Genomic DNA, 53980 nt, shown 5'->3' with positions numbered 1-53980 from the left:
GCCAGTGCACGAGTTGCTGGATCGAAGGCTGTTCCGCCGCACGATCGGCTGCCGGCCAGCACCACCACAGCAGGCATGCCGAGAACAGCGCAAGCAACACGACGACGGGCAAGCTGCGGGGAATGCGGCCGGGTGACCACGCCGCAAGAGATCGATGGCGGAAGGCGATCTGCGTGTTCATGCCGGCACCATCGCAACCAGCCATGACCATGGAATGACAACTGCAAGAACTATTCGTTACGCGTGCGCAACGCCCACCCGAGCGCGAGCCAGCCGGCAACGAAGGCGAGCCCCCCGAATGGCGTGATGATCCCGACCCAGCGCGGCGCACCCAGCGCCAATGCGTACAGGCTGCCGCTGAACAGCACGATGCCGACGACGAACGCCGCCATCGCGACGCGTCCGCTGTGGCCACGCCCGAGCCCCGCCGCCACGGCCAGCGCCAGCGCATGCCATGCGTGGTAGTTCACCGCCGTATGCCACAACTCGGCGCCACGGGCGTCGAGCACGCCGCGCAACGCATGCGCGCCGAAGGCGCCCAGCAGCACCGCGCTGGCGCCGGTGACACCGATCAGCAGGGCGACGCGGGTACTGACAATTTGTCGCATCGTGTTCGTATCCCCTGGTCGGCGGACCCGGCAACGCGGCCGGTGTCGTATGCTTGAACGGATGAAGACCCAGGATTCTCGCATGAAGCCCCGTCACTGGCTGCGCCCCGCCCTGCTGTTCCTGCTGCTTGCCGCCGGCCTGCTGCTGGGCGGCTGCCACCGCGGCGAGCCGCTGCCGTTCCGGCTGACCAACATCAGCGGACACATGCCCGACCTCGACTTCAAGCTCACCGACGACAGCGGCAAGGCCGTCACCGGCGCCGACTACCGCGGCAAGGTGGTGCTGCTGTACTTCGGCTACACCCACTGCCCCGACGTCTGCCCGCTGACCCTGGCGCAGTTGCACGTGGTGATGCAGCGGCTGGGGCCGCTGGCCGACGGTGCGCGGATCCTGTTCGTCAGCGTCGATCCGGCGCGCGACACGCCGGCGATCATGCACGCCTACGTCAACGCATTCGACAAGCGGGCCGTGGGCCTGGTCGGTGATGCGCGCAGCGTCGAGGCGCTGAGCAAGCGCTATCGCTCCGCCTTCACCCGCGAGCCCAGCTCGGCCGACGGAGCCTACGAAGTCAGCCACAGCTCGGCGATCTACGTGTTCGACCGCGACGGCCGCGCGCGCGTGCTGGCCACGCCGTCCGCCTCGCAGGATGACCTGGTGCACGACCTGCACCTGCTGCTCGACACCGGAGCCACCCCATGAAGTCACCCACGCTGTCGTTGCTGCTGTCCGGCCTGCTGCTGGCCGGCGGTGCCCACGCCACCGACGCCGATCACATCCGCGCCAGCCACGCCTGGATCCGCGTGCTGCCCGGCGCGCTGCCGGCCGGTGCTTATGTCACGCTGGAAAACGATGGCGAGCAGCCGGTCGCGCTGCGCGGCGCCGGCAGCACGGTGTACGCCGAGGTGATGCTGCACCAGAGTTCGCGCGCGGGCGGCATGAGCCGCATGAGCATGGTCGACGCGCTGAACGTGCCCGCGCACGGCAAGGCGGAGCTGGCCCCGGCTGGTTATCACCTGATGCTGATGCAGCCGAACGCGCCGGTGAAACCCGGCGACACCGTCACGCTGACGCTGCAGTTCGGCGACGGCAGCACGCTGGCCACCGATTTCATCGCGCGCCCGGCGAATGCGCTGGACGCCGGCGACGGACACACCGACCACGCGATGCCGGCGATGGACCACGGCGCGATGCCGCACGGCCACTGAGCCCGCGGCGAAACTCAGTCCGGCACGGCCGTATCGACCGCGGTCGCGCGGCGGGCCGCGGGCCGACGCAGCGGCCTGCGCGGCAACCGGCCGTTGCGCGACAGGCGCAGCCACATGCGCAGCGCCATCAGGCCGCCGATCGATTCCACCAGCGCCGAAGGCACCCAGATGATCACGCCGCCGATCAGCTGCCCGGTCAGCACGTTGAAGGTGAACGCGCGGCCGCAGATCTCGAAGATCGGGTACAGGTCGGTCTTGGAGAACGTGACGATCGCGCCGGCCACGATCTGCGGCGTCATGGTGATCGCCGGCGACAGCACACGCAGTCCGGCGGTCATCCGCCCCGGCGGATGCGGCCGATGGTCCAGCACCAGCGACCAGTAGGCGAAGCCGCTGACCAGCATGCTCCAGTTCATGAAGCGGTAGATGCGCCAGTCCAGCATCGCCAGCGTCTGCATGGACGGGATCAGCCAGACCAGGATGAAGGCGATGAACAGCAGCGTCGCCACGGTGGGATTCAGCAATACGCCGCTGACCAGCCGCCACGGCCAGGAGCGCTGCAGCGGCCGCAGCAGGCGCACCCGCCAGGCCAGCGGCAGGCCGGCGCGCAACACCGTGGCCGGATACGCGGTGACGATCAGCAGCGGCGCGATGTGGTGCAGCAGCAACTGCTGGATGCGATGCATGAAGAACTCATGCTCGGCGTAGTAATCCAGGTACGTGTGCAGCGACAGGTAGATGATCGCCATGCCGCACCAGAACGCCAGCTTGCGGCCGAAGCTGACCGGCAGCCGGCGGCTGCCGCGCAGGTACAGCACGCTGGCCGACACGAAGCACGCGAGCAAGACCCACGAGAACTCCCACGGCACGATCCATTTCAGCAAGGTTGCAGTCACTGCACCGGCACTTCTGTCTGCGCCGGCAACGGCCGGCGACCTCCCAGCATAATGCCGCGCGCCGGCAGAGTCAGCCGCAGCGGTGCCACGGGCTTGCGGCAGATTGCCGCTTTCACCGCCGCTGGCGGCTGTACCGGGTGCGCCGCCAGCCGTACAGCAGGCCGAGCAACACCACCAGCGCCGGCACCAGCACGATGTTGATGAACTTCAGGCGCAGGCCGAGCGCGTCGATCTCGGCGTTGAGCTGGTGCTGCACGTCGCGCAATTCCTTGTTGATCGCCAGCTGACGCTGGCGGAACTGCTCGATCTCGCGGCGCTGCTCGGCGGTGGCCGTGCTGGCGTGGCCACCCTTGGTCGGCTGCAGTTCGTCCAGCCGGCGCCGGGTGTCGGCGAGCTCCTGTTCCAGCTCCTGCTCTTTCTGCAGGAATTTCTGGTCGGCCACGTTGCGCAAAGCCTGCACACGCGTGAACGGCCGCTGCGAAGTGGAGCGGCCGCGAATCGACAGCAGCGCCGAGGAACCGCTGAGGTTGTCCACCAGGTTGGTGACGAAATCCCCGTTGTTGGCGAAGACCCGCATCATGGTCTGGCCGAGGATGTTCTGCGGCTCCACCCATAGCCGGTCACTGAGCAGGTCGGTGTCGGCGACCAGGATCACCTCGGCATTCGACGCCGACCTGGCCCGGTGGCCCGCCACGCCGGCCCGCTCGGGGAACGCGCTCTCGAACGTGCCGCGCAGGCGCGCCGCCAGCACGTAGTGCGCGTTGTCCGGCTTGTAATCCTGCAGCAGCGTCGTGGGGTCGCTGTTCGCATCCAGTACTCGCTGGGTCGGCACCACCTCGGCCTCGGCGCTGCTCTGCAGCAGCGGCACGAGCCGCGTGCGCGCGTCCGCGGCCAGGTCGAAATAGCCCGCGGTGGACACGTTGATGCGTTGCAGGCTGGCGGTAACCACGTCGTTGCGGTTCAGTTCCTGCGCGCCGAGGTCGAGCATCGCCGGATGGTTGAGGCTGCTGCCGGCCAGCTCGATCTGCAGCGCGCGCGCGCGGTCCAGCACCACCTTGTGCGGGTCGTAACTCACCCCCCAGGCCTTGAACAGCCGCGGCAGGTCCGAGCCGTGATCGGGGAAGGTGATGCTGTCGGGTCCGTACGGCGAGGTGTCGAGTTCCGCGTCGGGGTCGACGAACACCACCAGGTGACCGCCGCGCAGCACGTACTGGTCGATCGCGTACTGCGCGTCGGGTGGCAACCGCTTGGGATGGATCAGCAGCAACACCCTGATGTTGTCGTCGACCTTCCGCAGCGTCGACGAATCCAGCGTCCTCACGTCGAACAGCTGGCCGAGCTGCTGCAGCACCGTCCACGGCTGCTCGCTGAGCATGGGGTTGCCTTCGACCGGCAGCGAACTGATCACCCCGATCGGCGGTTTGCTGGCCTGGTTCAACTCGTACAGCAGCTTGGCGATGTCGTATTCCAGGAAGGCCTCGCGGGCCGGATCGAAGAATGCGATCGCCAGTGTCTTTTCCGGCACGCGGTCGTCCGTGCCCTCGCTCTCGAGGCTGCCGGACATGGCGCTGCCGGCCAGGCCGAAGAACACCCGCTCGCCGTTGCTGCCGCCGTTCGCCGCGGTCAGGCCATTGCCTTCGGCGCTGGCCTCATCGTCGGAATACGGCACCGGGTCGATGATCTGCAGGCGGATATGGCCGTGCGAACGCGCCACCATCTCCTGCAGCATCTCGCGCACGCGCTGCTCGTAGCTGCGCAGTTGCGGCAGGTCGCGGGTGGCATGCTCGGAGAAATACAGGGTCAGCCGCAGCGGCCGCTTCAACGTATCGACGATGTGCAGCGTGCCCGGCGTCAGCGTGTACAGCTTGTCGGTGGTGAGGTCGACCCGCGCGGCATGCAGCCAGCGGCTGCTGGCCACGATCAGCGGCACGAACAGCAGCACCAGCAGCACCAGCGCGCCATACAGCACGCCGCGCCGGGTCAGTTGCAGCGGTGTGGTGAACAGGCGATGCAGGCGCGAACGGGGCATGGCGTCAACGCGTCCGTTTCAGGTCGAGCAGCAGTACGCCGGCGACGAGCCAGCCGATCGTGCTGAGCAGGAAATACATCAGGTCGCGGATATCCAGCACGCCACGCGCGATCGCCTCGAAGTGCCGCAGCATGGACAAGTGCGCCACCGCGTTGATCAGTTTGCGCGGCAAGGTGCCTGAGAAGAAATCCAGCACCTGCGGCTGGCCGACCAGGATCAGCAGCACGCACACCAGCGCGGTGAGGATGAACGCCACCACCTGGCTGCGGGTCAGCGCGGACAGGCAGGCACCGATGGCGATGAAGCTCCCCGCCATCAGCCAGCTGCCCAGGTAGCCGGCCAGGATCACGCCGTTGTCCGGCGAGCCCAGGTAGTTGACGGTGATCCAGATCGGGAACGTCAGTACCAGCGCCAGCCCGATGAACAGCCACGCCGCGAAGAACTTCCCCAGCATCGCCTGCCACAGCGTCAGCGGCAGGGTCAGCAGCAACTCCAGCGTGCCGCCCTTGGCTTCCTCCGCCCACATGCGCATGGTGATCGCCGGCACCAGGATCAGATACAGCCACGGATGCATCATGAAGAACGGTTGCAGGTCGGCCTGGCCGCGCTCGTAGAAATCGCCCGCATAGAACGTGAGGATGCCGGCCAGCACCAGGAAAATCACCAGGAACACGTACGCCACCGGCGTCACGAAATAGCTGCGCAGCTCACGCCGAAGCACGGCGTTGACCGGGCTCATGCGTGGCCTCCGGCAGCATCGCCGTCACAGGTGGTGATATGGCGGAACACCTCGTCCAGCCGGCCGCGCTCGAGCTGGATCTCCGACACCTCCAGCCCCTGTTCGCGCAGCAGCGTCTCGACCGCCTCCAGGATCCGCTCGCCCGGTTTCGGGAACACCGTGATGCGGCCGTCCAGCGGATCGACCTCGATCGCCGCCACCTGCGGCAGGCGGCCCAGCATCTCCTGCGACATGCCGCTGCCCGGCGCGCTGAACGACACCGCGCCGTGATAACGCGAGCGCGCCTCCAGCTCGGCCGGCGTGGCATCCGCCAGCAGCTTGCCGCGGGCGATGATCACCACCCGGTTGCACAGCGCGTGCACTTCCTCCAGCAGATGGGTGGAGATCAGGATCGTGCGGTCGCGCGCCATCATGTCGATCAGCTGGCGCACCGCATGCTTCTGGTTCGGATCGAGGCCGTCGGTGGGTTCGTCCAGCATCAGCACCGGCGGGTCGTGCAGGATCGCCTGGGCCAGTCCGACGCGCCGGCGCAGGCCCTTCGACAGCGTGTCGATGCACAGCCCCAGCACGTCCTCCAGCTGCAGTTGCTGCACCACCGCGTCGAATTGCCGGTAGCCTGCCTCGGCCTTGAGTCCGCGCATGCGCACGATGAATTGCAGGAACTCGCGCACCGTCATCTCGCCGTAGCTGGGCGCGCCCTCGGGCAGGTAGCCGAGCGCGCGCTTCGCCTTCAACGGCTCGCGGACGACGTCGTAGCCGCAAACCCGCGCGGTGCCCGAGGTGGGCACCAGGAACCCGGCGATCATGCGCATCGCGGTGGACTTGCCGGCGCCATTGGGTCCGAGCAGGCCGAGCACCTGGCCGGGCTCGACACGAATGCTCAGTGCGTCCACTGCGGTCAGGTTGCCATAGCATCGGGTGAGCTGGTCGGTCTCGATCATGTCCGGCGGTGGGCTGTGGCGGGGTGTCACGTCGTGCACGGGCGGCTTGACCGGCCGGCGCCGCGGATCGCCCTGCAATGTACCGCAAAGACATCGATCCGCGGCCCTGAAACGAAAAGGCCCTTCCGGATGGAAGGGCCTCTCGATGTGCTGCAGCGGCGCCCGGCTTATTCGCCGGCGCTGGCTGCCTCGGCCGGTGCGGCAGCGCTGCCGGCCGGGGCCGGTGCCGTGCCCGACGCGGCCGGCGCCTCTTCGAGCGTCGGCGGCTGCAAGCCGGCTTCCTGTTCCGGAGTCTGCTCCGGCGCATTGCTGATCGGCAGGAACACGTTGTACTTCGCGTAGGTCGTGATGTTGCCGCCGGCATCCTTCACTTCCGGCGTCGCGATCACGTCGTAGGCGCGGTTGACCACGTCGTCGTATTTGTAGCCGTGGGTCTGCGCATAGGCCTTGAGCATGTCGCGGGTCTGCGGCACGCCGGCGAAGGTGCCGTTCCACACGCCCTTCAGCGCCGCGCCGCCGAAGGCCAGCGTGGCGCGCACGTTGCCGTCCACCACCAGGCGGCCGTAGCGGTCACGGCTGCCGGCAGCGACGCTGGCGTCCGCGGCAGCGGCCGCGCTGCTCGCCTCGGCCGGCGCGCCGGAGGCATCCAGCGACGGCGGGGTCGCCGCGGTCAGCTGCTCGCTCTGGCCATTGATGGTCAGCGTGCTGGAGTCGATCGGGAACGCCACGTCGAAGCTGTAGGTCTGGTCGCCGTAGTTGGTGGTGATCAGGATGCGCGAGCCGGTGACGTTCACGCCGAGCTTCTTGGCGGCCGCCTGGATCTCGGTGTTGGCCTTGGTCACGGCGTCTTCCACCGCCTCCATGCCGTCCTTGCGCTGGATCGAGGTGGACACCAGCAGGACCGGGGTCGGCTGGGTCTGTTCGATGTACGGGATCAGCTGGCTGTAGTCGATGTTCGGCACGCCGGCCAGCACGTTCTGCAGGTTGTTCAGGCTGAACTGGATGAACGAGTCGGGATCGCCATGGATGTACAGGTTGGCGAAGCGGTTGACCAGGTTCCAGCCGTAGGAAACGTCATACGACCAGGTGACCTGGGTCAGCTGTCCGCGGCTGCCCTGGCGCTCCAGGTCCAGCGTGAAATGCTTGTCCAGGCCGCGCCAGCTGTTGTCCAGGTTCCAGACGATGCTGGCGGTCTTGGTGTTGCTGTCGATCTTGTCGAACTCCGGCGTGGCGCTGGCGATGGTCAGGCCGCCGTTGCCGACCTTGGGGTCGGTGCTGGTCCAGCTGACTTCGGCGCCCGGGCCATAGGCCTTGCCGGAAAAGTTGAACTGGATGTTCGGGTCGAACGAGCGCAGTACGGAGTAGTCCGGCAACCGGCGATAGTTGTCGAGCACGTCGTAGACCTGCCGCATGTCCTTGCCGATGACCAGCTGGCGCTCCACATGACCGCTGCCGGGCATGACCACAGCCGCCAGGACACCGATGATCGCAACGATGACCAGGGCAACAAGAAATTCAAAGACACGCATCATTCCAGAGTTCTCCGAAGCGTCTTTACGCCATACCTAGATAGTGTTGCCCCAGCCGTCCGCGCGGGCCCGCCCGAGGGTTCATCCCGAGGGCCATGGCAGGGGGTCGGCAAACGCCGAAGCTACGGATGTTACTTGCTCACGGGCTGGAACGCTATCGTCGGCGTCGCCCCATCCGGAAGGCCAAAAGCGAGCTGCTGCAGGGCCCCGTGACGACGGCGCCGGGCCAGCGCCCGGCCTGTTTCAGACGATGCCCATTTCCAGCGCTTTCAGCACGGCGCGGGTGCGGTCGCGCACGCCGAGCTTGGACAGGATGTTGGAAACGTGGTTCTTCACCGTGCCTTCGGCCACCTTCAGCGAATTGGCGATCTCCTTGTTGCTGTAGCCGCCGGACAGCAGCCGCAGGATCTCGGTCTCGCGCTCGGTCAGCGGGTCGGGCTGCTCCAGGCTGGTGAAATTGTTCTGCATCCGCGCCACCCCGGCCATCAGGCGCTGGGTGACCATCGGCGCCACCAGCGAGCCGCCGCCGGCCACGGTGCGCACGGCCTCGACCAGTTGCTCCAGCGAGACGTCCTTCAGCAGATAGCCGCGGGCGCCGGCCTTGAGGCCCTGCAGCACCAACTGGTCGTCGTCGAAGGTGGTGAGGATGATGGTCGGCGGCAGCTCGTTGCGGGCGGACAACGCCTGCAGCACTTCCAGCCCGCTCATGTTCGGCATGCGCAGGTCCAGCAGCACCACGTCGGGCTTGACTCGCGGGATGTCCTGCACCGCCTGGGCGCCGTCGGCGCACTCGGCCACCACGCGGATATCTTCAGCCAGGTCCAGCAGCGATCGAACGCCCTGGCGCACCAGATTCTGGTCGTCGACGAGACAAACGGAAATCATCGCGGATCCTCGGACAAACGTGACTTAAGGAAATGATACTGACAGCTGGCGGTCGGAGCCGCTGCCAACATCGGCGCACTTTGCGCCCCGGCGCGGGCCGCCAAGATTACGACACATTCAGCGCCGGCGGCTCAAACCGCGTCGGCGCGTGCGCCAGCGCCGTGTGCTCGCCCAGCGGCAGCCGCACGGTCAACGCAAAACCCTGGCTCAGCCCGGCATCCAGCGTCACGCTGCCGCCGAATTCAGCCAGCCGCTCGCGCATGCCGGACAGGCCATTGCCCGGCTCGACGTTCTCGGCGCCGCGACCGTCGTCGCGCGCGTGCAGGCCAAGCAAATTTTCCCCGGCATAGGCGAAGTTCAGCCACAGATTGCGCGCGCCGGCGTGCTTGGCGGTATTGGTGATGATTTCCTGGGCGCAACGCAGCAGCACCTGGGCGCGACGCGGGTCCTCCACGCTGAAGCGCGGCGGCATGACCACGTGCACGCTCAGGCCGGGCACGCCCTCGGTGAGGCTGCGCAGCGCCTGGGTCAGGTCGATCGCGTCGTCCTGGCGCAGCTCGCTGACCACCTCGCGCACATCGGCCAGCAGCAGCTTGGCCGTGCTCTGCGCCTTGCGCACGTGCGCGCCCGCGGACTCGTTGGTGAGGTGGCTGGCCACCTCCAGGTTCAGGCTCAGCGCGGTCAGGTGATGGCCGATCAAGTCATGCAGGTCGCGCGCGATGCGCATGCGCTCGGCGATCCGGCTGGACTCGGCCAGCAGGGCGCGGGTGGCGCGCAGTTCGGAATTCAGCCGGCGCTGCACCTCGCGCTGTTCGGCCTGCTGGCTGGCCACCGTCGAGGTCACGAACACCAGTACCGAGATGCCCAGGTAGATGCTGGCCTGGATGAAGCCCACCGCGATGCTGTGATCGTATTCGGGCCAGCCCGCGAAGACCGCCACCAGGCTCAGATGCTGCAGCACCAGCCAGAACGCGGCGAGCCAGAACGGCAGCAGCCACGGCAGCACCAGCGAGGCGACCACCATCAGCATCGCCGACAGGCCGCTGTGGCTGTACCAGCCCACCGCCACCGCCGCCGCCGTCATCAAGGCCAGCCCCAGCAGCTTCAGCACAGGATAGCGGCGCGAGCCGAGGTTGCTGGTCAGCAGCCAGTACATCAGGCCGAAGATCAGGTAGCACAGGGTCCACAGCAGCAGCGAGAAATTCGGACGGTGCAGCTGGTCGAGACGCTCGGCAGCCCAGTTCGTCACCAGCGGCGTGCCGGCCGACAGGTAAGTGAAGAAGCCCGCATAGCGGAGCAGGCGGATATGGTTGAAGAAGGGCCAGCGCATCCCTGCATCATTGGACGTGCGGGGGTTTCGCGCAATGCGCGAGAAGTCATGGCCGGGGGCGCCTCCCGGCCGCCGCTTTACGAAGCTTTTACATGTGCCCTTGCGAGATGTAAGGGCCACGGCCGCATGTCATAATGGGCCATTGCGCGAGGCTGCTGCCCGACCTCGTCCCCGATTCCATCATTGCGGAGCAACGAATGGCCCTTGCCATCCGCGACGTGCGCGAGCACGACCTGGATGCCGTACTGGCGCTCAACAACGCCGCCGGTCGCTCCATCCTCGCCCTCGATACAGCCCAGTTGCGCTACTTCCACGAGCACGCCGAGTATTTCCGCGTGGCCGAAATCGACGGTCACCTGGCCGGGTTCCTGATCGCGCTGCGCGAAGGCAGCGACTACGCCAGCCCGAACTACCGCTGGTTTGCCGAACACTACCCGCAGTTCGTCTACATCGACCGCATCGTGATCGCGAACGCCTACCGCCGCCACGGCCTGGGCCGCATCTTCTACTGCGACGTGCACAGCTACGCCGAGGTGCGCGTTCCGCTGCTCACCTGCGAGGTGTTCCTGGAGCCGCGCGACGACGTGGTGGTGCTCTTCCACGGCACCTACGGCTTCCAGGAAGTGGGCCAGCAGCGCATGGGCGAGCACGGCCCGCAGGTCAGCCTGCTGGCCCGCGACCTGCCCAGCTACGCCTATGTGCGCGACACCTGGCTCGAACACGGCGGCCTGCCCGACGTACCGTGGCTGGCCGAACGCGAACGCCCTGCCCTGCACGATTCCACCCCGCGCCGCCTCGCCGGAGAGCGGCGCCCATGAATGCAAAAATGGATACCACCGATGCCTGCGATCTGCGCTTCGGCCAGGTCGGCATTGCCTGCGTGCGCGTGCGCCGGGTCGACGCCGCCGCGCTGTGCGACGAACTCGAACGCCGCGTGCGCGCCGCGCCGCAGATGTTTGCCCGCGCCGCCGTGGTGCTGGACCTGAGCCACCTGCTCAACCTGCCCGACGACGGCGCCGTCGATGCCTTGCTCGAAGCGGTGCGCAGCGCCGGCATGCTGCCGGTGGGCCTGGCCTACGGCACCAGCGAAACCGAGGCGCTGGCCAAGCGCATGGGCCTGCCGCTGATCGCCAAGTTCCGCGCCGCCTACGAGCCGGCCCAGGGCAGCGCTCCCGCCGCCGAACCGGCCACGCGCGCCGAGCCCGCCCCGGCGGTGCAGCGCGAACCGATCCTGTCCGCGCCGCCGCCCGGCAGCATGCAGGGCGCGCAGCACCATGCCGGTTCGGTGCGCTCGGGCCAGCAGATCTACGCACGCGAGCGTGACCTCATCGTCACCGGCGCCGTCGCCAACGGCGCCGAGGTGATCGCCGACGGCAACATCCACATTTACGGCGGCCTGCGCGGCCGCGCCATGGCCGGTGCGCAGGGCGACGGCAAGGCGCGCATCTTCGTGTCCGACTTCCGTGCCGAGCTGGTGGCGATCGCCGGGCAATATCGCGTGTTCGAACAGATTCCTGACGACCTCGAGGGCCAGTCCGTGCAATGCTGGCTCGAAGGCGACAAGCTGTTGATCGCCAAGCTGTAACCACCTACAACAAAAACAAACATGCGGAGATGGGCCCTTGACTGCTGAGATTATCGTTGTCACCTCCGGCAAAGGCGGCGTCGGCAAGACGACGACCAGCGCCTCCCTCGCCACCGGCCTGGCCATGGCCGGCAAGAAAACCGCCGTCATCGACTTCGACGTCGGCCTGCGCAATCTCGACCTGATCATGGGCTGCGAACGCCGGGTGGTGTACGACTTCGTCAACGTCGTGCACGGCGAAGCCACGCTGAAGCAGTCGCTGATCAAGGACAAGCGCCACGACAACCTGTACGTGCTGGCCGCCAGCCAGACCCGCGACAAGGACGCGCTGACCCAGGAAGGCGTCGAGAAGGTACTCGACGGCCTGTCCGAGGACGGTTTCGACTACGTCGTGTGCGACTCGCCGGCCGGCATCGAGAAAGGCGCGCATCTGGCGATGTACTTCGCCGACCACGCGGTCGTGGTGGTCAACCCGGAAGTGTCCTCGGTGCGCGATTCCGACCGCATCCTCGGCCTGCTCGCCAGCAAGACCCGGCGCGCCGAACGCGGCGAAGGCGCCGTCACCCAGCACCTGCTGCTGACCCGCTACAACCCGGCGCGCGTGGCGATCGGCGAAATGCTCAGCGTCAAGGACGTCGAGGAGATCCTCGGCATCGAGGTGGTCGGCGTGATCCCCGAATCGGAGAACGTGCTGACCGCCTCCAACAACGGCATCCCGGTGATCGTCGATGCCACGTCACATGCCGGCCAGGCATACAGCGACACCGTGGCCCGCATCCTCGGCGAAGAGCGCCCGTTGCGCTTCATCGACGTGCCCAAGAAGGGCTTTCTCCAGCGCGTGTTCGGAGGTTGATCACGATGGGTATTCTCGATTTCCTGAAGCGCAAGCCTGAAGCCACCGCCACGGTGGCGCGCGAGCGCCTGCGCATCATCGTGGCGCAGGAGCGCTCCACCCGCGGCGCACCGGACTATCTGCCGATGATGCGCAACGAACTGCTCGAAGTGATCAAGAAATACGTCCACGTCGATCTCGATGCGATCAACATCAACTTCGAGCGCGACAGCGGCCACGAAATCCTCGAACTCTCGGTCACCCTGCCGGAAGGCAAGCAGGCGGCCAAGAGCGAACCCAAGGGCGAGGCCAAGACCGGCTGAGTCCCTGCCGCTCCTGCCTGACCGCCGGGCGACCGACCCGCGTCGCCCGGCTCCCCTCCCCATCGAAGTCACCTGCGCCCATCGCGCACGCCCATGCACCCCGACACTCTTCCACTTCCCGGCGACCCGGCCAGCACCGTGATGCGCGTGGGCCAGATCGGATTCGACGCACCGGCCGCCCTGCTCGACCGTTTCGGCCTGCAGCTTCAACGCGTGGCGCCGGGCGAACCGATCCCAGGCAGCTTCTGGGGCGACGAGGAGGCCGGCATCATCGGCAGCACCGTCTACGCCCGCGACGACACCCCGGTGCATTCGCTGCTGCACGAAGCCGGCCACCTGATCGTGCTGCCGCCGGAAAGACGTCCAGACGTCCATACCGACGCCACCGACTCGATCGAGGAGGAAGACGCCACCTGCTACCTGCAGATCGTGCTGGCGGACGAACTGCCCGGCGTGGGACGCGAGCGCCTGATGACCGACATGGACGCGTGGGGCTATACGTTCCGGCTCGGTTCCACCCGCGCGTGGTTCGAACAGGACGCGGACAACGCCCGCGCCTTCCTCGAGGCGCGCGGCCTGCCGTCCTGACATTCCGCGAAGGCTACTTCGCGTGCCAGTCGCCGTCGGCGCCCTTGCGGTACTTCTTCTTCACCGCCGCCCAGGCCACCTTGTGTGCGGCCTCCTCGCGCGATTCGTCGCCGCGCCGCTCGTCCCTGTCGGCGTACTCGTCCCAGGCGCTGTTGAACGCCTCCTTGTAGATTTGCTGCGCGTGTTCCGGTACGTGGTCGCGCACCGAATCAGGCAGCTCGCTGATGGATGCATACGGCATGGCTCTGGCCCTGCAACTGAAGGAATGACGTGCCGCCACCATGGGCCCTGCGCGATCAAGCCGTCGTCAACTTCATGTTGCCGCCGCGGTAACCAGGACGCTCCGTTCAGCGGCGCGAGACGTGCGGTTCGCTCGGCACGTACCAGCGCCAGGTTTCGTCGGCCGCACGGGTGATGCCCACGCGCGTCGTCGCCACGGGCGCGACAGGCGGCGGCATGCCGTCGTCGACGATGCTGAACCCGCCGGCGCCCCCGACCAGGTCGATGCCATCCTGCGCACGGCCGATGCCCAGTGCCTGGCATAGCCGCGCCGGTCCGCGGCACAAGTCGCGATCGTTGCGGCAACCCGTTCGCGCCGCGCGCATCGCGGCCAGTCCGTCCAGCGGCGCCAGCGCGCGCAACAGCACCGCGACGCCTTCGCCCTCCTCGCCGCACACCGGGTTGCAGCACCAGTGCATGCCATAGGTGAAGTACACATAGAGCAGTCCCGGCGCTCCGAACATCGTCGCATTGCGCGCCGTGCGGCCGCGCCAGGAGTGCGCGGCCGGATCCATCGGCCCGCAGTAGGCCTCGGTTTCCACGATGCGGCCGCTGCGGCCGTCCGCGCTCAGCAACACCTTGTTCAGCAGGTCGGGGGCGACCTCGCGCGGATCGCGCCGGTAGAACGCGCGGTCCAGCATCACGGGACTATCAGGCATGCACGAACATCCGTTGCACGTCCGCATAGGTGAAGCCTGCAGCCAGGCTGTCGAAGCGGCCGCTTTCAAGCATGGCGCCTGCCGCCTGGTCGACCGCGGCCAGCGCCAGAGTGGCAAGACGCGTAGCCGTGCTCACGCGGGCCACCCCGAGACGTGCCAACTCGGCCAGGTCGGGCACGCCCGGTCCGGCAGCGACGTTCACCGGTGCGTCGATGGCCTGCACCAACGCGGCCAGCGTGGCGCGGTCATCGAGGCCGATGGGATAGATGCAGTCCGCACCGGCCGCCAGATAAGCCTGCGCACGCTGCACGGCGTCGGCAAGGCGCTCGGCCGGAGCGGCGGCATCGTGCTGCATCCAGTTGTCCACCCGCGCGTTGATCACGATCGGTACGCCAGCCGCATCCGCCGCCTCGCGTGCGGCGCGGATCCGTGCAGCGGCTTCCTCGATGGGCCGCAGCGGGCCGTGGCCGGGGCGACCGTCTTCCAGATTGATGCCCACCGCGCCAACCGCGATCACCGCACGCACGGTGGCAGCCACGTCCGCCGGTGCCTCGCCATAGCCGGTCTCGATATCCGCCGTCACCGGCAGTCCGGTCACTCGCGTGATCCGCGCGATCGCCGCCAGCACTTCGGCCAGCGGCGCCTGTTCGCCGTCGGCGTAGCCGAGCGACCAGGCCACGCCGGCGCTGGTGGTGGCGATCGCCGCAAAACCGCGCTGCGCGAAAAGCCGCGCGCTGCCCGCATCCCACGCGTTCGGCAACAGCAGGATCGCGCTGCGATCATGCATCTTGCGCAATGCCTGTGCCTTGTTAATCTGACCCTGCATGTCCATCTTCGTCGTGCACGCTCGCTGACGATGTAGAAGCGCACAGGATACGCCGCCCTGGTCCGCTCCCGCAGATCGCCAGGACCCAGGATTACCGCGGGCGATTCCGAACGCATCGGGCCGGAGGACACCATGGCAAAGCGCAGGCTGGTACTGCTGTTCGACGGCACCTGGAGCAAGCCCGAGTCGAACACCAACGTGGAGCGACTGCGCCGGCTGATCGCGCCGCGCGATGCCGACGGCAACCTGCAACGGATCAACTACATTCCCGGCGTGGGTGTGAAGCGCGGTCTCGCCCACCTGCTCGGCGGCGCGTTCGGCTACGGCCTGAGCGACAGCGTGATCGACGGTTACCGTTGGCTGTGCGAGACCTGGCAACCCGGCGACCTGCTCTACCTGTTCGGTTTCAGCCGCGGCGCCTACGCCGCGCGCAGCCTCGGCGGCATGATCCGCAAGTGTGGCCTGCTCCGCTGCGACGTCCATGGCGACGTGGCCAGGGCCGACGTTGCCGCCGCCTACGACTTTTACAGCGACACCCGGAGCAGGCCCGATGACGCGGCCGCGGTGGCGTTCCGCGCCGGCCATTCGATCGCGATCGACATCCACTTCATCGGCGTGTGGGATACCGTCGGCCTGCTCGGCATCCCGGGCACCGCCTCGTGGTTTCCTTATGCGCGCAAGCGTTACCGATTCCACGACACCGAACTCAGCAAGATCGTGAAGTACGCCTACCAGGCGCTGGCGCTGGACGAGCACCGCGCCGACTTCGCGCCCGCGGTGTGGACACGCAATCCTTACACGGTAAAGCCCGGCGAGACGCTGACCTCGAAGAAGGCCGAGCAGATCGAGATCGAGCAGCGCTGGTTCATCGGCTCGCATTCCGACGTCGGCGGCGGCAACGACTGCGACGGCGCCGGGCGCCAGCCCGATCCGCTGCCCGAACTGTCGCTGGCGTGGCTGCAGCGCAAGGCCATCGCCGCCGGCCTGGCCTGCGACGCGCTGTTGGTGCCGGAGGCCGACGCCAACACCGGCATGCCGCGCAATTCGTACGCGGAGTTCATGGGCGGCCTCTACAAGGAGTTCAAGCCGCCGTTCGATCGCATGCTCGGCACCGGCGTCAACGAGAAAATCGACGACTCGGTGTGGCAACGCTGGCTCGACGACCCCAGCTACCGCTCGCCCTCGCTGGTCAGGGCACTGGCCGACGCCAGCGCGCTCATATCGGCAGATGCCGTGGTTCGTGCCCCGGCAGCCCCCTCGGCATAGCCCGGTTCCACCGTCGCTTCAGCGCGGCTCGGCAATCTCCGCCTGCATCGCCGCCGTATCGGCGCCGGCCAGCGGCTGATCCAGCGGCTGGCGCGTGACGCGGTGATAGCGCCACCACCCCAGCACGCCGGCCAGGGTCAGCCCCGACGCGCCCAGCGCCAGATGCAGCATGCTGGCCGACAGCAGCGGCGACATCACCCCGGCCACGAAGCTGCACAACAGCAGGCTGGCAAACGCCTGCACCGAGGAAATCCCGCCGCGATGGTGCGGGAAACGATCCAGCAGCAACAGCGTGAGCGTGGGGAATGCCAGCTGCACCCCGATGCCGTGCAGGATCAGCGGCAGCATCGACCACGGCAGCCGCGGCGCAGGGAGCAGTAGCGCCAGCAGCAGGTGCGCCGCACACGCCAGCAGCATCACCGCATAACCCAGGCTCACCGTGAACTTCGCACTGCGCCGTTCGGCCATCCGCCCGGACAGCCAGGCGCCGCCGATCAGGCCGGCCACCACCGGCAGGAATAGCCACGGAAAACCCTGCGCCGACAGCTGCAGCAGCTCGCGCACGATGCGCGGCGCCGAGGCGATGTACAAGAACAGCCCGGCGAAATTGACCGAACTGGAAACCAGCAGCGGCCAGAACAGCCGGTCGCGGCCGAAGGAAGCGTAGCCGGCCAGCAGCGGCCGTGGCGCAAACCGCGTGCGCTGTGACGGCGGGTGGGTTTCGTCCAGGAACAATTGCAAGGCCAGCGCCAGCAGCAAGGTGAACCCGGCCAGCAGCCAGAAGATACCGTGCCAGCCGCCCAGCGGCAGCAGCAGCGCACCGATCATCGGCGCGATCACCGGCGCCACCCCGAAAATCATCATCACCTGCGACATCAGCCGTTGCGCGGCCGGCCCTTCCAGGCTGTCGCGGATCACCGCGCGTCCCACCACCAGTCCGGCGCCGGCGCACACGCCCTGCAAGCCGCGGCAGGCCAGCAGCATCGCGAACGAGGTGGACGTCGCCGCGCCCACCGACGCCAGCGCGTAGACCAGCATGCCGGCGACCATCACCGGCTTGCGCCCGATCGCGTCGGAGATCGCGCCGTGGAACAGGCTCATCGCGGCATAGGTGATCAGATACACGCTGACCAGCTGCTGCAGCGCCGCGGCATCCACTCCGAAGCGCGCGCCGATCAGCGGAAACGCCGGGAACACCGCGTCGATCGAGAACGGGCCGATCATCGACAGCGCGGCCAGCAGCCAGGGCAGGCTGCGACGCACGGTGCGAGGTGCTGGGTTCATGGCGGCGTGGGGATGTCGACGGGCCGCGCAGTATAGACGGCGGCGCTTGACGGCGGGGCCGCCGGATCGACTAGGATGGCCCCTCGGAGATGGCATGCCTCCCGTTCCGGAACCCTCGAGCACACCGGGACAAACCGCTTCTCGTGACCCCGCGTTGAAGTTGATGATGCCTGCACCCCCGGTTTCCGGCGGCGCAGGCGTACCTGCCACCGCGGCAACCGGACACTTTCACTGTCAGGAGGCACGCACGTGGGCTGGAACGGATTTGTGGCGATCGGCGTCGGTGGCGCCCTGGGATGCTGGCTGCGCTGGGGGCTGGGCGTGCTGCTCAACCCCGTCTTTCCCACCCTGCCGCTCGGCACGCTGGCGGCGAACCTCGCCGGCGGCCTGCTGATGGGTTGCGTGATGGGCCTGTTCGACCACTTCCAGACACTGTCGCCGGCGCTGCGGCTGTTCGTGTTCACCGGCTTCCTCGGCGGGCTGACCACGTTCTCCACCTTCTCGGCCGAATCGGCCACCCTGCTGCTGCGCCAGCAATACCTGTGGTTCAGCGGCCACGTGGCCGTGCACGTGATCGGCTCGCTGGCGATGACCGTGCTCGGCATCGCCCTCACCCGCAGCCTCTTGCGCCACTGAACCGGGAGCAGCGCATGAACCAGGAAAACCTGCAACACGGCGTGCACCTGTATTTCTACTGCCACTCGCGCGCCAAGCACGACGGCGTGCTGCTGTCCGAGTGGTTGCTGGAGCAGGCCAAGGCGCATGGCCTGGGCGGCGGTTCGGTGTTCCGCGCGATCGCCGGCTTCGGCCGGCACGGCGTGCTGCACGAGGAGCAGTTCTTCGAGCTCGCCGACGACCTGCCGGTGAAGATCGAATTCCTGCTGCGCGAGGAACAGGCCGAGCTGCTGCTGCAACTGGTGCGCAGCGCCGGCGTCGACGCGACGTATGCGCGTTCCCCGGCAAGCTTTGCGCTACTCGGCAAGCATTGATCATCACGAACCGCGCATCGCGAGGGACGCATGAGCCAGGACGACCTGAAGAATCGCGCCAGCCAATTGCTCGAGCAGGCCGGCATCCGTATCGATGGCGATGCGCCGATCGACCTGCGCGTGCACGACGAGCGCCTGTACGCGCGCGTGTTCGCGCACGGCTCGCTGGGCCTGGGCGAAGCCTACATGGACGGCTGGTGGGACGCCGACGATCTGCCCGGCCTGTGCACCCGCCTGCTCACCGCCGGGCTGGACCAGGAACTGAAGACGCTCGACACCCTGCTCGCCCACCTCAAGGCGCGCTTCATCAACCTGCAGCGCGGCGAGCGCGCGTTCGAGATCGGCAAGGCCCATTACGACCTCGGCAACGACCTGTTCCACGCCATGCTGGGCAAACGCATGGTGTATTCCTGCGGCTACTGGGCGAAGGCCGACAACCTCGACGACGCGCAAGCGGCCAAGCTCGACCTGGTCTGCCGCAAGCTGCAGCTGAAGACCGGCCAGCGCGTGCTCGACATCGGCTGCGGCTGGGGCGAGGCGCTGAAGTACGCCGCCGAACACTACGGCGTCGAGGGCGTCGGCATCACCGTGTCGCAGGAGCAGGCCGAGTACGCGCGCGAACTGTGCGCCGGGCTGCCGGTCGAGATCCGCCTGCAGGACTACCACGACGTCGAGGATCATTTCGACGCGGTGTATTCGCTGGGCATGTTCGAGCACGTCGGCGGCAAGAACTACCGCGCCTATTTCGAAACCGTGCGGCGCTGCCTGAAGGACGACGGCCTCTCGCTGCTGCATTGCATCGGCAGCAACAGCGCACCGGCGCAGACCGACCCGTGGATCGAGAAGTACATTTTCCCGAACTCGATGATCCCTGCCGCCAGCCAGATCACGGTGGCGCTGGAAGACCTGTTCGTGGTCGAGGACTGGCACAACTTCGGCGCCGACTACGACCGCACGCTGACCGCCTGGCGCGCCAACGTCGAAGCCGCGTGGCCCAGCCTGCCGGCAAGCTACGACGAACGCTTCCGGCGCATGTGGCGCTACTACCTCGCCGTCTCCGCCGCGGTGTTCCGCAGCCGCCGCGACCAGCTGTGGCAGATCACCCTGAGCCCGCACGGCGTGCCCGGCGGCTACCGCGTGCCACGCTGAAACCACGCGCGCTGCCCGCTGGTTGCCGGCAGCGCGACCGCGCCGCATAGTTCGGTCCGACCTTGCACCTGGGGAATACCGATGAAACGTCGCATCGCCACCTTGCTGGCCGGCCTGGCCCTGCTCGCCACCGCCGACATGGCCGGCGCCACCACGCCCACCACCATCGCGCCCGGCTCAGGCTACTTCGACAACAGCGGCCGCGACGACGTGCTGGCCGGCGGCGTGAAGATGATCCCGATCACCACGCCCAGGGGCACGTTCCGCGTCTGGACCAAGCGCGTGGGCAACAACCCGAAGCTGAAGGTGTTGCTGCTGCACGGCGGCCCCGGCGCCACCCATGAATACTTCGAGGCGTTCGACAGCTACTTCCCTGGTGCCGGCATCGAGTACTACTACTACGACCAGCTCGGCTCGGCCTACAGCGACCAGCCAAAAGATCCGTCGCTGTGGACCATCGACCGCTACGTCGACGAAGTGGAACAAGTGCGCCAGGCACTGCACCTGGACAAGGACAACTTCTGCCTGCTCGGTCACTCCTGGGGCGGCGTGCTCGCCATCGAATACGCGCTGAAATACCAGCAGCACCTGAAGTGCCTGGTGATCTCCAACATGGTCGACTCGATTCCCGCCTACAACGCCTACGCGCACAAGGTGCTGATGCCGGCAATGGATCAGAAACAGCTCGCCGAAGTGAAGAAGCTGGAAGCCGAACACCGCACCGACGACCCGCGCTACATGCAGATCCTCACCCCGATGCACTACGAGCAGCACGTGCTGCGCATGCCGCATGCACAATGGCCCGAACCGGTGATCCGCTCGTTCAGCCATATCAACGGGGATATCTACACCCTGATGCAAGGCCCCAGCGAACTGGGCGCCAGCGGCCGCCTGCTGAACTGGGACCGCAGCAAGGATCTGCACCGCATCACCGTGCCCACCCTGGTGATCGGCGCGCAATACGACACGATGGACCCGAAGTACATGGCCGGCATGGCGAAGAAACTGCCGCATGGGCAGTTTTTGCTTTGTCCGAAGGGGAGCCATATGGCGATGTATGACGATCAGCAGATTTACTTCGACGGATTGATTCGGTTTCTGCAGCACGTTGAGGCAAAGTAACGTCAACAGAAGCTGAAACACTGCAGGATTAAGCGGCAAGGTTAGGCTGCGCGTCGCAGGCCAAACCATTGATTGAAAAGCCCCGGCCTGAAAAACAAGCTCCGCAGACACGGAATGGGCTGCAGGGATTACACTGCGTTTTGCAATCTACTTAGCGTTAGGCTGCACAGGGGAAACATCGTGAACATCAAAGCACTTCTCTTCTCCATCGTAGGCGTTGTGGTCGCTCTGTTCTATGCACTTGAGTCGTTCTTGTCCTTCCAGGCGAACGGCTTCACGGTGCCTTTGATCGTGAAGATCCTGATCTGCGGCATCGGTGTTTATTTTTTCTTGCGCAACGTCAAGCGCATCAAGAAGAGCGGCGCAGGCGGCTCACCGGCCAATGCAGCCTAACCACTCGTTCAAGGCGGACGGCTGCGCCGCCGCTTAACTCCAGCGTTATACGCCAAAGAAAACTATGCCTCGCGGACTCCCACAAGCAGTAAAAGACAATCTGGAAAAATGCCAGCTGGCAACTCTTGCCGCGGTTGACGCCTACAACCGTCCCGGTCGGAAATTCAGAACCGCGCAGTTTCTGGTGATGATCGTCATCGCATGGACAGCTCTCTTCCATGCAATCTACTACAGGCGAAACATCAAGCCTTGGTACAAGCTGAGAAATGGTCGTTTCGAGAGAGTAGATGGTGATCCTAAGCACTGGGATCTTTCACAGTGCTTAAAGCAATACTACGTGGCGGCAACACCTCCCGAGCGAAAAAATCTTGAATTCCTTATCGGGCTCAGAAATAAAATTGAGCATCGGCATCTTCCAGAACTTGATGCGTCACTGTACGGCGAGTGCCAAGCAACTCTTCTAAACTTGGAAGAGTTGCTCGTCTCAATTTTCGGGGCCAAGTACAGCGTAGCTGAGCAGCTCGCAGTGTCATTGCAGTTTTCATCTGTAGTTCCACCTGAGAAAAAACGAGCAGCCCGTGCCCTTGCTGTGAACAACGCTCGATCAGTAAAAGACTACATCGAAACTTTCCGCGGCAACCTGCCGGCGGCCGTGCTGAACAGCATGAAATATTCTTTCAACGTATTTTTGGTGCCAAAAGTAGCTAATCGGGAAAGCGCCGCAGATGCCTCAGTGGAGTTCATTAAAATTAATGAGGCCAGCCCCGAGGAATTGAAGCGGCTTGAGAAGTTGAACGTCCTAATTAAAGAAAAGAAAATTCCAATCGCAAATCTTGACTTGTACAAACCAAGCTTTGTGGTTCAAAAGATTAACCAGGAGTGCCGGCACATCGTGAGCCAGAACGCACATTCTGATGCTTGGCGCCACTTTGGAGTTAGACCTCCCTCCGGGGGGCCACGGCCCGAGCATTGCCGTACAGAGTATTGTGTCTACGATGAAGCGCATCGTGACTACTTGTACACGCAAGCGTGGATTAACAAATGCGTTCAAGCTTTCTCTAGCGCTGACTCATTCCGCGAGATCACGGGTCGCAAGCCCGTAGTACGCGGTGGCGTATAACAATTTATTCAAGCTGAACCCGCTTCGCGGGTCGGCTTAATTCAGGCGTTAGCCAACAGGGGAGAGTTTCATGGCACATGAAGTCACGATGGACATTTCCACCAAGTTCGTTCTCCACAAGGACGTGACGGTCGACGTCAAAAAGGATGGCCGCAAGCTCGGGACCGCCCTCATCAGCAAGGGCAACATCGAGTGGGTTCCCTCCGGCAATTCGGTAAACAAGAAGCGTCTTTCCTGGGTCAAGTTTGCTGAGCTGATGGTGGCCGAAGGCAAGGACATTCGGATCGGCTAATTGTTGGCTAACCACTCGTTCAAGGTGGGCGGCTTCGCCGCCGCTTAACTCAAACGTTAGGCGCTGAAAATGGCTCACACGGGTTTCCCATGGAATTTTTAGGACTAGCGCTAGCGATTCTTGGTCTCTTGTTTGCATTCGAGGTTCCGCGGAATACATTCCTCGAAGCAGTAGGCCTTCGGAACCGCACCTCACCTAGTTGGCTATCGCGAACCGTCTACCGAATCCCAAGACGATCCATCACGAGCTCCTCAGTCATTCTCTACCTGCGGACAAGTCCAACATCGCTCCGTCTGGATCAACAGATCGCTTCGGACCAAAAGGCTACGCTCAAGCACTTCTCGGGAGATGGTAAATGGCTTGTCGAGAAGATTATTGCACTTGGGATATCCGATACACAAACACTCGATGGTGTTGTGAAGAAGAATTCGAATTATTCCAGGCTACTAGCACACGCATTTGAGCAAGAACGAACAGCGACGCAGGGCGATGGAATCTCACACGCTTTGGAAATCGAAGCGATGGAACGCTTTGGCTCCGAGTGGTACAAGAAATATCTATCTACGTTGCAACTAACTAGTACGGGCCCAGGGTATGCTGCTGATATCCTTGAGTTCTACAAAACAATTAAAGGCGTCAGCCCCTAACGGTTCAAAAATAAGGGGACGGAGGAAATTAATCGGCACGTATTCATGAACCGTCACTACTCTTGTTCTGACGTCTTCTTCGTTCTCTGCCAAATACCCCCCGAGCTCGACTGCCATGCCAGGTACGCCGATGGAAGGACCAGCGCGCCATGGATTTCCGAAGCATGTGACTCGGGCGCGCAGGGCTGACCATTTGCTCGAGCGAGCAGCGCCACCGCTTGATTCCAACATCAGGGCCCACCCGCATGTCCACGAGATTTGACGCATTTGATCGAGCGCTCCGCGAGATTGCAGTTCCTGCTTTATCCGCGCATGGGTTCAAGTTTGACGGGAGCCGCACATTTCGGCGTCTATCCCAGGACCGGAGCGTGTCTGAGCTGGTCAACTTCCAACTCGGCCAGCGTTCGATGTCAGGCAAGTTCACTGTAAACCTTGGTGTTTACGCTGACGGCGATAGCCCTGGCATCAGTGCTGACCAAGCCAAGGAGCACGATTGCGCCCCTGCTCGCCGCACACGGCTTGGCCCCCTCATCCCAACCAGGTTCCCCGCCCTTGCCAAGCTTCCGTATATCGGGTTCCTATTTGGCCCCGGGGACAAATGGTGGTCCTGCTCTGACGATGCAACACAGATGGGACTGGTCATGCCGGTGGTCGTGAACAAGATCATTCAATGTGGGCTTCCATGGCACAAGGTCAGTGGGCCCTGACCATTCAATCAAGCCGACCCGCTGACGCGGGAGGCTTGATGCAGGTGTTGTACAACTGGAGACGTCATGGGAACCCACGCAACACCAACGGATGCAACCATGAACCAGGAAAACCCATCTTCCGACTACCTCCTCCTCTCCCGCGGCCAATGGGACAAGGACGCCTCGCGTGAAGATATCCAGGCTGCGATCGACCAGTTCTACGCGTGGTACGACCGACTGGTAGCCGAAGGCCGGATCGGCCCCGGGCAGCGACTGGGGCGCGAGGGCAAGGTGGTGTCGCTACAGGCGACCACGGACGGTCCGTTTGCGGAAGCGAAGGAAGTGGTCGGTGGTTACTGGTTCATCCGCGCGAACAGTCTGGAGGAAGCAGCGCGCATCGCGGCGGAGAACCCGTGTCTGGCCTACGGCCTCGTCTGCGAGGTGCGACCGCTCGATCTGACGCGCGCCAGCGCTTATGCCCTGACCAACGAGACTCCGACGTAGTTGGCGGCTAACGCCTCTCCCCTCCACTCCACGCGAATCGCAGGCGGCACCATGACCACCTCAGCTCTGATACTCACGCTGTTCATTGCCTGGACGCTGCTTCTGCTGGTCGTGATGGAGGTGTTGCGCAGTTACCTTGTCGTTACCGGTCGCGTTCGCTCGAACGGGTTCGCGCCCGACAACGCGGGCCTTTCGCCGCTCATGCAGCGGCTCGCCCGGGCACATGCGAACTGCATCGAAAGCCTGCCCGTCTTCGGCGGCCTGTTGTTGATCGCGCTGGTCACGGACCGGACCGGAGTCACGGATGCACTGGCCCCCTGGCTGCTGGGCGCGCGAATCGTCCAGTCCGGCATCCACCTGGCTTCGACCAGCGTGATCGCCGTGAATGCCCGCTTTGCTGCCTTTGCCGTGCAGATGGCCATCGGCATCTATTGGGCCTGGAAGCTGCTTGGTCTGTAGTGCCCCGCCGAATCGGGATTGAACTGGCCGCGGCCTGCCGCGACACTTCCGACATGAAGCCATCCATCGCGCTGCGCCTGCTCGCCTGCCTCGCCCTGCTGCTCGCCTGCGCCCCGGCGCTGGCGAAACCCGCCTTGTGGGTGGTGAAGGATGCCGACACCACGATCTACCTGTTCGGCACGGTGCACCTGATGCCGAGCGACGCCAGCTGGCATGACCCGACGCTGGACCGGGCGATGGCGGACAGCCAGACGTTGTACATCGAGCTGACCGACGACGACCCGGCGAACATGGCGGCGCTGGTGCTGCGCTACGGGATGGATGCGACGCACCCGCTGTCCAGCCAGCTCAGCCAGTCGGAGGCGCACCGGCTGAGTCTGCTGGCGAACAAGGTCGGCGTGCCCGGCGGCATGCAGACGCTGAACGTGATGCGCCCGTGGCTGGCCGCGCTGACCCTGGCGGTGACGCCGCTGCTGAAAGCCGGGCTCGACCCGGAGCATGGCGTGGACAAGCAGCTGAAAGCGCAGATGGCCGGCGCCGGCAAGCAGGTGCTTGGACTGGAAACCGCCGAACAGCAGATCCGCTTTCTCGCCGACATGCCGCGCGCGATCGAACTGGCCCTGCTGCGCTCGACCATGCGCGACGCGGACAAGGGCGCGTTCCAGCTCACCGAACTGATCGACGCCTGGAAGGCCGGCGACGTGGACACCATCGCCCGCATCGGCAACGACGACATGCGCCTGCGCGAACCGAAGCTCTACCAACTGCTGCTGGTGCAGCGCAACCAGGTGTGGGCGACCAAGATCGCCGCGATGCTGCAGCAGCCCGGCACCGTCTTCATCGCCGTGGGCGCCGCTCACCTGGCCGGGCCGGACAGCGTGCAGGCGCGACTGGAACTGCTGGGCGTACCGGTCGAACGCCTGCCCTGATCAGTCGATGCCGGCGACGGCGTGCGGTGCATACGGCGCCTCGAGCGCGGCGATTTCCGCCGGCGGCAAGCTGACCGACAACGCCGCCACCGCCTCTTCCAGATGATGCGGCCGGGTCGCGCCCACGATCGGCGCGGTGACCACCGGCTGCTGCAGCAGCCACGCCAGCGCCACCTGCGCGCGCGGCACGCCGAGCCGCGCGGCGACCTCGCCGACGCGATCCACCACGGCCTTGTCGGCCGCCTTGCTTGCGGCGTACACGCTATCGCCCCACGGATCGGAGCCGCCGCGCACGGTGCTGGGTTCATCCTCCCACGCCCGCGCCAGCCGACCGCGCGCCAGCGGACTCCACGGCACCACGCCGATACCCTGGTCCGCGCACAGCGCCAGCATCTCGCGTTCCTCCTCGCGGTACAGCAGGTTGTAGTGCGGCTGCATCGCCACGAAGCGCGTCCAGCCGTGCAGGTCGGCGGTGTACAGCGCCTTGGCGAACTGCCACGCCGACATCGACGAGGCGCCCAGGTAGCGCGCCTTGCCCGCCTTCACCACGTCGTGCAGCGCCTCCAGCGTTTCCTCGATCGGCGTGGCCGCGTCCCAGCGGTGGATCTGGTAAAGGTCGACGTGGTCGGTGCCGAGGCGGCGCAGGCTGGCGTCGATCTCGGTCATGATCGCCTTGCGCGACAGGCCACCGCCATTCGCGTCGCCACGCATCGGATAGAACACCTTGGTGGCGATCACCACCTCCTCGCGCCGCGCGAAATCGCGCAGCGCGCGCCCCAGCACCAGCTCGCTGTCGCCGCTTGAATACATGTTCGCGGTATCGAAGTAGTTGATGCCAAGCTCCAGCGCGCGGCGGATGAATGGGCGCGCGTGTTCCTCGTCCAGATGCCACGGCCGCTCGGCCGGCGTCACTTCGTAGCTCATGCAGCCCAGGCAGATGCGCGAGACCTTGAGGCCGGATTTGCCGAGATTGATGTAGTCCATAGCGGTTCTCCTTCAGGGTTCGGATGTCGATGCAGATTCAGCGCGGCGCCACCCGGTGCAGGTTGATGCCCGCGATGACGAGGGCGATGCCGGTCAGCTCGGCCGGTCCCGGCCACTGGTGCAGCACCACGATGCCGATCACGCAGGCAGTGGCCGGCAGCAGTGCCAGCATCAGCGCGAACGTGGCGCGCGGCAGCCGCGCCATCGCCAGCTGGTCGCACACGTACGGGATCACCGACGACGACACGCCCACGCCGATGCCGGCGGCCAGCAGGCCGGGATGGCTGAAGGCCACCGCCGCCTCGCGCCAGCCCAGCGGCATCACGACCAGCAGCGCCACCAGCATCGCCGCGGCCAGCCGGTCGATGCCGTTGCCGCCGCCGTCCCTGGCGATGCGATGGCCGAGCACGATGTACAGCATGAACAGCGCGCAGTTCGCGAACGCGAAGGCGAAGCCCGCTGCCGTACCGGCGAAACGCACATGGGTCAGCATGGCGACGCCGGCCGCCGCCACCGCGAGCGCCACCCCGTTGCGGCGGCTGTGCAGGCCGGCCCAGGCCAGTGCGATCGGGCCGAGGAACTCGATCGCGCCCACCGTGGCCAGCGGCAGCCGGTCGATCGCCAGGTAGAAGCAGACGTTCATGCCGCCCAGCACCGCGCCCAGCGCCACGATGTTCCAGCGCACCGCGGCGTTCTGCTGCGCGAAATAGCGCCAGGGCCGTCGCCACAGCGCGAAGATCAGCGCCGCGCTGGCGATGCGCAACCAGGCCACGCCGGTCGGCGCGACGTGGGCGAACAGCAGCACCGCGAATGCGGGCCCCAGGTAATGGAAGATCGCGCTGACCACGAAGTACAACGAGGGCGGCACGCGTTCGCCGGCCGCGAGGGCCGGCGACGGCGGTCCGACTGTGGCGGAATCGGATTCATCGTTCATGCAGCCACTTTTGCAAACGATCGGCGCATGATCCATCCCGAAAAGAAGGAATCAGCGACCAATATTTCCTGACTTGAAAGCCGGTGACATCCCATGCCTCAGATTTCAAATTTGCTGTCCGATCCCCGCAATATCGCCCTGCTGCAGGCGCTGCAGGAAGACCCGCGCCAGCCCGTCACCCGGCTCGCCAGCCGCGTCGGCATGTCGGCGCCGGCGGTGAAGGAACGCCTGAACCGGCTGGAGGAAACCGGAGTGATCCGCGGCTACCGGCTCGACCTCGACCCCAAGGCGCTGGGCTGGCCGGTCACCGCCTACGTGCGGGTGCGCCCCGTGCCCGGGCAACTGCCGAAGATCGCCGAACTCGCGCAGAAGATCCCGCAGGTCGTCGAGTGCCACCGTGTCACCGGCGAGGACTGCTTCATCATCAAGGTGCATCTGGACGCGCTGGAACACCTGGACCTGATCCTCGACCGCTTCCTGCGCCACGGCCAGACCACCACCTCGATCGTGCAGTCCACGCCGGTGCCGCTGCGCGCGCCGCCGCTGCCGGCCAGCGTGCCATAGCAGATCGCGGCCGAAACCGCGCCTACAAGAGCCCGCCGCTTTCTGGCACCATCGACCGGTTATCCCGCGCGCCGCGCGCCACTTCACCTGATGCAACCGCATGAACCTGCAAGCCAATTACGAACAGATCCCGCTGAAGGAATACGCCGAGCGGGCCTATCTCGACTACTCGATGTACGTGGTGCTGGACCGCGCGCTGCCGTTCGTGGGCGACGGCCTGAAGCCGGTGCAGCGGCGCATCATCTACGCGATGAGCGAGCTGGGCCTGGCCGCCACCGCCAAGCCGAAAAAGTCCGCGCGCACCATCGGCGACGTGATCGGCAAGTTCCATCCGCACGGCGATTCGTCGTGCTACGAGGCGATGGTGCTGATGGCGCAGCCGTTCTCGTACCGCTACCCGCTGGTCGACGGCCAGGGCAACTTCGGTTCGCCGGACGACCCGAAGAGCTTCGCCGCGATGCGCTATACCGAATCCAAGCTCAGCCCGATCGCCGAGGCGCTGCTGGGCGAGCTGGCCCAGGGCACGGTGGACTGGGTGCCGAATTTCGACGGCACCATGGACGAGCCGAGCTGGCTGCCGGCGCGCGTACCGCACGTGCTGCTTAACGGCTCGATGGGCATCGCCGTCGGCATGGCCACCGACATCCCGCCGCACAACCTGCGCGAGCTGGCCACCGCGTGCATCCGCCTGCTGGACGATCCGGACGCCACCGTCGCCGACCTGTGCGAGCACGTGCGCGGGCCGGACTACCCGACCGAGGCAGAGATCATCACCCCGCGCGCCGACCTGCTGGCGATCTACCAGACCGGCGGCGGTTCGGTGCGTGCCCGCGCGGTGTACCAGCGCGAGGAAGGCAACATCGTGATCACCGCGCTGCCGCACCAGGTCAGCCCGTCGAAGATCCTCGAGCAGATCGCCGCGCAGATGCGCGCGAAGAAGCTGCCGATGATCGAGGACCTGCGCGACGAGTCCGACCACGAGAATCCGATCCGGCTGGTGATCGTGCCGCGCTCGAACCGCGTCGACGCCGACGAGACCATGCAGCACCTGTTCGCCACGACGGACATGGAGAAGAGCTTCCGCGTCAACCTCAACATGATCGGCCTGGACGGCCGGCCGCAGGTGAAGGACCTCAAGCGCATCCTCGGCGAATGGCTGAGCTTCCGCACCAGCACGGTCACCCGGCGCCTGCAACACCGCCTGGCCAAGGTCGACCGCCGCCTGCACCTGCTCGAAGGCCTGCACACCGCCTACCTCAACCTCGACGAAGTCATCCGCATCGTACGCAGCGAGGACGAGCCCAAACCCGTGCTGATGGCGCGCTTCAAGCTCAGCGAGGAACAGACCGACTACATCCTCGAAACCCGGCTGCGCCAGCTGGCACGGCTGGAGGAGATGAAGATCAACGCCGAGCGCGACCAGCTCGAAGAGGAGCGCGCGCGCATCAACGTGCTGCTGAAATCGCCGGCCAAGCTGAAGAGTCTGATCAAGGACGAGCTGCGCGCCGATGCCGAGAAATTCGGCGACGCCCGCCGCTCGCCGCTGGTCGAGCGCGAAGTGGCGCATGCGCTGGACGAGAGCGCGCTGGTGGCCAGCGAACCGGTCACCGTGGTGCTCTCGCAGAAGGGCTGGGCGCGCGCCGCCAAGGGCCACGACGTCGACGCCGAGGCACTGAACTACCGCGAGGGCGACGGCCTGCTCGCCGCGGTGAAGGCCCGCACCACGCAGCAGGTCGCGTTCATCGACTCCACCGGGCGCGCCTACTCCACGCTGGCGCACACCCTGCCCTCGGCGCGCGGCAACGGCGAGCCGCTGACCGGCCGCTTCAGCCCGGCCGCGGGCGCCAGCTTCGACGCGGTGGTCGCCGGCGACAACGACACCCGGCTGATCCTCGCCACCGACTTCGGCTACGGCTTCGTCACCCGCTTCGAGTCACTCACCGGCCGCAACAAGGCCGGCAAGCAGATCATCAGCCTCAGCGACAAGGCCAGGGTGCTGGCGCCGCAGATCAGTGCCGACCCGGCGCGCGACCGCATCGTGGTGGTCACCACCGAAGGGCACCTGCTGATGTTCTCGGTGGCCGAACTGCCCGAACTGGACAAGGGCAAGGGCAACAAGCTGATCGAGATCCCGAAGGCGAAGCTCGTCAGCGGCGACGAGCGGGTCGTCGGCGTGGCGGTGGTCAGCGAAGGCAAGGGCGAAGTGACGATGTATGCCGGCCAGCGCAAACTCACCCTGAAGTGGTCCGACCTGGTCGAGTACGGCGGCAACCGCGCCACCCGCGGCGGCGTACTGCCGCGCGGCTTGCGCCGCGTGGAGAGAATCGAGACCACCGGCTAACCTTTGCAGCCTTCGGAACGGCAGGAACTTGTCGGCATCCGGCCTTTCCAACAGGGACGTACACGCCAATGCGCCATCGCGCGTTGAATACGTGACAACCCCGGAGTACGCATGAACATCCAACGGTTTCTTCCTGTCCTGCTGGTCACCATGCTGGCCGCACCGGCGTGGGCGCAGACGACCGGCAAACCATTGAACCTCAAGCTGCCGCCCAGCGACCTGCCTGCCCCGAGTTCCACCGCCGCCACGCCGGCCCGCAACGCACCCGGCGTGTACTACGGCGACACCAGCGGTCGCATGGGCAACAACGACACCACCGACACCACCGACACCGCGACGGAAACCGACTGCGACGACTACAGCTACAACCAGCCCCAGATGCACGGCAGCGTCGGCATGGGCGTGATGAGCGGCAGTCACATGAGCGGCAACTACCAGACCGGCACGGTCAACATCACCAAGGCCTTCGGCAGCTGCGATCATCCAAGCGGCGGCGTCAGCATCTCGGTCGGCGCCGGCAGCGGCCATTTCAACGGCCGCCGCGGCCGCTGATTCAGCGGTAGCGACCAAGGGGCTTGGCGAGGCAGCATCGAACTCACTCAGAACCTCCCCGCCCTGCGCACCCATTGGGGCGTCCAGCTCGAACACTTCGCCGAACGCACGCCTGGATAATCCAACGGTCAGTCAGAGCGACGGATCGCTTTTGGGCTGAAAGCGGCCGGCGGATGAGCATCCCCAGCTACTTGCCGCTTGGCTCCAACCAAGGGCAACCAAGCGGCCTAGCGAATTGCTTCGATGGCCTTGGCCGCGTTGCAACCGACACGCCGTTTGGTGTCATGAAGGCCACGTGCCTCTGCAGCCAGCGCATCTTCTCGCCCGGGGGATCGGGAACGCTGTGATGGGCAATCACAAGCGGGGCCGAGGCTTAAGTCGGCGCCTCAGCTCACGGATCGCATGAAGGCGTTCTTCTGCGGACGTCCATCCATGATCGACAAGCCACAGGCAGCTGCGATCCGCACGAAGCTAAGCTTTGCCAAGAAGCTCGACCAGCCGCGATTCGCATGGTGAGAGATCGTACCCGCGGCGCTGCGAGATCACGAACGTGAGCGGACCCATGTGCCACGCACGGCGCTCGAGTTCAACGAGCTCTCCGCTTGCCAGATCCTCGGCGACGAGGTGCCGCGGCAAGTGTCCCCAACCGAGACCTGCCTTGAGCAGATCACGTTTGGCGCCGAGATCGTTGACCAGCCACTGGCGCTTGCCGGCAACGCCCTGTTGGGTCTTTTCGGCGCCGGGCTGGTTGTCGGTGACGATGATCTGGATGTGCCGGCCGAACTCGTCCACGGGAATGGGCTTGGGGGTTGAAGCGAGTGGATAGGACGGCGCGCATACCGTCACCATCTCCGCCTCGCGCAACCAGTGGCGTTCGATGGCTTGCGGGTTCACCTCCGGCACGTTCTCGATGGTGACGGCCAGGGCGCACACCTTTTCGAGCACCAGGTTCTCGCCGCCCTGCATGGTGGTGATGCGCAGGTTGATCGCGGCGGTCGGGAACTCTTCCTGCAGCGTGCGCAAGCAGTCGATCAGGTGGGCGCGCGGGAAGTAGGCGTCGACCGCCACCGAAACCTGCGGCACCCCGGCCTTGGCGATCGCGCCGGCGCGACTCTTCATTTCTTCCGTGCGCGAAATTACCGCCCGTGCGTCCGGCAAGAGACTGCGCCCCGCCGCGGTGAGCTGCGCCTTGCGCGTGTTGCGCTCGAACAGCTCGATATCGAACGCACTTTCCAGCGCCTTGATCGCGTGGCTGATGGCCGATTGCGCCCGTGCGAGCTTCCGCGCCGCACCCGAAAAGCTGCCCTGATCGCACACCGCAACGAACGCACGCAGCTGGTTGATGGTGACGTTGTCGAGCACGGCTTATCCAGAAAATAGATCGTATTAAGCCATGTTTCGTCAATTGTGTTGATGCGTCAAGCGACCCAGATCGCTTGGGCAACCGGCCCGAACGGGTCGGACCACTCCATCCCGTACTGAATAAGGACAATGTCATGAGCTACGCCATCATCGGTTTCGGTGCCATAGGCCAGGCCCTCGCCCGCGCTTTCGCCCGCAACAACATCGAAGTCGCGGTCGCCAGTCGGCGATCGCCCGAAGCCCTGTTGCCGCAGGCGCAGGCGATCGGGCCCACGGTCATCCCCAAGACACTGCAGGAAGCCGTCAAGGCGGACGTGATCATCCTGGCGGTTCTGTTCGACGGGCATCGCGAGGTCGGCAAAGCGCTTCCGGATTGGCAGGGCAAGACGATCATCGACGCGATGAATACGAATGCCCCTGTCGAAACTCTCGACGGTCTCCCCTCCTCCGCTTTCGCCGCCAAGGCGTTCCCCGGCGCCAGGTTCGTGAAGGGCTTCAATCACCTGCCGGCGCGCACCCTGGCCACCGACCCGAACGTCCAGGGCGGCCACCGGGTCGTGTTCCTGTCGAGCGACGACGAAGCTGCCGCAGCGCAGGTGGCGGACCTTGCCAAGCGACTCGGCTTCGCCCCCGTCAACCTCGGGAAGTTCGACGAAGGCGGCACGCTGGTGCAGGCACGCGGCCGCGTCTGGGGCCCATTGATTTTCCAGGACCTGTTCAAGCAGGCGCCGTAAGCGCGTACGGCCGTCACGACAAGACCGCGATCAGCCTGCAACCCAATCACTGCTTCGGCAGCAGCAACCCCTCCAACCCAGGATTCATGACATGAGCAAGTTGAATGGAAAAACCGCCGTGATCACCGGCGGCGCCACCGGCATCGGCCGCGCGGCGGCAAAGCGCTTCATCGAGGAAGGCGCCTTCGTCTTCATCTTCGGCCGCCGGCAGGAAGCGCTCGACGACGCGGTGGCCGACCTCGGCCCCAATGCCCGCGCGGTGCAGGGCTCGGTCTCCGACCTGGCCGATCTCGACCGGCTCTACGCGGCGGTGAAGGCGGAGCGCGGCACCCTCGACATCGTGTTCGCCAACGCGGGCACGGGCAGCCTGCTTCCGCTGGGCGAGATCACCGCCGAGCACATCGACGAAACCTTCGACACCAACGTGAAGGGCACGATCTTCACGGTGCAGAAGGCGCTGCCGCTGATGGGCCAGGGCGGCTCGATCATCCTGACCGGATCGAGCGCCGGCACCACGGGCGCCCCGGCATTCGGCGTCTACAGCGCGAGCAAGGCCGCCGTGCGCAACCTCGCGCGGACGTGGGCGGAAGACCTGAAGGGCACCGGCATCCGGGTCAACGTGCTGTCGCCCGGGCCGACGGCGACCGAACTGGCGAAGGCAGCAGTGGGCGAGGAGGGCATGAAGGTGTTCGCCTCGATGAATCCGCTCCGGCGCATGGCCGAACCGTCGGAGATCGGGGCGGCGGCGGCCTTTCTCGCGTCGCAGGACAGCAGCTTCATGACCGCCAGCGAGCTCGCTGTCGATGGTGGGCTTGCGCAGATCTGACGCGCTACGCCCGGCCGGGCGCTCTGTTCGATGGCTTGGAGCGCCGCCCGGATTTCCCCTGCCCGCCGTAACGCGGCAAAATCGCCCTGTTGCGCACCACGACGGTGGGCACGAGGACGATCCATGCACGGCGAATACAAGATGCCCGGCGGCAAGCTGGTGGTGATCGATCTCGCGGTGCGCGATGGCCGTCTTGCCGACGTGCAGCTGAGCGGCGATTTCTTCCTGGAACCGGACAGCGCGCTGGATACGATCAACCGCGCGCTGGAGGGTCAACCGGAACACGCCGACGAAGCCGCGCTCGCCGCCAGCGTGCGTCATGCCCTATCCGCCGACGTGATGATGTATGGTCTTTCGCCGGAAGCCATCGCGGTCGCCGTGCGCCGCGCCTTGCACAGGGAAGCCGAAGCATGATGCGCACCGACTGGCGCGACCACGACTGGCAGCTGATTCACACCGCACCGCAATCGCCCACCCTGCATATGGCGCTGGACGACGTGCTGACTCACGAGGTCGGCGCCGGTCGCCGCGCGCCGACCCTGCGCATCTGGGAATGGGCATCGCCGGCGGTGGTGATCGGCCGCTTCCAGTCGCTGCGCAATGAAGTGGACAGCGAGGCGGCACGGCGCCACGGCATCGAAGTGGTGCGACGGGTTTCCGGTGGCGGCGCAATGTTCATCGAGCCGGGCAACACGATCACCTATTCGATCTACGCGCCGCAGTCGCTGGTGAAGGGGCTGTCGTTCCAGGAAGCCTATGCCTTCTTCGACGCGTGGGTGCTGCAGGCACTGGGCGAACTGGGCATCAAGGCGTGGTATCAGCCGCTCAACGACATCACATCCGAAGGCGGCAAGATCGCCGGCGCCGCGCAAGTGCACCGCGGTGGCGCGGTGCTGCATCACGTCACGATGGCCTACGACATCGACGCCGCGAAGATGCTGGACGTGCTGCGCATCGGCCGCGAGAAACTGTCCGACAAGGGCACCGTCAGCGCGGCCAAGCGGGTCGACCCGCTGCGCAGCCAGACCGGCCTGCCGCGCGAGGCGGTGATCGAGCGCATGGTCGCCACCTTCCGCCGCCTGCATGGTCTCAGCGACGGCAGCTTGCGCGCCGACGAACTGGTCCAGGCGGAAGCACTCGGGCACACGAAGTTCAGCAGCCCGGCCTGGATCGGCGACGTCGCCTGAGCTCACACGACGCGGCTTCCGTGGGACCGACTGCGTCGCAGGAAGTCCCGGTGCGCAGTGATTCCTCCTCCCCCATTCGTCACTTGTGGACCCCGCCCGATCGCAGGACGATCGGCGCTTCATTCGCGTTGACAAGGAGACGTAGATGCGCGCTTCACGACTATCCGTACTGGTCGCCGGGCTGTGCCTGGCCTTCGCCGCCCAGGCGGCCGACACCGATACCTGGAAGCTGCCGGTCGCGGTGAAGAAACTCGACAACGGCCTCACCGTGGTGGTTTCCGAAGACCACAGCTCGCCCACCGTCGGCATCAGCATGGTCTACCACGTCGGCATGCGGCTGGAACCGCAGAATCGCACCGGCTTCGCCCACCTGTTCGAGCACCTGATGTTCGAAGGCACGCCGGACGCACCCAAGGGCACCTTCGAGCGCGTGATCCAGGGCGGCGGTGGCGTGTTCAACGGCTCCACCCGCGCCGACTACACCAACTACATCGCCTCCGCGCCATCGTCCGCGCTGGCGCCGATCCTGTGGTTGGAAGCGGACCGCATGAAGTCACTCGACTTCAGCGCGAAGAACCTCGCCAACCAGCAGAACGTGGTGAAGGAGGAGATCCGCGTCAACGTGAAGAACCAGCCCTACGGCCTGTTCTTCTGGACCGACCTCAACCGCCTCGCGCTCGACAAGTGGGCCAACAACCACGACGGCTACGGCTCGTTCAAGGACCTGGACCACGCCAGCATCACCGACGTGAAGACCTTCCACGACACCTTCTACCAGCCGGCCAACGCGGTGCTCGGCATCGCCGGCGACGTCACGCCGGAGCAGGCCTTCGCGCTGGCGCAGAAATATTTCGGCAGCCTGCCCGCCCGCACGTTGCCGCCGCGGCCGGACGTCTCCGAACCGCTGAACACCAAGCCGCGTCATGAGGAACAGACCGATGCGCTGGCCAAGGTGCCGGCGTTGGCGATCGGCTGGAAGATGCCCGCGCGCGGCAGCAAGGACCAGATCCCGATGATGGTGCTGTCGCAATTGCTGGTCGGCGACGACGCCTCGCGGTTTTACCAGGGCCTGGTCAAGGGCCGCGAGCTGCTGCTCAACATCCAGGGCGGTGTGAACTTCCCGCTCGGCGACGGCAGCGACTACGCCGGCCCGACCCTGCTGGGCCTGTTCGCGCTGTACAAACCCAACGCCACGCCGGACCAGGTACTGGCCGCGATCGACGAGGAGATCGGCAAGGTCGCCAGCGACGGCGTCGACGACGCCACCCTGGCCCGGGTGAAAACCAAGATGCTGTCGGACTGGTACGGCGGGCTGGAATCCTTCCTCGGCCGCGCCGACACGCTGGCCAAGCTGCAGACGCTGTGGGGCGACGCCAACGTCGCCAACCGGATGCCCGGCTGGATCGAGGCGGTGAACTCCGATGACATCAAGCGCGTCGCCCGCGCCTATCTCACCGATGCCAACCGCAGCGTGATCGTGCGTCGCCCGGTCGCCGCCGCCCCTGCCGCCAAGACAGCCAAGTGAGGACCGCCATGAAGACGAACACGACGTTCAAGACGCTCGCCCTCGCGCTCGGCCTGGCCCTGGCCGGCGTCGCCCAGGCATCCACCGCGCCGCTGCCGAAGGACCTGCCCGCCTACGGCCCGGACAAGCCGCTGCCGGTTCCGCAGATCGCCCAGCGCACCCTGCCGAACGGACTCACCGTGTGGGTGGTGCCGCGCGACGGCCTGCCCAAGGTCAACGTGGCGCTGTCCGTGCTCGGCGGTACCGCCGCCGACGACGCCGCCACGCCGGCACTTTCACGGATGATGGCGCGCCTGCTCAACGAAGGCACCGGCAGCCGCAGTTCGCGCGACATCGCCGAGGAGTTGCAGGCGATCGGTGGCGACTACGGCGCCGGTGCCGAGGCGGACGCGATCAATATCCGCGCCAGCGCGCTGGCCTCGCATGCGTCGCGCCTGCTGGAACTCGTCGCCGACACCGCGCTGCATTCGACCTTTCCCGCCAAGGAGGTCACCCTGGCCAAGGCGAACGCGCTGCAGGACCTGAAGGTACAGCAGGCCGATCCGGACTGGCAGGCGCAGCGCGCCTTCGGCCATGCCGCGTACGGCGATCATCCGTACTCACGCGACTCGCTCACCGAAGCCAGCGTGGAGGCGGCCTCGCCCGATGCGTTGAGAGCATTGCACGACGCCCGCTTCCGGCCGGATCGCGCCCTGCTGGTGATCGTCGGACGGATCGATGCCGACACGGCGTTCCGCCTGGCCGAGCAACAGTTCGGCAACTGGAAGGCCAGTGGCACGGCACTCGCCGATACCGCGCCGGCCCCGCGCACGGCGGCACCGCAACGGCTGATCGTGCCGCGGGCCGGCGCCGTGCAAAGCAATATCCGCTATGGCCGTCCCGCCGTACCGGCCAATGATCCGGACTACATCCCGCTGACCGTGGCCAACACCATCCTGGGCGGCGGCTTCACCAGCCGTATTACCCAGGACATCCGCGAGGACAAGGGCTACTCGTACAGCCCGTGGTCGCGCTTCAGCGCCAACCGTGTCGGCGGCAGTGCCGTGGCCACGGTCGACGTGCGCAACGAGGTCACCGGCGCCACCCTGGCCGAACTGGCCAAGCTATACGGCAGCATGGCCAGCCAGCCGGCCAGTGCGGAAGAACTCACCGGCGCCAAGCGCCTGGTCGGCGGCATCTACCTGCTGCGCAACCAGATCCAGGGCGCGCTGACTGGCACGCTGGCGAACTACTGGGTAGATGGCCTGCCGCCGAGCTTCCTGGGCAGCTACGTGGCCGAGGCGAACAAAGTCACCACGGAACAGGTGCAGGCGATGGGGCGCAAGTACTTCGCCGCGAAAGACCAGAGCATCGTGATCGTCGGCGACCCCAAGGCGATCGACGCCCAGCTGAAACCGTATGGCACGTTCGTGGCGTTCAAGCCCTGAAGAGCGAAGAGCGACCCCACCCCGGCCCTCCCCTGCGACCGAAGGAAGTCCCTTTGGGGCAAGCAGGGGAGGGAGCAAAGAGCCGCGCGCTCGCCTCCTTACTCGGCAACGGGGAGTAATGACGCTGCACGTTCGGTCCCTCCCCCTGCGCAGTAGGGGGAGGTCAGGAAGGGGTGGCTTTTGACTTTGTAGTGAAGAGCGACCCACCCCTGCATGCAAGGAAGGAGCAGGAGCAGGCTCACAACAACGGCAAGATGTGCTCGCGGCTCAGCCGCGCCACCGGCACATCGGGGGCAGCCGGGTCGATCCAGCGCAGTTCCGCGATCTCGGCCTGTGCCACGATCGCACCGCGTACTTCCACCATGTAGACGGCTGCCTCGACCACATGATCCGGCTCGTTCGCCGCCGGCGCGCTGCAATGGCACAGCAGGCGGGCCGAGTCGCGCACCAGTTCGCAACCCAGTTCCTCGTGCAGTTCGCGCGCCAGCGTGGCCAGTTCATCCGCATCGCCGGGATCGCGCTTGCCGCCAGGCTGCTGGAACACCGCGGCACCATGCTTGCGCACCAGCAGGCTGCGTCCCGCCGCATCGCGTATCACCGCAGCCACGATGTGGATGACCCGTTCCGCCACACTCACAGCCGCGTGTACGACCACGACTGCATGCGGCCGCCTTTGTACGGCATCACGCCATGGAACGGCCGTGGGTCGGCGTCGAACACCAGCGGCAGGAAATGACGATCGCCCTCCCACATCGGCAGGGTCAGCAACCGCTCCAGCGCCACCCATTCCAGCGTGCCTTCGTGATTGACCATGAACGGCGTGCCGCTGTAGCGATCGATCACGAAGATGAAACCGAGCCAGTCCTCGCCGTGCTTGCCGAAACCGGGCCAGTTCAAGGTACCGCGCAACTGCATCGACTCGCACTCGATGCCGGCCTCCTCGCGGATCTCGCGGCGCATGCAGGCGGCAATGTCCTCGCCAGGCTCCATCTTGCCGCCCAGGCCGTTGTATTTGCCCAGGTGCAGGTCATCCGGGCGGGCGTTGCGGTGAATCATCAGCACTTCGCTGCGGTCGGGCGACAACACATAGCCGAGAGTCGCCACTATCGGGGTATAGGGCATGGGCGGGCACCACGGAAAAATCCAAGTTTAGCGGCAGCAGGTATCCGGCGCAGTCCCGGCGACGGACTTGCACCCGCGCGGCTGGGCAGCGACCATCGTCGGATGCGCCCATCCGTTTCGCCGCCATCCCACCCCTTTCCCGCACAACGGCTATGGCGCGTGCTGCAGCACGTGCTGTTGCCCTTGCTGCTGCTCGTCGGCGTACCCGGCTGCGCGCCGACCGCACGGGCGCTGGACAGTCGCGAGCTGGCGTTCGAGGGCCAGAACTACCGTGTCGTGCACGTGAATCTGAAACGCGAACGACTGACCCTGCACTGGCGCGAACCCGCCAGCGGCCAGCCGTTCGGCAGTATCGAAACGCTGCGCCAGTGGGGCGAGCAGCGCGGCCAGCGGCTGCTGTTTGCCGCCAACGCCGGCATCTACGACCACAAGTTCGCGCCGCTCGGCCTGTACGTGGAAAACGGCAGGACCGTGGTGCCGCTGAACCTCGCGCACGGCAATCCCGCCTCGGGCAATTTCTCGCTGCTGCCGAACGGCGTGTTCGCGGTGTATCCGGACGGGCATGCCGCGGTGCGCACCAGCGCCGCGTTCAAGGCCGAAGGGGCGAGCGCGCAGTGGGCCACCCAGTCCGGGCCGATGTTGCTGATCGACGGCAAGCTCAACGAACAGTTCATCGATGACTCGTCCAGCCTGAAATGGCGCAGCGGCGTCTGCGCGAAAACCCCGACCGACGTGGTGTTCGCCGTGAGCGAGGCCCCGGTGAACTTCCATACGTTTGGACGGCTGTTCCGCGACGAGCTGGGTTGCCGCGATGCGCTCTACCTGGACGGCAGCATCTCGCAGCTGTACGTCGACGGCGAAGGCTACGCCGGCGCGCCGGCCTTCATGGTCAAGCCGTACGCCGGCATCTTCGCGGTATTCGCCAAGCCATGACGACCCGCCGCTGGCGTGTCCTGCGCACCCTGCTGCTGGCCTTGATGGCGCTGTTGCTGGTGGCCTTCCTCGCGTTCTGGTGGCTGCTCGCCGGCAGCCGCGCCCGGCTCGACGGAGCCCGCCAGGCCGCAGGTCTCACCGCAGCGGTCAGCGTCGGCCGCGATGCGCTGGGCACGGTCACCATCGAGGGAAAGAACCGCACGGACATCAGCTACGCGCTCGGCTACGTGCACGCGCAGGAACGCTTCTTCGCGATGGACCTGATGCGCCGCGTGAGCGCCGGCGAATTGTCCGCCCTGGTCGGACCGGCCGCGTTGAAGGTCGACCTCAACCATCGCCGGCATCGCCTGCGCGCCGTCGCCGAAGCCGCTTACGCGCAATTGCCTCCGGAACAGCGCTACGGACTCGACCGCTACCGCGACGGCGTCAACGCCGGCCTTGCCGATCTGCGCGTGCGGCCGTGGGAATACCTGCTGCTGGGCAGCCGGCCGCAGCCGTGGCGATCGGAGGACAGCGTGCTGGTGATCGCCGCGATGTACCTCGACCTCAACAGCGATGGCCGCAACGAGCGCGAGTTGCGCTTTGCGCAGATGCGCGCAGTGCTGCCCGGTCCACTGGTGGATTTCCTGCTGGCGCCCGACCCCGACTGGGAGGCCCCGCTGAGCGGCCGGCTGTCGCGACCGCCGGTGATCCCGCCAGCCAGCGTGTTCGATCTGCGCCAGCTCGCGCCGTCGCCCCACTCGCCGACGCTGGCCGCCGCATTGGCGCCGGCGCTCGATGCAGCGCGACCCGGCAGCAACAGCTTCGCGGTGGCCGGCGCACTCACCGGCAGCGGTGCCGCGATGCTGGCGAACGACATGCACCTGGGCCTGCGCGTGCCGAACATCTGGTTCCGCACCCGCCTGCGCTATCCCGACGCCAACGCCCCGGACGGCCAGCGCGACGTCAACGGCGTGAGCCTGCCCGGCACGCCGGCGATGATCGTCGGTTCCAACGGCCAGATCGCCTGGGGCTTCACCGACAGCTACGGCGACTGGCAGGACTGGGTGCGCGTGCTGCGTGATCCCACCGATCCCACGCGCTACAAGACACCGGATGGCTGGGCCAGCATCGAAAGCCACGACGAACACATCCAGGTCAAGGGCCAGCCGGATACCATCCTCAGGGTCGAAGACACCCGCTGGGGCCCGATCATGGGCCAGGATGCCGACGGCACGCCGCTGGCGCTGGCCTGGATCGGCGGCCGAGCGCACGGCTACAACGTCGAACTGATGCAGCTGGAACGCACGCCCGACGTGGCCGGCGCGCTGGACCTGGCGCCCCGGCTCGGCATGCCCCCGCAGAACCTGCTGGTCGCCGACAGCACCGGGCACATCGGCTGGACCATCGCCGGCAACAGCATCCCGCTGCGCGCCGGCATCGATCCGCTGCTGCCGTCGGACTGGTCGAAACCCGGCAGCGGCTGGCAGGGCTGGGCCGCGCCGGCGCGCTACCCGCGCATCGAAAACCCGGGCGAAGGCCGGCTGTGGACAGCGAACAACCGCACCGTCGACGGCGACGCGCTGGCCCTGCTCGGCAACGGCGGTCACGACCTCGGCGCGCGCGCGCAGCAGATCCGCGACGACCTGCGCGCCCGTGCCAGCTTCACGCCCGGCAGCCTGCTCGACATCCAGCTGGACGACCGCGCGGTGTTCCTCACCCATTGGCAGCGCCTGCTGCAGGACACCCTGGCCGACAGCACCGACCCATCACTGCAGCAACTGCGCCAGCTCACCGCGCGCTGGCAGGAACGCGCCGCCGTCGACAGCGTCGACTACCGCCTGGTGCGCGCGTTCCGCGACCAGGTGGGCAAAGCCGTGCTGGCCCCGTTCGCGGCACGGGTGAAGCAGCGCTACCCGGACTTCAGCTGGCCCGGCGAGAACAGCGCCGAGGCGGCCGTGTGGATGCTGGTCCGCGCCCAGCCCGCGTATCTGCTCGATCCAAAATATCCCGACTGGCACGCCCTGCTCACCGATGCCGCCCGCCAGGTGGTGGCCGAACTCGGCCGGCAACCCGGCGGCCTCGCCGCGCGCAGCTGGGGCGAACGCAACCGCGCCGCCATCCGCCATCCGCTGTCAGCCGCACTGCCGTCCTGGCTCGGCCGTTTCATCGACATGCCGGACCAGCCCATCCCCGGCGACAACAACATGCCGTACGTCGCCTCGCCCGGTTTCGGCGCCTCCGAACACCTGGACGTGTCGCCCGGCCACGAGGCCCACGGCATCCTCAACATGCCCGGCGGCCAGAGCGACCACCCGCTGTCGCCGTACTTCGGCGCAGGGCACGAGGATTGGGTCGAAGGCCGGCCCACGCCGCTGCTGCCGGGCAAGCTCCAGCACACCCTGACCCTGGAGCCGGCAGTGGCCCGGCGATAACGCTCAGCGCGCATCCGGCCGCAAGCCACTCGCGCAGAGGGTTTTCACCGAGGAATCCGCTGGCGCTCCGCTCATGCCAGCATGCGCTCGCACACCGCGCGATACAGCTGCGGCAACTGCTCCAGTTCCGCCAGCGCGACGCATTCGTCGACCTTGTGGATGGTTGCATTGACCGGACCGACCTCCACCACCTCGGTGCCCATCGGCGCGATGAAGCGGCCGTCGGAGGTGCCGCCGCCAGTGCTTTGCTCGGGATCGATGCCATACAGCTCGCGGCACACCGCCACCACCGCCTGGCGCAGCACGCCACCGGGCGGGGTGAGGAACGGCTCTCCGGTCAGGCTCCAGTCAAGCGTGCAGTCCAGGCTGTGCCGCTGCAGGATCGCCTCGGTGCGCGCGCGCAGGTCTTCCGCACGACTGGCGGTGCAGTAGCGGAAGTTGATCCATGCGGTGAGCTCGCCGGGAATGACGTTGTTGGCGCCAGTGCCGGCGTTGAGATTGGAGACCTGGAACGAGGTGGGCGGGAAGTCGCTGTTGCCCTCGTCCCAGCGTGTGGCGACAAGTTCCGCCAGCGCAGGCGCGAACGCGTGGATCGGATTCAGCGCCTTCTCCGGATACGCCACATGACCTTGCACGCCATGCACGCTGAGCATGGCCGACAGCGAGCCGCGCCGACCCACGCGGATCAGGTCGCCCAGCCTTTCCTTCGCTGACGGTTCACCGACCACGCACCAGTCGATCTGCTCGCCGACGGCACGGAAGCGTTCCACCACCCTGCGCACGCCGTCGAGGTTGACCGGGCCCTCCTCGTCGCTGGTCAGCAGTAACCCGACCCGGCCGCGATGGCCGGGGTACGTCGCCACGAACTCCTCCAGTGCCACCACCATCGCCGCCACCGAACCTTTCATGTCGGCGACGCCACGGCCGTATAGACGGCCATCGCGGATGGTCGGTTCGAACGGCGGACTCTGCCATGCCGCTTCCGGGCCGCTCGGCACCACGTCGGTGTGGCCGAGGAAGATCAGCGTGGGGCCGCCCGTGCCGTGCGTGGCCCACAGGTTGTCCACCTCGCCGTAGCGCAGGTGCTCGATACGAAAGCCCGCACGTATCAGCCGTTCGCCGATCAACGGCAGGCAACCGGCGTCTTCCGGCGTCACCGAGCGGCGGCGGACCAGGTCACAGGTGAGATCGAAAACTTCGGACATGGGTACTCACGCAGCGCAACGTTGGGCGATGACGCAGCATACCAACGCTATGCCAGCGCGACACCCAGCAGGTGGCCTATGCCGTAGGTGATGGCGGCAGCCGCGGTGGTGATGCCGAACTGGCGCGCGATCGAGAACAGCATGCTGCGCCCGGTGAACAGCGAGGTGCCGATGCCGATCATGGCCAGGCCGACGGCGGTGGCGCACACGCTGGCCAGCAGGGCGGCGCCACCGCCAAGAAAGAAGTACGGCGCCACCGGAAACAGCGCGCCGCAGGCGAACAGGCAGAACGACGAGATCGCCGCGCCCCAGGCCGAGCCACCCAGTTCGCCCGGGTCGACGCCCAGATCCTCGCGCACCAGCATGTCCAGCGCCGCACGCGGCGTCTCGGCGATGTGTCCGGCCAGGTGCTCGGCCGCGGCCGGCTCCAAGCCCTTGTCACGATAGATGCCGGCGATATGCTGCAGCCCGTCCTCCGGCGACACCGCGAGCCGCTCTGCACGTTCGGTGATCTGTGCCTGATAGAACTCGCGCGAGCTGTTCACCGACAACCACTCGCCGAGGGCCATCGAACAGGCACCCGCGACCAGTCCGGCCAGGCCAGCCAGCAACACCGCACGATCGCCCGAGGCGGCACCAGCCATGCCCATCACCAGGCTGACGTTGGAGACCAGCCCGTCGTTGGCGCCCAGCACGGCCGCACGCAACGTGTTGCCGCTCTGCGTGCGATGGCGGTGCCCGCGCGCACCGATCTCCCGCAACGGAGTGAAATGATCGCGATGATTGCTGCGGTCGACCGGCGTGGCATCGTGGTCGGCGTGTTCCAGGCGCACCACCGTCGGCATCACGAACTCGGTGCCGAAGCGCTGCGCGAACCAGCTCAGCGCACGCACTCGCAGGCCGATCCGCGGCGGCGGCACGGCTTCACCCATCTCGCGCAGGCGCGCCTCCCAGAACTCCGCGTTGGTCCGTTCGCCCGCGGCGATGCGCCGGTAGACGTGGCCCAACCGCGCATCGGTGGCCAGCTCGGCCAGCCGCGCGTAGAGCGCTGCGTTGTCGCGTTCGATGCGCAGGTTGCCGCGGAACCGTCGCGCCCGGGGATGGCCCGTCCCGGTGCTCTTGTCGTCAATCATCGAGTTCGTCGTCGCGCTGTCCCAGGCAGATCAGTGCGGCCAGCAGCACCACCACGAAGCGGAAGGCGCTGGCCAGGCCGTTCCACTGCGTGGACATCCACATGCCGAACCATTCACCGCCAATCGCCATGAAGCCGCCCAGCCACAACAGCACGCCGACCGTCAGCCCGGCCACGGCGAGCCGCCCGGCGCGACGGAACGTCGCCGCAGGCGCACGACGCGCACGCCACATGCGCCAGGCACCCGCTCCGCACAGCACCGCGGCCAGCGTCTCGACGGCGATGATCAGCACGTAGGCGGCGTGTTGCAGCAGCGGCGCGTGGATCGCGCGGTAATGGATGCCGGCGTCGGGAAAGATCGAGTCCATCGCCAGCACGTGCTGCACGAAGACCAGGTTGCTGCCGTAGTCGGTGATGTTGCCGAACGCGACCAGCGCCAGCCACAGCGCGATCGTCGCCGTCAGCAGGATCTTCGAAAGGCGCGTCGACATCTCAGCGGCCGAACAGTTTCTTGAAGCCGTTGTCGGTGAAGCCCACACTCACCGTGCCATCGGGCTGTACCACGACCGGGCGGCGGATCAGCGCGGGGTATTCCTTCAGCAGCAAGGTCCACTCCGGATCGCTGCCCGGGTTCTTGCGCTGCGGCAACAGGTTGCGCCAGGTGGTGGACGACTTGTTCACCAGTTTTTCCCAGCCGCCGAGCTGCGCCGCCCAGTCCTTCAGCGTCGCCGCCGGTACCGGGTTGGCGCGGTAGTCGACGAAGTCGTGCGCCACCTCGAAGCGGGCGAGCCAGTTGCGTGCCTTCTTGCAGGTGTCGCAATTCGGCAGTCCATACACGACAGGATTCATTCGCCGCTCCGCAGCAGTTCGTTGATGCTGGTCTTGCTGCGGGTCTTCGCGTCCACCTGCTTGACGATGACCGCCGCGTACAGGCTGTGGCTGCCGTCCTTTGCCGGCAGGCTGCCGGCCACCACCACGCTGCCGGCCGGCACACGGCCGTAGCTGACCTCGCCGGTGGCGCGGTTGTAGATGCGGGTGGACTGACCGAGGAACACACCCATGCCGATCACGCTGCCCTTTTCCACCACCACGCCCTCGACCACTTCGGAGCGCGCGCCGATGAAGCAGTTGTCCTCGATGATGGTGGGATTGGCCTGCAGCGGCTCCAGCACGCCGCCGATGCCGACGCCGCCGGACAGGTGCACGCCGGCGCCGATCTGCGCGCAGGAACCCACCGTGGCCCAGGTGTCGATCATGCTGCCGGCACCGACGTAGGCACCGATGTTGACGTAGCTGGGCATCAGCACCGCATCCTTCGCGATGTGCGCGCCACGGCGCACCAGCGCACCGGGCACCACGCGTGCGCCGAGTTGCTGCAGTTCGGCGTCGTTGCCGTGGGCGAATCGCAGCGGCACCTTGTCGAACGCCTGCGCCGGGCCGCCGTCGACCACGCGGTTGTCATTGATGCGGAAGTACAGCAGCACCGCCTTCTTGATCCACTGGCTCACCTTCCAGCCGCCCTGGCCATCCGGCTCGGCGACACGGCGCTCGCCGGATTCGAGCAGATCGAGCACCTGGTCGATGGCGGGCCGCAGATGGGTTTCGATCTCGGCCTGGGTCAGCGCGTTGCGGCGCTCGAAGGCGTCGTCGATCAGGGTTTCGATGGCTTGCATGGGATTCATTCGCTGGTGACGGTCGGTCGGCCGGGGCTGGCCGCAAAGAGTACATGCTGCAGTCATGTTGCCGCAGCCGCGTTCATCCGCGTACGGCACGCGTCGGATGAAACCGCACGCATGTCCATTCTTCCACACCCTGCCCCGGCGCCGGAAATGAGCCGCTTTGAAGCCGCCGTTTCCGCATCCTTGGGCGCCAGGGCACGGGTGTCGCCGGGTGCAGCGCGACCCTGTGCGTTTTCACCGCTTCGAAACGGCGGGTGTGTCCATCATTCGCCGCAGCCCGCATGGCGAAGGCTGGTCGCAGCGCTGTCCGCTGTTCACGCCGTCGCAACGCGAAGCTCCAACCCGCCCAGTTGTCGCAGGGAGATCGCATCATGCACGATCAGATCAGCGAAGGTTTCATGGTATTCGTCTCCGACGGGGCCGAAGGCGTCGGCTCGGTCCGCGAGATCAGGCACGGCCTGCCCGAGTTGCTTGTCTACATCGAGAACGCGGGCGATTTCGTGATCCCGCTTTCGGCAGTGAAAGCCGTCCATTCCGACAAGGTCATCCTGGACTTCGACCACCTGGACCTGCGCCTGCGCGATGCCATCCGCCACGCGCGCGACTCGGAAGATCCGGACTACGTATCGCCCGCTTCGGAAGATGAATAGGACCGTCTCCCCGCAGGCGCACCTGACCCGGTTTGCCGATAGGATGGCGCGTGTTCGCGGGTGCGCTTGACTGGAAAGGCATGATCGACAAAGACGAGGAAAGGCTGAACCGCCAGCTCGACCGGTTCGAGCGGGAACTGCCGAAACGGGTCAGCCGGAGCATCCGATGGCTGCGGGAGCCTTCCTCGCGCTGGGTGCGCATTCCCGTGGGACTCCTACTCATCGCAGGAGGGATTTTCAGCATCCTGCCCCTGCTTGGCATGTGGATGTTGCCGCTGGGCCTGTTGCTGCTGGCGCAAGACCTGCCCTTCCTGCGTCGCCCGATGCGGCGGGCGCTGCTCTGGGTGGAGCGGCGCTGGGTCCGCTGGAAGCGGTCGCGGCGGCGCCGAACCGGATAATCGCCGGGACATGCCACCCGCCGAACACGGCCGCGGCTTGGCTTTACCGCAGCCGATTATCTCGGCCTGCCGAAATTCGGCGCGTTTCATCGCATGAGCATATCCATGGCCGGCGCCATGGCCAGTTGTCCCATGTCGATTAAAAAGGGACCCGGCGACTGGTTTTGCGCGAATAATTTGTGATAATGGAAGAATCCCACCTGGAAGGCGGTGCAAGACCATGGCGCAATATAATCTTGAGTCTTTGTTGGCACCGATCGGAGATGAATCTCCGGCAGGCGACGATCTGGAATACGACGCCGAGTTTCTCGCACTCGAACGCGCCGCCGCACCGAAGGCCGAACGCGCCATTGGCGACAGCGTCAAGGCGGCCGAGGAACCCGATTGGGACAAGGTCGCCGAACTGGCCCGGGCCGTACTGGGACGGTCCAAGGACCTGCGCGCCGCCGTCCACCTCACCACGGCCTGGACGCGCACGTCCGGCATGCCCGGGTGGAACGCGGGCCTCAGCCTGATTCGCGGCCTGCTCGAACACTTCTGGGACAGCGTGCATCCGCAACTGGATGCCGAAGACGACAACGACCCGACCATGCGCGTCAATTCGGTGGTTCCGCTTGGCGACCTGCAGGGGGTATTGGGATATTTCCGCACGACACCTTTCGTGCAATCGCCGCGCCTGGGCCGATTCGATTTGCGCGACCTGCGCATCGCCAATGGCACGCTGAAAGTCACCGCCACGGAAGGCGAGCCGCAGGCGAGCCTGACCGAGATCGAAGCCTGTTGCATGGATTGCGCCGAGGACGAACTGGTGGCCGTGACCGCCGCCATCAGCCAGTCACTGGAAAACGCCAAGGCGATCGACGGCATTTTCAACGACCGGGTCGGCACGGCCGGGCCGGATTTCAAGAACCTGCTCAGCGAAATCTATGAACTGAAGAAGTTTCTGGAACCGCAGCTCGCGCGCCGCCTGCCGGCGGAAGGCTCCGCCGAAGACGGCGAGGCCGGTGAAGAGGGTACCGGCGGAGGCGGCGGTGTGCGTGCCTCCAATGGCGCGATTGCCGGCCCGCAGGACGTGATGCGGCGCATCGACGAGCTGTGCGATTACTACACCCGCAACGAACCATCGAGCCCGGTACCGCTGCTGTTGCGTCGTGCGCAACGGTTGGTCGGCATGGACTTCATGGACCTGCTGAAGGACCTCGCGCCCGGCGGCATTTCGGAACTGCGCGTGGTTTCCGGGACACCCGACGAATAAGCCTCTTCGCCATCCCGGGGCGATGGCCCCGGGAGTGACGGCTCAGTACACGCCCTTGCAGCTGGTCGCGCCGGGGCGCACGAACAACTGGCGCACCGAAGGGTCCCAGCTCAGTGAAAGCCCCCCCGGCAGCCCGGCCGTAATGCCGGCCGAGGCGATCTGGCTGATCGGCCCGACCGAAACGGCATGGCCGTCGCCGAATATCGCCTTCGCACTGATCGCGTAACTGACCGGGTCCGTGCAGCTTGCCGTGTCGACCTGCTGCGAGACCGTGCCGTTGCCGGTGAAATCCGGCATCGTCCCTGCAACCGGCGGCATGACCTGGTCGGCGCCCTTGCCCGCGCGGCATGTGGCGGTCAACGTGTAGCTCACCGATACCTTGGCCGAAGGCGCCACCTCCACCGCAGCGACGGCCTCCGGTTGCGCCTTGCAACCGACCAGGAACGCCTTGTGCTTCGGCACCACGTGCAGCACGTAGCTACCCGACTGGAGCCGGGCGTCGCCGGCCAGTTTCAGTTCGATGCGATTCGGCGATATGCCGGTCACGCTGGGTTGCACTTCCTGTCGCCGGCCCTGCGCATCGGTCGCGGTGATCGCGGGATCCTCGCACTGCGCATCGAGCAGGTTCGCGCCGACCAGGGCGAAGCTCATCTCCTTGCTGCCGTTGCGCAACACGAACAGCGGCCGGTGATCCGCCGTCTCGACGCCATCGATGACCGGCGGCAGCTTGGCCGAGCCGGACACGGCGGCAACCTGCGCAACGGTGCTGCCCAGCGCATCGGCCATCGCATTCGCATCGGCGTCCAGGCAACCCTTGCTCGCATCCAGGAAGGCCTTGATCCGCTGAACCACCGCATGGGCGCGATAAGCGCTCGCCTTGGCGTTGGCGTCGAGGATATCGAGCGGCTTGCCCGCATCCCCGCCGAGCGTCTTGCGCAGCGTATCGGCCATGCCGGCAAGACGTTCACCGGTGGCGCCGAGGCTGGAAGCCGGCAGGCCGACTGCACGGGCAGCCAACTCGTGTTGGGCCACCTCGAGTTCGGCGACGACGGTGGTCCCGGTCAGCCGCGGGGCAATCTGCGCTGCCGCCGAGCCGGCAAGGCCCGGCGCGAGCAGCCCGAACAGGATGCTTGCACCGAGTCTGCGCATGCTCATCGGCGCACGTTCATCATCATGCGTACCATGCCTACGGTATCGCCGCCCTCGCAGTCGAGCTGATCCGGCTGGTCGGGATCGCAACCGGCCTGCTGATCGGCCGGCAAGCGCACGCCGGATGGCACGATGCCATAGGAGCGGTAGTTTGCCGTGATCACGCTCGGGTCGACGTACGAATCGCCGTGGTTGCCGTTCTGCGCACTGCCCGCGCCCGATGCGGTGGGTACGTTGACGGCCAGGCCGCCGCCCAGCGGCAGCAGGTTGCCGCCGCTGTCGACGGCGTAGAAGTAGGCCGGCGGCATGCCGATATTGGCGACCGTCTGCAGGCCGGTACCGATCACGTAGATCGGCGCCGCACCGGTGCCCATGCGGCCCGTCGAGCCCCACGTGCCCATGCCGTTGTACACCGGCGTGGTGCCGAGCTGGAACAGGTCGCCGTTGGTCACGGACAGGTAGAACGCCGAGGTGCCGGCATTCACCGTGAACGCGCTGCCAGCCACCGACGCCAGCGTCAGCGCCTTGTTGTTGGTCATGCTGAAGCCGGCCGGCGACGAGAAGTTGCCGAGGGTATCGACCATGTTGTTGACGCGACGGGTGGCGCTGCCCAGCGTGGTTCCGCTCGCAGCACTTCCGCTCAACGTGGCCGCGGTGATCAAGCCGCCGGAGCCTTCGCTGATCGCACCGGCCGAATTCAGCGTGGTCTGCGTGCCACTCACCGCACCATTGATCGTCAGGCCGCCGGCGGTCGTGGACAGCGTAGTGCTCGAGCCGCCAGCGACCGGACCGTCCACCGTCAATGCCTGGGCATTGGTCAGAGCGAAGCCCGCTGCCGTGAAGCTGCCCAGCGTACCGATGTGGTTGGGTCCGTTCAGCGCGGTTGCCCCACCCGACTGGCCAGTCAGCGTGCTGGCGGTGATGCTGCCGGCTGCGCCCTGACTGATCGTACCGGCCGACTTCAACGTCGTCGTGGTGCCGATGATCGCACCATTGATTATCAGGTCACCGGCGGTCGTGGTCAGCGCCACGCTGGGGCCGCCATCGAGCGGACCCACGACCGTCAGCGTCTGGGCATTGGTCAGGCTGAAGTCGGACGTGAAGCTGCCCAGGGTGTTGATGTGGTTATTGCCATCCAGCGTGGCGTTGCCGATCGAATGGCCGGTCAGCAGGTTTGCCGTGATGCTGCCACCGGCGCCTTCGGTGATGGCGGCAGCGGAATGCAGCGTGGTCGTCGTGCCGACGACCGCGCCGTTGATCGCCAGGTCGCCTGTGGTCGTCGTCAGTGCAGTGCTGGCGCCGCCATTGACCGGGCCGCTTACCGTCAATGCCTGCGCATTGGTCAGGGCGAAATTCGCCGCGCTGAAGTTGCCCAGCGTGCCGACATGGTTCGTCCCGTTCAGCGCTGTCGCGCCGATCGACTGACCGACCAGAGTGCCAGCGACAATATTGCCACCCGCGCCCTCACTGATCGCGCCGGCCGACTTCAGCGTGGTCGTGGTGCCGCTGACCGCGCCGTTGATCGCCAGATCGCCCGTGGTCGTCGTCAGCGCGGTGCTGGCGCCGCCATTGACCGCACCGCTTACCGTCAATCCCTGTGCGTTGGTCAGGGCGAAGTTCGCGGCGTTGAAGCTGCCCAGGGCACCAATGTGGTTGGCTCCGTTCAGCGCAGTCGCACCACCTGACTGGCCGGTCAGCGTGGCGGCAGTAATGCTGCCACCCGCACCCTCGCTGATCGCGCCGGCCGATTTCAGTGTCGTCGTGGTGCCACTGACCGTGCCATTGACGGCCAGGTTGCCCGCGGTCGTCGTCAGCGCCACGCTGGCGCCGCCGTTGAGGGGGCCGTTCACCATCAACGCCTGGCCGTTGGTGAAGCTGAAGCCCGTGCTGCTGAACGCACCCAGCGCCGCCACCTTGTTCGCCTGGTTCAGCGTCGTGCTGCCCACGGCACTGCCGCTCAGCGTAGCCGCCGTGATGACGCCGCCGCCCTGACTGATGCTGCCTCCGGAAACCAGCGCTACCGTAGAGCCCTGGAGATTTTTCGACAACGCCAGGTTGCCGGCTGAAGTCAGCGCAACGGTATCTCCGGCAAGGTTCGCATTCACGACCAGCGCGCCGCCGGTCGTCTCCAGGTCGATGTCCCCTGCGTTGCCGGTCGTCGTCAGTGGGCCGTTCACCGTCAATGCCTGTGCATTGACCAAGCTGAAGTTTGCCGCACTGAAGCTGCCCAGCGTGCCGATCTTGTTGGCCCGGTTGAGCGTCGTGTTGCCCACCGAGCTGCCCGTCAACGTGCCGGCCGTGATGATGCCTGCGCCCTGACTGATGGCTGCGCCGCTCACCAGGTTCAGCGTCCCCGCGGCAGTCACATTGCTGTTCAACGTCACGCCGCCCTGCCCGGCCAGCGACACATTGGCGCCGCTCAAGGCACCCGGCGTGGTCAACGACCCGCCGCTGGAGACCAGGGTCAGATTCGCGGTACCGGTATCGATGGCACCGGCCGGCAGGGTCAGCACCCCGCCGGCGATCAGGCTCACCGCGCCATTGGCGCCATTGGCCAGGCCGGCAATGGCAAGATTGTTGGCGTCGGTGATCTGCACGCCGGTACCGGTGGCCGTCACCGCACCACCGAAGTCGTTACTGGCGTTGGTCAGCGCAATCGCCGCGCTGCCCGCGTTGATCGTGCTGCTGCCGGTCACGTGCAAGGCACCGGTCTGGCCAATCGCACCGTTGTTGCTGGTGGCAGCCAAGTTGCCGGTGACCGTGCCGCTACCCAGGTTCAGCGCGCCATGGCTGACCGCCGTCAGAGCGCCGGTGCCCAGCGTGCCCAGGGTCAGTGCGCTCGCATCGGTGATCTGCGTGGCGCCACCGGCCAGGTTCACCGTACCGGCGAAGTCGTTACCGGTGTTGGTCAGCGTGATCGCAGCGCTGCCCGCGTTGAGCGTGCTGCTGCCGGTCACGGCCAGCGCACCGCCCTGGCTGATCGCGCCGTTGTTGCTGGTCGCCGACAGGTTGCCGCCAACCGTGCCGCTGCCCAGGTTCAAGGCGCCATGGCTGATGGCCGTCAGCGCCCCCGTAGCCAACGTGCCCAGTGTCAACGCGTTCGCATCGGTGATCTGCGTGGTACCGCCGGTCAGGCTCACCGCGCCGGTGAAGTCGTTGCCGGTGTTGGCCAGTGTGATCGCGCCGCTGCCTGCATTGAGCGTGCTACTGCCGGACACGGCCAATGCGCCGCTCTGGCTGATCGCGCCGTTGTTGCTGGTCGCCGCCAGGTTGCCACCGACGTTGCCGCCGCCCAGGTTCAGCGCACCTGTGCTGATGGCTGTCAGCGCACCCGTGCCCAGCGCGCCCAAGGTCAGCGCATTCTTGTCGGTGATCTGCGTCGCGCCGCCGGTCAGACTCACCGCGCCGGTGAAATCGTTGCCGGTGTTGGCCAGTGTGATCGCGCCGCTGCCTGCATTGAGCGTGCTACTGCCGGACACGGCCAATGCGCCGCTCTGGCTGATCGCGCC

General features: G+C 66.5%; 58 protein-coding genes and 1 pseudogene (1 of these 59 cut by a window edge). 34 read left to right on the top strand and 25 right to left on the bottom strand.

The genetic code is table 11. The features are described from left to right. Both ABIE04_RS11035 and ABIE04_RS11030 read right to left on the bottom strand, forming a co-directional pair. On the bottom strand, window positions 1–181 hold the 5' portion of the coding sequence (locus tag ABIE04_RS11035; RefSeq protein ID WP_354550000.1) for a hypothetical protein. 233 nt of this gene lie to the left of the window's left edge; the window shows 181 of its 414 coding nt (coding positions 1–181); its start codon is at window positions 179–181; the stop codon falls past the left edge of the window. A 49-nt stretch (window positions 182–230) separates the two neighbouring features. Then, complete coding sequence (locus tag ABIE04_RS11030) at window positions 231–608, bottom strand: DUF423 domain-containing protein (protein ID WP_354549997.1); 378 nt, start codon at window positions 606–608, stop codon at window positions 231–233. 82 nt (window positions 609–690) lie between these two features. On the opposite strand from ABIE04_RS11030, the gene ABIE04_RS11025 reads away from it, so the two are divergent. Further along, on the top strand, window positions 691–1308 hold the full coding sequence (locus ABIE04_RS11025) for an SCO family protein (RefSeq protein WP_354549995.1): 618 nt from the start codon (window positions 691–693) through the stop codon (window positions 1306–1308). Further along, window positions 1305–1814 (top strand): copper chaperone PCu(A)C, encoded by a 510-nt coding sequence (locus tag ABIE04_RS11020; protein ID WP_354549993.1) that lies wholly within the window; start codon window positions 1305–1307, stop codon window positions 1812–1814. The genes ABIE04_RS11025 and ABIE04_RS11020 overlap by 4 nt, the downstream gene beginning before the upstream one ends. 14 nt (window positions 1815–1828) lie before the next feature. On the opposite strand, the gene ABIE04_RS11015 is transcribed toward ABIE04_RS11020, so the two are convergent. The 7 genes from ABIE04_RS11015 to ABIE04_RS10985 form a co-directional block, all read right to left on the bottom strand. Next, the gene (locus tag ABIE04_RS11015) at window positions 1829–2710 is read right to left on the bottom strand and encodes a cytochrome c oxidase assembly protein (protein ID WP_354549991.1); all 882 of its coding nucleotides are present in this window, start codon (window positions 2708–2710) and stop codon (window positions 1829–1831) included. Between the two features lie 112 nt (window positions 2711–2822). Then, window positions 2823–4739 carry a GldG family protein gene (locus ABIE04_RS11010; protein ID WP_354549989.1) on the bottom strand — a complete coding sequence of 639 codons (1917 nt, stop codon included), beginning with the start codon at window positions 4737–4739 and terminating at the stop codon, window positions 2823–2825. A 4-nt stretch (window positions 4740–4743) separates the two neighbouring features. Beyond that, entirely contained in the window at window positions 4744–5478 is a 735-nt protein-coding gene (locus ABIE04_RS11005; protein ID WP_354549987.1) for an ABC transporter permease subunit, read from the bottom strand. Further along, a complete protein-coding gene (locus tag ABIE04_RS11000) occupies window positions 5475–6419 on the bottom strand; it encodes an ABC transporter ATP-binding protein (protein WP_354551432.1) in 945 nt (314 codons plus the stop codon). The genes ABIE04_RS11005 and ABIE04_RS11000 overlap by 4 nt, the downstream gene beginning before the upstream one ends. Window positions 6420–6586: 167 nt before the next feature. Next, window positions 6587–7951, bottom strand: a complete 1365-nt coding sequence (locus ABIE04_RS10995; RefSeq protein ID WP_354549985.1) for a polyketide cyclase — start codon at window positions 7949–7951, stop codon at window positions 6587–6589. Between the two features lie 240 nt (window positions 7952–8191). Continuing rightward, complete coding sequence (locus ABIE04_RS10990; protein WP_354549983.1) at window positions 8192–8833, bottom strand: response regulator; 642 nt, start codon at window positions 8831–8833, stop codon at window positions 8192–8194. A 106-nt stretch (window positions 8834–8939) separates the two neighbouring features. Further along, window positions 8940–10163: a sensor histidine kinase gene (locus ABIE04_RS10985; RefSeq protein WP_354549980.1), complete on the bottom strand. Its 1224-nt coding sequence runs from the start codon at window positions 10161–10163 to the stop codon at window positions 8940–8942. A 197-nt stretch (window positions 10164–10360) separates the two neighbouring features. Here ABIE04_RS10985 and ABIE04_RS10980 point away from each other — a divergent pair, with 197 nt between their 5' ends. From ABIE04_RS10980 to ABIE04_RS10960, 5 genes are all read left to right on the top strand, one after another. Beyond that, the gene (locus ABIE04_RS10980; RefSeq protein WP_354549978.1) at window positions 10361–10981 is read left to right on the top strand and encodes a GNAT family N-acetyltransferase; all 621 of its coding nucleotides are present in this window, start codon (window positions 10361–10363) and stop codon (window positions 10979–10981) included. Then, entirely contained in the window at window positions 10978–11748 is a 771-nt protein-coding gene (minC, locus tag ABIE04_RS10975; protein ID WP_354549976.1) for a septum site-determining protein MinC, read from the top strand. The genes ABIE04_RS10980 and minC overlap by 4 nt, the downstream gene beginning before the upstream one ends. A gap of 37 nt (window positions 11749–11785) precedes the next feature. Further along, window positions 11786–12601, top strand: a complete 816-nt coding sequence (gene minD, locus ABIE04_RS10970; RefSeq protein WP_354549974.1) for a septum site-determining protein MinD — start codon at window positions 11786–11788, stop codon at window positions 12599–12601. A 5-nt stretch (window positions 12602–12606) separates the two neighbouring features. Continuing rightward, entirely contained in the window at window positions 12607–12903 is a 297-nt protein-coding gene (minE, locus tag ABIE04_RS10965) for a cell division topological specificity factor MinE (RefSeq protein ID WP_214556814.1), read from the top strand. 93 nt (window positions 12904–12996) lie between these two features. Then, on the top strand, window positions 12997–13491 hold the full coding sequence (locus tag ABIE04_RS10960; RefSeq protein WP_354549971.1) for a hypothetical protein: 495 nt from the start codon (window positions 12997–12999) through the stop codon (window positions 13489–13491). A gap of 13 nt (window positions 13492–13504) precedes the next feature. On the opposite strand, the gene chaB is transcribed toward ABIE04_RS10960, so the two are convergent. The 3 genes from chaB to ABIE04_RS10945 all read right to left on the bottom strand — a co-directional run bounded on the left by chaB (window position 13505) and on the right by ABIE04_RS10945 (window position 15255). Continuing rightward, window positions 13505–13732 carry a putative cation transport regulator ChaB gene (gene chaB / locus ABIE04_RS10955; RefSeq protein WP_354549969.1) on the bottom strand — a complete coding sequence of 76 codons (228 nt, stop codon included), beginning with the start codon at window positions 13730–13732 and terminating at the stop codon, window positions 13505–13507. Window positions 13733–13838: 106 nt separating this feature from the next. Next, complete coding sequence (locus ABIE04_RS10950; RefSeq protein ID WP_354549967.1) at window positions 13839–14429, bottom strand: DNA-3-methyladenine glycosylase; 591 nt, start codon at window positions 14427–14429, stop codon at window positions 13839–13841. Beyond that, complete coding sequence (locus ABIE04_RS10945; protein WP_354549965.1) at window positions 14422–15255, bottom strand: isocitrate lyase/PEP mutase family protein; 834 nt, start codon at window positions 15253–15255, stop codon at window positions 14422–14424. The genes ABIE04_RS10950 and ABIE04_RS10945 overlap by 8 nt, the downstream gene beginning before the upstream one ends. Window positions 15256–15387: 132 nt before the next feature. Between ABIE04_RS10945 and ABIE04_RS10940 the strand changes: the two genes are divergently transcribed. Next, window positions 15388–16521 carry a DUF2235 domain-containing protein gene (locus ABIE04_RS10940; protein ID WP_354549963.1) on the top strand — a complete coding sequence of 378 codons (1134 nt, stop codon included), beginning with the start codon at window positions 15388–15390 and terminating at the stop codon, window positions 16519–16521. 18 nt (window positions 16522–16539) lie between these two features. On the opposite strand, the gene ABIE04_RS10935 is transcribed toward ABIE04_RS10940, so the two are convergent. Then, entirely contained in the window at window positions 16540–17805 is a 1266-nt protein-coding gene (locus tag ABIE04_RS10935; protein ID WP_354549961.1) for a multidrug effflux MFS transporter, read from the bottom strand. 249 nt (window positions 17806–18054) lie between these two features. On the opposite strand from ABIE04_RS10935, the gene crcB reads away from it, so the two are divergent. The 12 genes and pseudogenes from crcB (at window position 18055) to ABIE04_RS10875 (ending at window position 26098) form a co-directional block, all read left to right on the top strand. Then, window positions 18055–18441 (top strand): fluoride efflux transporter CrcB, encoded by a 387-nt coding sequence (gene crcB / locus ABIE04_RS10930; RefSeq protein ID WP_354549959.1) that lies wholly within the window; start codon window positions 18055–18057, stop codon window positions 18439–18441. Window positions 18442–18455: 14 nt separating this feature from the next. After that, window positions 18456–18794, top strand: a complete 339-nt coding sequence (locus ABIE04_RS10925) for a DUF190 domain-containing protein (RefSeq protein ID WP_354549957.1) — start codon at window positions 18456–18458, stop codon at window positions 18792–18794. A gap of 24 nt (window positions 18795–18818) precedes the next feature. Beyond that, window positions 18819–19943 (top strand): annotated as a pseudogene (gene cfa / locus ABIE04_RS10920) (cyclopropane fatty acyl phospholipid synthase); the annotation flags it as partial. Window positions 19944–20024: 81 nt separating this feature from the next. Further along, on the top strand, window positions 20025–21065 hold the full coding sequence (locus ABIE04_RS10915) for a proline iminopeptidase-family hydrolase (protein ID WP_354549955.1): 1041 nt from the start codon (window positions 20025–20027) through the stop codon (window positions 21063–21065). A gap of 180 nt (window positions 21066–21245) precedes the next feature. After that, a complete protein-coding gene (locus tag ABIE04_RS10910) occupies window positions 21246–21458 on the top strand; it encodes a hypothetical protein (RefSeq protein WP_354549953.1) in 213 nt (70 codons plus the stop codon). A gap of 64 nt (window positions 21459–21522) precedes the next feature. Further along, complete coding sequence (locus ABIE04_RS10905; RefSeq protein ID WP_354549951.1) at window positions 21523–22578, top strand: DUF3644 domain-containing protein; 1056 nt, start codon at window positions 21523–21525, stop codon at window positions 22576–22578. 70 nt (window positions 22579–22648) lie between these two features. After that, window positions 22649–22870, top strand: a complete 222-nt coding sequence (locus ABIE04_RS10900; RefSeq protein ID WP_354549949.1) for a hypothetical protein — start codon at window positions 22649–22651, stop codon at window positions 22868–22870. Between the two features lie 89 nt (window positions 22871–22959). Beyond that, a complete protein-coding gene (locus ABIE04_RS10895) occupies window positions 22960–23517 on the top strand; it encodes a hypothetical protein (protein WP_354549947.1) in 558 nt (185 codons plus the stop codon). A 245-nt stretch (window positions 23518–23762) separates the two neighbouring features. Beyond that, a complete protein-coding gene (locus tag ABIE04_RS10890) occupies window positions 23763–24224 on the top strand; it encodes a DUF4304 domain-containing protein (protein WP_354549945.1) in 462 nt (153 codons plus the stop codon). A 99-nt stretch (window positions 24225–24323) separates the two neighbouring features. After that, a complete protein-coding gene (locus ABIE04_RS10885) occupies window positions 24324–24710 on the top strand; it encodes a YciI family protein (RefSeq protein ID WP_354549943.1) in 387 nt (128 codons plus the stop codon). Between the two features lie 51 nt (window positions 24711–24761). Beyond that, a complete protein-coding gene (locus ABIE04_RS10880; RefSeq protein ID WP_354549941.1) occupies window positions 24762–25169 on the top strand; it encodes an MAPEG family protein in 408 nt (135 codons plus the stop codon). Between the two features lie 53 nt (window positions 25170–25222). Next, window positions 25223–26098 carry a TraB/GumN family protein gene (locus ABIE04_RS10875; protein ID WP_354549939.1) on the top strand — a complete coding sequence of 292 codons (876 nt, stop codon included), beginning with the start codon at window positions 25223–25225 and terminating at the stop codon, window positions 26096–26098. On the opposite strand, the gene ABIE04_RS10870 is transcribed toward ABIE04_RS10875, so the two are convergent. Together ABIE04_RS10870 and ABIE04_RS10865 are read right to left on the bottom strand one after the other, a co-directional pair. Then, window positions 26099–27082: an aldo/keto reductase gene (locus ABIE04_RS10870; RefSeq protein ID WP_354549937.1), complete on the bottom strand. Its 984-nt coding sequence runs from the start codon at window positions 27080–27082 to the stop codon at window positions 26099–26101. Window positions 27083–27119: 37 nt separating this feature from the next. Then, window positions 27120–28016, bottom strand: a complete 897-nt coding sequence (locus tag ABIE04_RS10865; protein WP_354549934.1) for an EamA family transporter — start codon at window positions 28014–28016, stop codon at window positions 27120–27122. Between the two features lie 93 nt (window positions 28017–28109). Here ABIE04_RS10865 and ABIE04_RS10860 point away from each other — a divergent pair, with 93 nt between their 5' ends. The 3 genes from ABIE04_RS10860 to ABIE04_RS10850 all read left to right on the top strand — a co-directional run bounded on the left by ABIE04_RS10860 (window position 28110) and on the right by ABIE04_RS10850 (window position 31473). Beyond that, a complete protein-coding gene (locus ABIE04_RS10860) occupies window positions 28110–28580 on the top strand; it encodes an Lrp/AsnC family transcriptional regulator (protein ID WP_354549932.1) in 471 nt (156 codons plus the stop codon). 100 nt (window positions 28581–28680) lie between these two features. Continuing rightward, window positions 28681–30921, top strand: a complete 2241-nt coding sequence (parC, locus tag ABIE04_RS10855) for a DNA topoisomerase IV subunit A (protein ID WP_354549930.1) — start codon at window positions 28681–28683, stop codon at window positions 30919–30921. A 111-nt stretch (window positions 30922–31032) separates the two neighbouring features. Then, window positions 31033–31473, top strand: coding sequence for a hypothetical protein (locus tag ABIE04_RS10850; RefSeq protein ID WP_354549928.1), 441 nt, complete (start codon window positions 31033–31035; stop codon window positions 31471–31473). A gap of 471 nt (window positions 31474–31944) precedes the next feature. Here ABIE04_RS10850 and ABIE04_RS10845 read toward each other — a convergent pair whose 3' ends face one another. Further along, entirely contained in the window at window positions 31945–32835 is an 891-nt protein-coding gene (locus ABIE04_RS10845) for a LysR family transcriptional regulator (RefSeq protein ID WP_354549926.1), read from the bottom strand. 134 nt (window positions 32836–32969) lie between these two features. Between ABIE04_RS10845 and ABIE04_RS10840 the strand changes: the two genes are divergently transcribed. The 6 genes from ABIE04_RS10840 to ABIE04_RS10815 all read left to right on the top strand — a co-directional run bounded on the left by ABIE04_RS10840 (window position 32970) and on the right by ABIE04_RS10815 (window position 38534). Next, complete coding sequence (locus ABIE04_RS10840; protein WP_354549924.1) at window positions 32970–33569, top strand: NADPH-dependent F420 reductase; 600 nt, start codon at window positions 32970–32972, stop codon at window positions 33567–33569. A gap of 91 nt (window positions 33570–33660) precedes the next feature. Beyond that, window positions 33661–34395 carry an SDR family NAD(P)-dependent oxidoreductase gene (locus ABIE04_RS10835; protein WP_354549922.1) on the top strand — a complete coding sequence of 245 codons (735 nt, stop codon included), beginning with the start codon at window positions 33661–33663 and terminating at the stop codon, window positions 34393–34395. Window positions 34396–34518: 123 nt separating this feature from the next. Continuing rightward, on the top strand, window positions 34519–34809 hold the full coding sequence (locus ABIE04_RS10830; RefSeq protein ID WP_354549920.1) for a biotin--protein ligase: 291 nt from the start codon (window positions 34519–34521) through the stop codon (window positions 34807–34809). Next, window positions 34806–35582 (top strand): lipoate--protein ligase family protein, encoded by a 777-nt coding sequence (locus ABIE04_RS10825; RefSeq protein WP_354549918.1) that lies wholly within the window; start codon window positions 34806–34808, stop codon window positions 35580–35582. Before ABIE04_RS10830 ends, ABIE04_RS10825 begins: the two co-directional genes overlap by 4 nt. Before the next feature lie 145 nt (window positions 35583–35727). Beyond that, a complete protein-coding gene (locus ABIE04_RS10820) occupies window positions 35728–37107 on the top strand; it encodes a M16 family metallopeptidase (protein WP_354549916.1) in 1380 nt (459 codons plus the stop codon). An 8-nt stretch (window positions 37108–37115) separates the two neighbouring features. Then, the gene (locus ABIE04_RS10815) at window positions 37116–38534 is read left to right on the top strand and encodes a M16 family metallopeptidase (RefSeq protein ID WP_354549914.1); all 1419 of its coding nucleotides are present in this window, start codon (window positions 37116–37118) and stop codon (window positions 38532–38534) included. 238 nt (window positions 38535–38772) lie between these two features. On the opposite strand, the gene ABIE04_RS10810 is transcribed toward ABIE04_RS10815, so the two are convergent. Both ABIE04_RS10810 and ABIE04_RS10805 read right to left on the bottom strand, forming a co-directional pair. After that, on the bottom strand, window positions 38773–39171 hold the full coding sequence (locus ABIE04_RS10810) for an NUDIX hydrolase (RefSeq protein WP_354551429.1): 399 nt from the start codon (window positions 39169–39171) through the stop codon (window positions 38773–38775). After that, on the bottom strand, window positions 39168–39656 hold the full coding sequence (locus ABIE04_RS10805) for an NUDIX hydrolase (protein WP_354549912.1): 489 nt from the start codon (window positions 39654–39656) through the stop codon (window positions 39168–39170). Before ABIE04_RS10805 ends, ABIE04_RS10810 begins: the two co-directional genes overlap by 4 nt. Before the next feature lie 102 nt (window positions 39657–39758). On the opposite strand from ABIE04_RS10805, the gene ABIE04_RS10800 reads away from it, so the two are divergent. Both ABIE04_RS10800 and ABIE04_RS10795 read left to right on the top strand, forming a co-directional pair. After that, on the top strand, window positions 39759–40589 hold the full coding sequence (locus ABIE04_RS10800) for a phosphodiester glycosidase family protein (protein ID WP_436410378.1): 831 nt from the start codon (window positions 39759–39761) through the stop codon (window positions 40587–40589). Beyond that, window positions 40586–43003: a penicillin acylase family protein gene (locus ABIE04_RS10795; protein ID WP_354549910.1), complete on the top strand. Its 2418-nt coding sequence runs from the start codon at window positions 40586–40588 to the stop codon at window positions 43001–43003. Before ABIE04_RS10800 ends, ABIE04_RS10795 begins: the two co-directional genes overlap by 4 nt. A 71-nt stretch (window positions 43004–43074) precedes the next feature. Here ABIE04_RS10795 and dapE read toward each other — a convergent pair whose 3' ends face one another. Genes dapE through dapD form a run of 5 tightly spaced genes read right to left on the bottom strand, consistent with a single transcriptional unit; the run spans window position 43075 to window position 47013 of the window. Next, window positions 43075–44208, bottom strand: a complete 1134-nt coding sequence (gene dapE, locus ABIE04_RS10790) for a succinyl-diaminopimelate desuccinylase (protein ID WP_354549908.1) — start codon at window positions 44206–44208, stop codon at window positions 43075–43077. Window positions 44209–44255: 47 nt separating this feature from the next. Continuing rightward, a complete protein-coding gene (locus tag ABIE04_RS10785) occupies window positions 44256–45341 on the bottom strand; it encodes a VIT1/CCC1 transporter family protein (RefSeq protein WP_354549906.1) in 1086 nt (361 codons plus the stop codon). Next, window positions 45334–45831 carry a DUF2165 family protein gene (locus tag ABIE04_RS10780; RefSeq protein WP_354549904.1) on the bottom strand — a complete coding sequence of 166 codons (498 nt, stop codon included), beginning with the start codon at window positions 45829–45831 and terminating at the stop codon, window positions 45334–45336. Before ABIE04_RS10780 ends, ABIE04_RS10785 begins: the two co-directional genes overlap by 8 nt. Window position 45832: 1 nt before the next feature. Then, entirely contained in the window at window positions 45833–46189 is a 357-nt protein-coding gene (locus ABIE04_RS10775; RefSeq protein ID WP_354549902.1) for a Spx/MgsR family RNA polymerase-binding regulatory protein, read from the bottom strand. Then, window positions 46186–47013, bottom strand: coding sequence for a 2,3,4,5-tetrahydropyridine-2,6-dicarboxylate N-succinyltransferase (dapD, locus tag ABIE04_RS10770; RefSeq protein ID WP_354549900.1), 828 nt, complete (start codon window positions 47011–47013; stop codon window positions 46186–46188). The genes ABIE04_RS10775 and dapD overlap by 4 nt, the downstream gene beginning before the upstream one ends. A gap of 287 nt (window positions 47014–47300) precedes the next feature. On the opposite strand from dapD, the gene ABIE04_RS10765 reads away from it, so the two are divergent. The 3 genes from ABIE04_RS10765 (at window position 47301) to tssA (ending at window position 49322) form a co-directional block, all read left to right on the top strand. Next, window positions 47301–47669, top strand: a complete 369-nt coding sequence (locus tag ABIE04_RS10765) for a hypothetical protein (protein WP_436410377.1) — start codon at window positions 47301–47303, stop codon at window positions 47667–47669. Between the two features lie 80 nt (window positions 47670–47749). Continuing rightward, window positions 47750–48067 (top strand): hypothetical protein, encoded by a 318-nt coding sequence (locus tag ABIE04_RS10760; protein WP_354549898.1) that lies wholly within the window; start codon window positions 47750–47752, stop codon window positions 48065–48067. Between the two features lie 220 nt (window positions 48068–48287). Next, window positions 48288–49322 (top strand): type VI secretion system protein TssA, encoded by a 1035-nt coding sequence (tssA, locus tag ABIE04_RS10755; protein WP_354549896.1) that lies wholly within the window; start codon window positions 48288–48290, stop codon window positions 49320–49322. Window positions 49323–49364: 42 nt separating this feature from the next. Here the strand turns inward: tssA and ABIE04_RS10750 are convergent, their stop codons facing one another. After that, window positions 49365–50477 carry a hypothetical protein gene (locus tag ABIE04_RS10750; protein ID WP_354549894.1) on the bottom strand — a complete coding sequence of 371 codons (1113 nt, stop codon included), beginning with the start codon at window positions 50475–50477 and terminating at the stop codon, window positions 49365–49367. Further along, a partial coding sequence (locus tag ABIE04_RS10745) for a beta strand repeat-containing protein (RefSeq protein WP_436410376.1) occupies window positions 50474–53980 on the bottom strand: 3507 nt, incomplete at its 5' end. The genes ABIE04_RS10745 and ABIE04_RS10750, both read right to left, overlap by 4 nt.

Origin of the sequence: Rhodanobacter soli, from assembly GCF_040548735.1 — a bacterium.
Classification (GTDB): Bacteria; Pseudomonadota; Gammaproteobacteria; order Xanthomonadales; family Rhodanobacteraceae; genus Rhodanobacter; species Rhodanobacter soli_A.
This window is presented reverse-complemented; position numbering and strand designations above follow the sequence as displayed.

What these genes read in the sequence shown, in the direction of transcription:
- ABIE04_RS10850 (WP_354549928.1), top strand. Translation starts at nt 31,033, where the DNA reads ATGAACATCCAACGGTTTCTTCCTGTCCTGCTGGTCACCATGCTGGCC.
- ABIE04_RS10760 (WP_354549898.1), top strand. Translation starts at nt 47,750, where the DNA reads ATGATCGACAAAGACGAGGAAAGGCTGAACCGCCAGCTCGACCGGTTC.
- ABIE04_RS10805 (WP_354549912.1), bottom strand. Translation starts at nt 39,656, where the DNA reads ATGCCCTATACCCCGATAGTGGCGACTCTCGGCTATGTGTTGTCGCCC.
- ABIE04_RS10840 (WP_354549924.1), top strand. Translation starts at nt 32,970, where the DNA reads ATGAGCTACGCCATCATCGGTTTCGGTGCCATAGGCCAGGCCCTCGCC.
- ABIE04_RS10905 (WP_354549951.1), top strand. Translation starts at nt 21,523, where the DNA reads ATGCCTCGCGGACTCCCACAAGCAGTAAAAGACAATCTGGAAAAATGC.
- ABIE04_RS10860 (WP_354549932.1), top strand. Translation starts at nt 28,110, where the DNA reads ATGCCTCAGATTTCAAATTTGCTGTCCGATCCCCGCAATATCGCCCTG.
- ABIE04_RS10895 (WP_354549947.1), top strand. Translation starts at nt 22,960, where the DNA reads ATGGAATTTTTAGGACTAGCGCTAGCGATTCTTGGTCTCTTGTTTGCA.
- ABIE04_RS10885 (WP_354549943.1), top strand. Translation starts at nt 24,324, where the DNA reads ATGAACCAGGAAAACCCATCTTCCGACTACCTCCTCCTCTCCCGCGGC.
- ABIE04_RS10925 (WP_354549957.1), top strand. Translation starts at nt 18,456, where the DNA reads ATGAACCAGGAAAACCTGCAACACGGCGTGCACCTGTATTTCTACTGC.
- ABIE04_RS10935 (WP_354549961.1), bottom strand. Translation starts at nt 17,805, where the DNA reads ATGAACCCAGCACCTCGCACCGTGCGTCGCAGCCTGCCCTGGCTGCTG.
- ABIE04_RS10815 (WP_354549914.1), top strand. Translation starts at nt 37,116, where the DNA reads ATGAAGACGAACACGACGTTCAAGACGCTCGCCCTCGCGCTCGGCCTG.
- ABIE04_RS11025 (WP_354549995.1), top strand. Translation starts at nt 691, where the DNA reads ATGAAGCCCCGTCACTGGCTGCGCCCCGCCCTGCTGTTCCTGCTGCTT.
- ABIE04_RS10875 (WP_354549939.1), top strand. Translation starts at nt 25,223, where the DNA reads ATGAAGCCATCCATCGCGCTGCGCCTGCTCGCCTGCCTCGCCCTGCTG.
- ABIE04_RS11000 (WP_354551432.1), bottom strand. Translation starts at nt 6,419, where the DNA reads ATGATCGAGACCGACCAGCTCACCCGATGCTATGGCAACCTGACCGCA.
- ABIE04_RS10995 (WP_354549985.1), bottom strand. Translation starts at nt 7,951, where the DNA reads ATGATGCGTGTCTTTGAATTTCTTGTTGCCCTGGTCATCGTTGCGATC.
- ABIE04_RS10750 (WP_354549894.1), bottom strand. Translation starts at nt 50,477, where the DNA reads ATGAGCATGCGCAGACTCGGTGCAAGCATCCTGTTCGGGCTGCTCGCG.
- ABIE04_RS11030 (WP_354549997.1), bottom strand. Translation starts at nt 608, where the DNA reads ATGCGACAAATTGTCAGTACCCGCGTCGCCCTGCTGATCGGTGTCACC.
- ABIE04_RS10830 (WP_354549920.1), top strand. Translation starts at nt 34,519, where the DNA reads ATGCACGGCGAATACAAGATGCCCGGCGGCAAGCTGGTGGTGATCGAT.
- ABIE04_RS11020 (WP_354549993.1), top strand. Translation starts at nt 1,305, where the DNA reads ATGAAGTCACCCACGCTGTCGTTGCTGCTGTCCGGCCTGCTGCTGGCC.
- ABIE04_RS10825 (WP_354549918.1), top strand. Translation starts at nt 34,806, where the DNA reads ATGATGCGCACCGACTGGCGCGACCACGACTGGCAGCTGATTCACACC.
- ABIE04_RS10865 (WP_354549934.1), bottom strand. Translation starts at nt 28,016, where the DNA reads ATGAACGATGAATCCGATTCCGCCACAGTCGGACCGCCGTCGCCGGCC.
- ABIE04_RS10980 (WP_354549978.1), top strand. Translation starts at nt 10,361, where the DNA reads ATGGCCCTTGCCATCCGCGACGTGCGCGAGCACGACCTGGATGCCGTA.
- tssA (WP_354549896.1), top strand. Translation starts at nt 48,288, where the DNA reads ATGGCGCAATATAATCTTGAGTCTTTGTTGGCACCGATCGGAGATGAA.
- ABIE04_RS10960 (WP_354549971.1), top strand. Translation starts at nt 12,997, where the DNA reads ATGCACCCCGACACTCTTCCACTTCCCGGCGACCCGGCCAGCACCGTG.
- ABIE04_RS11005 (WP_354549987.1), bottom strand. Translation starts at nt 5,478, where the DNA reads ATGAGCCCGGTCAACGCCGTGCTTCGGCGTGAGCTGCGCAGCTATTTC.
- ABIE04_RS10870 (WP_354549937.1), bottom strand. Translation starts at nt 27,082, where the DNA reads ATGGACTACATCAATCTCGGCAAATCCGGCCTCAAGGTCTCGCGCATC.
- ABIE04_RS10835 (WP_354549922.1), top strand. Translation starts at nt 33,661, where the DNA reads ATGAGCAAGTTGAATGGAAAAACCGCCGTGATCACCGGCGGCGCCACC.
- ABIE04_RS10890 (WP_354549945.1), top strand. Translation starts at nt 23,763, where the DNA reads ATGTCCACGAGATTTGACGCATTTGATCGAGCGCTCCGCGAGATTGCA.
- ABIE04_RS10765 (WP_436410377.1), top strand. Translation starts at nt 47,301, where the DNA reads ATGGCGAAGGCTGGTCGCAGCGCTGTCCGCTGTTCACGCCGTCGCAAC.
- ABIE04_RS10795 (WP_354549910.1), top strand. Translation starts at nt 40,586, where the DNA reads ATGACGACCCGCCGCTGGCGTGTCCTGCGCACCCTGCTGCTGGCCTTG.
- ABIE04_RS10820 (WP_354549916.1), top strand. Translation starts at nt 35,728, where the DNA reads ATGCGCGCTTCACGACTATCCGTACTGGTCGCCGGGCTGTGCCTGGCC.
- ABIE04_RS10900 (WP_354549949.1), top strand. Translation starts at nt 22,649, where the DNA reads ATGGCACATGAAGTCACGATGGACATTTCCACCAAGTTCGTTCTCCAC.
- minE (WP_214556814.1), top strand. Translation starts at nt 12,607, where the DNA reads ATGGGTATTCTCGATTTCCTGAAGCGCAAGCCTGAAGCCACCGCCACG.
- ABIE04_RS10990 (WP_354549983.1), bottom strand. Translation starts at nt 8,833, where the DNA reads ATGATTTCCGTTTGTCTCGTCGACGACCAGAATCTGGTGCGCCAGGGC.
- ABIE04_RS10940 (WP_354549963.1), top strand. Translation starts at nt 15,388, where the DNA reads ATGGCAAAGCGCAGGCTGGTACTGCTGTTCGACGGCACCTGGAGCAAG.
- ABIE04_RS11010 (WP_354549989.1), bottom strand. Translation starts at nt 4,739, where the DNA reads ATGCCCCGTTCGCGCCTGCATCGCCTGTTCACCACACCGCTGCAACTG.
- ABIE04_RS10950 (WP_354549967.1), bottom strand. Translation starts at nt 14,429, where the DNA reads ATGCCTGATAGTCCCGTGATGCTGGACCGCGCGTTCTACCGGCGCGAT.
- chaB (WP_354549969.1), bottom strand. Translation starts at nt 13,732, where the DNA reads ATGCCGTATGCATCCATCAGCGAGCTGCCTGATTCGGTGCGCGACCAC.
- ABIE04_RS10775 (WP_354549902.1), bottom strand. Translation starts at nt 46,189, where the DNA reads ATGAATCCTGTCGTGTATGGACTGCCGAATTGCGACACCTGCAAGAAG.
- ABIE04_RS10800 (WP_436410378.1), top strand. Translation starts at nt 39,759, where the DNA reads ATGCGCCCATCCGTTTCGCCGCCATCCCACCCCTTTCCCGCACAACGG.
- parC (WP_354549930.1), top strand. Translation starts at nt 28,681, where the DNA reads ATGAACCTGCAAGCCAATTACGAACAGATCCCGCTGAAGGAATACGCC.
- ABIE04_RS10915 (WP_354549955.1), top strand. Translation starts at nt 20,025, where the DNA reads ATGAAACGTCGCATCGCCACCTTGCTGGCCGGCCTGGCCCTGCTCGCC.
- dapE (WP_354549908.1), bottom strand. Translation starts at nt 44,208, where the DNA reads ATGTCCGAAGTTTTCGATCTCACCTGTGACCTGGTCCGCCGCCGCTCG.
- ABIE04_RS10985 (WP_354549980.1), bottom strand. Translation starts at nt 10,163, where the DNA reads ATGCGCTGGCCCTTCTTCAACCATATCCGCCTGCTCCGCTATGCGGGC.
- ABIE04_RS10780 (WP_354549904.1), bottom strand. Translation starts at nt 45,831, where the DNA reads ATGTCGACGCGCCTTTCGAAGATCCTGCTGACGGCGACGATCGCGCTG.
- dapD (WP_354549900.1), bottom strand. Translation starts at nt 47,013, where the DNA reads ATGCAAGCCATCGAAACCCTGATCGACGACGCCTTCGAGCGCCGCAAC.
- ABIE04_RS10880 (WP_354549941.1), top strand. Translation starts at nt 24,762, where the DNA reads ATGACCACCTCAGCTCTGATACTCACGCTGTTCATTGCCTGGACGCTG.
- ABIE04_RS10785 (WP_354549906.1), bottom strand. Translation starts at nt 45,341, where the DNA reads ATGATTGACGACAAGAGCACCGGGACGGGCCATCCCCGGGCGCGACGG.
- minC (WP_354549976.1), top strand. Translation starts at nt 10,978, where the DNA reads ATGAATGCAAAAATGGATACCACCGATGCCTGCGATCTGCGCTTCGGC.
- ABIE04_RS10945 (WP_354549965.1), bottom strand. Translation starts at nt 15,255, where the DNA reads ATGCAGGGTCAGATTAACAAGGCACAGGCATTGCGCAAGATGCATGAT.